Genomic DNA, 57,507 nt, shown 5'->3' on the forward strand with positions numbered 1-57,507 from the left:
GACGCCGGGCCAGCGCAAGGTCGCCCGCCAGGAGGGCGTTGTGGACCAGGAGATAGCGGTCCGGCCAGTCGGTCAGCTCACCCTCGTGCGCCGACAGGACTTCCACGGCCTCGCCGTGCCGTTCCTCGCGCTCGTAGGCGGAGACGAGTTCGCGCAGGGCAGCCAGGGAACCCGGTGCCAGGCGCAGCGCCTCGCGCAGGGCGGGGACGGCCAGATAGGACACGCCGCGCTCCACGCACGCGTACCCGTAGTCGTACAGCTCCTGCGGCCGGTCGGGGTGGGCGACGACGGCCTCGGCGGCCTGTTCCAGGTCGTCGAACCCCGCCGCGCCGGCGGCGCGGGCCACCACCAGGGCGGTCTCCGCCAGGGGCAGCGTGTCGGTGCCGGAGCGCAGTTGCCGCAGCGCGCCGGGTATGTCACCGGAGTCGAGGGACTCCCAGGCCTTGAGGAGTTCGGGGGACTTGGGGCGGCGGGGCTTGCGCGAGAACATGTTGATGATCATCGCCGGTCGGGCGGGACGGCTCAACCGGATTGCCTGACCCGGCCCCTGTCGGCCCGTCAGAAGACCTCATCGGCCCGTCAGAAGACCGACAGCCCCGTCAGGGTAGTGAAGCGGTCCAGGGCCGCCACCCCGGCCACCGAGTTGCCTCGCTCGTCCAGGCCGGGGCTCCAGACGCACAGCGTGCAGCGGCCGGGGACGACGGCGATGATGCCGCCGCCGACGCCGCTCTTGCCGGGCAGGCCCACGCGGTAGGCGAAGTCACCGGCCGCGTCATAGGTGCCGCAGGTCAGCATCACCGCGTTGACCTGCTTGGCCTGACTGCGGCTGAGCAGCCGGGAGCCGTCGGCGCGCACTCCGTGGCGGGCGAGGAAACCGGTGGCCAGGGCGAGGTCGGCGCAGGAGGCGCGGACGGAGCACTGGCGGAAGTACTGGTCGAGCAGGACCGGCACCGGGTTGTCGATGTTGCCGTAGGAGGCCATGAAGTGGGCGAGGGCGGCGTTGCGGTCGCCGTTGGCGGACTCGGAGTCGGCGACCTCCTTGTCGAAGTCCAGCGACTGGTTACCGCTCTCCGAGCGCAGGAAGGCGAGCAGTTCACCGGCCGCGTCACCGGTACGGGTCTGGAGCCGGTCGGTGACGACGAGGGCGCCGGCGTTGATGAACGGATTGCGCGGGATGCCGTTCTCGTACTCCAGTTGCACCAGCGAGTTGAAGGGGTTGCCGGAGGGCTCGCGGCCCACGTGCTCCCACAGTTCGTCGCCCTCGCGTGCGAGGTCGAGGGCGAGGGTGAAGACCTTGGTGATGGACTGGGTGGAGAAGGGCTCGCGCCAGTCCCCCACCCCGTACACCGTGCCGTCCAGCTCGGCGACGGCCATGCCGAAGCTGCGCGGGTCGCAGGCCGCGAGCGCCGGGATGTAGTCGGCGGCGCGGCCCCGGCCCGGGGTGCGCCCGATCTCCTCGGCGATGCGCTCCAGGACCGGCATGAAGGTCTGGGACGACGGGGGAACGCTCATGATCACCATTGTGCCTCCGGGCCGGTCCTGGCGCGTCTCGTGGTTCAGACCTGCGGGGCGCCGCTGCCCGCGAGGCTTTCCGGGCGCAGCAGGTCGGCGAGGGTCTCGGGGGGCAACAGGCCCTTCTCCAGTACGAGTTCGGCCACCCCGCGGCCGGTGGCGAGGGCCTCCTTGGCGATGTCGGTGGCGGCCGTGTACCCGATGTGCGGGTTGAGCGCCGTGACCAGGCCGATGGAGTTCTCCACGGTCCGGCGCAGCTCCTCGGTGTTGGCGGTGATGCCGTCCACGCAGCGCTCGGCGAGGGTGAGGCAGGCGGCGCGCAGATGGGTGATGGACTCCGACAGGGAGTGCAGGATGACCGGCTCGAAGGCGTTGAGCTGGAGCTGGCCCGCCTCGGCGGCCATGGTGATGGTCACGTCGTTGCCGATCACCTCGAAGGCGACCTGGTTGACGACCTCGGGGATCACCGGGTTGACCTTGCCCGGCATGATCGACGAACCGGCCTGTACGGGCGGCAGGTTGATCTCGCCGAGCCCGGCGCGCGGCCCGGAGGACAGCAGCCGCAGGTCGTTGCAGCTCTTGGAGAGCTTGACCGCGATCCGCTTGAGAACGCCGGACATCTGGACGAAGGCGCCGCAGTCCTGGGTGGCCTCGACCAGGTTGGCGGCGGTGACCAGGGGCAGTCCGGTGAGGGCGGCGAGGTGGCGACGGGCGGCCTCGGCGTAACCGGCGGGGGCGTTGAGTCCGGTACCGATGGCCGTGGCGCCCAGGTTGATCTCGTGGATCAGCTCGACGGCCTCGTCCAGTCGGGACCGGTCCTCGTCCATCATGACCGCGTACGCGGAGAACTCCTGCCCCAGCGTCATGGGGACCGCGTCCTGCAACTGGGTACGGCCCATCTTGACCACGTCACGGAACTCGACGGCCTTGCGGGCGAAGGAGTCCTGGAGCACGGCCATCGCCTTGAGCAGGCCGCGTACCGCGAAGACGGTCGCGATCTTGACTGCCGTCGGGTAGACGTCGTTGGTCGACTGACCGAGGTTGACGTCCTCGTTGGGGTGCAGATAGCCGTACTCGCCCTTGGCGTGCCCCAGCAGCTCCAACGCCCGGTTGGCGATCACCTCGTTGGCGTTCATGTTGGTCGAGGTGCCCGCACCGCCCTGGATCACGTCCACGACGAACTGGTCGTGCAGCTTGCCGTCCCGGATCTCCCGGCAGGCGGCGACAATCGCGTCGGCCTTGCGCGCCTCCAGCAGCCCCAGCTCCTGATTGGCGAGCGCGGCGGCCTCCTTCACCGCGGCGAGGGCGTCGATCAGGTGCGGGTAGGCCGAGATCGGCGTCCCGGTGACGGGAAAGTTCTCGGTGGCCCGCAGGGTGTGCACACCCCAGTAGGCGTCGGCGGGAACATCACGGTCGCCGAGCAGATCGTGCTCGCGACGGGTGACGAGGTTCATGAGGGAAGGGCTCGCTTTCTGAGAAGGGAGAGGGAAGTGCCCTCAGGGGCGCGGGGCGTGGTTGATCTGCGGCTACCGCCGCGGGGCGCGACCAGCCACAACGCACCGATCGCCGCACGACAACAGCTCCCGGCACCCCATTAGGCGCACGAGGTAACAGCAACAGGCTCCAGCGACCGAACAGGCCGCACACGCCCCACAGCCCGGCCACCGCCCAGCAACGCCTCGCCCTGGAACTCGGCGAGCAGCGACGGCTCAACCCCCGCCCACCCAAGCGCCGCCGCAGCGACAGGAATCCGCGCCCGATTGGCCCCATCAGAGATCTTCACGGCAACAGCACGCCCATCAGGCAGCGCGGCGACCTGCACGCCCTCGAAGCCGTCCTTGGCCAGGAGACCGGGCACGGCCCGCATCAGCGCGGCGACGTCCCGACCGGCCCCGGAGGCCATCTCGGCATGCTCCCGCATGGCGTCGGCGACCCGCGCCTCGGGCGTCCCCGGCACCGCGGTGACGATCCGCGCGGTAGCCCGGGCCAGCCCGTGCAGCGAGACGGAGAACAGCGGGGCGCCGCACCCGTCCACGGTGACCCGCGCGATGCGCTGCCCCGTGAGGTCCTCCACGATCTCGGCGATCGCCTGCTGGAGCGGATGCCCGGGGTCGAGATACCCGTCCAGGGGCCAGCCGTTGATCCGGCAGGTGTACAGCATCGCCGCGTGCTTGCCGGAGCAGTTCTGGGCGAGCTGCGAGGGGAGCCGCCCCTCGCGGATCCAGGTTTCGCGGACGACCGGGTCGTAGGGCAGGTCCGCGACGTTGCCGAGGGCACTCTCGGGCACGCCCGCAAGCTCCAGGATGCGCCGGGCGCCGGCGAGGTGGCGTTCCTCGCCGGAGTGGCTGGCCGCGGCGAGGGAGAGGAGTTCACCGTCCAGCGGCAGCCCGGCACGGACCATGGCGGCGGCCTGGACGGGCTTGAGGGCGGAGCGCGGGTAGAACGCGGCCTCGATGTCGCCGAGTTGGAACCGCACCTCGCCGTCGGTACCGAGGACCACGACCGAGCCGTAGTGGACCCCTTCCACGACCCCGCCGCGTATGAGGTGGGCGACGGGGGCGTGGAGGGGTTCGCGGACAAGGGGTGCGTCCGCGAGGGAACTGCTGTCCATCACTGCCTGATTCCTGGGTGGTGGGTGGTGACCGGTGCGCGGGTTACGCGTCGGCCTCGGTGCGGGGGGTGCGTTCGGCGCGGCGGCGGATCGCGTACCAGCCGGCGACGAGCGCGCCGACGATCAGGGGCAGGCACAGCACGGTGGTGCGGCCGGCGCTTCCGTCGGCGTACATGAGGACCAGGACGGAGGCGAGGAAGGCCAGCGTCACGAGTTCGGTCCAGGGGGAGCCCGGCAGGCGGTAGCCGGGGCGGGTGAGTTCGCCCTTCTGGGTCTTCTGCCAGAAGAGCAGGTGACAGATCATGATCATGCCCCAGGTGGCGAGGATGCCGAGCGCCGCGAAGTTGAGGACGATCTCGAACGCGTCGGCGGGGACGACGAAGTTGAGTCCGACGCCGAGGACGCAGATACCGCTGGTGAGCAGGATGCCGCCGTAGGGGACCTGGCTGCGGCTCATCACCCCGGTGAACTTGGGGGCGGAGCCGGACATCGCCATGGAGCGCAGGATGCGGCCGGTGGAGTACAGGCCGGAGTTGAGCGAGGACATGGCCGCGGTGAGGACGACCAGGTTCATCACGCCGCCCGCCGCGGGGATGCCGATGTTGGAGAGCACGGTGACGAAGGGGCTCTCCCCCGCCTTGTAGGAGGACCAGGGCAGCAGCATCGAGAGCAGGACGACGGAGCCGACGTAGAACAGGCCCACGCGCCACATGATCGAGTTGATCGCCTTGGGCATGATCTTCTCGGGGTTCTCGGTCTCACCGGCCGCGACGCCGACCAGTTCGACGGAGGCGTAGGCGAAGACGACGCCCTGGATGATCAGCAGCATCGGCAGCAGGCCGTTGGGGAAGACGCCGCCGTGGTCGGTGATGAGGGAGGGGCCGGGGGTGGTGCCGTCGACCTCGTGCTGGGTGACCAGCAGGAAGATGCCGATGCACATGAAGATCACCAGTGCGCTGACCTTGATGATGGCGAACCAGAACTCCAGTTCGCCGAAGATGCGCACCGAGATCAGGTTCACGGTGAGCACGACGGCCAGGGCTATGAGGGCGAGCACCCACTGCGGGATGTCGGAGAACATGCCCCAGTAATGGGTGTAGGTGGCGACCGCGGTGATGTCGGCGATACCGGTGGTGGCCCAGTTCAGGAAGTACATCCAGCCCGCGGTGTAGGCGCCCTTCTCCCCCATGAACTCACGGGCGTAGGAGACGAAGGCGCCGGAGGAGGGGCGGTACAGGACGAGTTCGCCGAGGGCGCGGACGACCAGGAAGGCGAAGACGCCGCAGACCGCGTAGGCGATGAACAGGGAGGGGCCGGCGTCGGCCAGGCGGCCGCCGGCGCCGAGGAAGAGGCCGGTGCCGATGGCGCCACCGATGGCGATCATGTTGACGTGCCGGGACTTCAGGGACTTGCTGTACCCGGCGTCTCCGGCGTCGACATGGCCGGAACGTTCCTGCACGCCGCCGTGCGGGGTCTGCGCCTCATTGCGCAGGGACTGCTCGCTCAACGCTCGCGTCCGCCTTCCGTGGTGGTGCTCGTGTGCCCGGGGCGCACGATGTCGGTGAGGGTGGTCTCGACGCGGTCGAGGTGATGGGCCATCGCCTCGGCGGCGTCGACTTCGGAACCGTCGACGAGCGCCTCGACGATCGCCCGGTGCTCGCGGTTGGACTGCTCGCGGCGGCCGCCCAGTTCGTTGAGGAAGGCCGACTGACGCGCCAGTGCGTCACGGATCTCCTCGATGACCCGGCGGAAGACCGGGTTCTGGGCGGCCTCGGCGACGGCGAGATGGAAGAGGGTGTCCATCGCGACCCACGCGGTGGTGTCCGTCTCGCGTTCCATACGGTCCAGCAGATGCGCCAGGTGGTCGAGGTTCTCCGGGGTGCGGCGCAGGGCCGCGTACCCGGCGACCGGGATCTCGACGTGCCGGCGGACCTCCAGCAGGTCGCTGGCCGCGTAGTCGCCGAAGGTCGGGTCCTCCACGGTGCTGGCGACCACGAAGGTGCCCTTGCCGGTCTTGGAGACGGTCAGGCCCATGGTCTGCAGGGCCCTGAGGGCCTCGCGCAGCACGGGGCGGCTGACCTCCAGGGTGCGGCACAGCTCCGCCTCGGAGGGGAGCTTGTCCCCCACGGCGTACTCGCCGCGCTCGATGGCGGTGCGCAGGTGGGCGAGGACCGCCTCCATGGCGCTGACGCGGCGGGGCGGCTGTCCGGCTGTCCGGCTGTCTGACAGGTTCACGGGAGTGATACTCGGGGCGGCGCGAGGGTGCTGTCAAGGCGGCTGAAAGGAAACTTTCAGCGGGGTGCCCGCGCTGAATGCCCGGTACTGATCAGCAGTTCAGCAGCCGGTGCCGGAAGCCCGTCATCCCCACACCGTCCCGGCGAGCCACACCCCCGCGAAGGCGGCGGCCAGACCGACGGTCACGCTGCCGACGACATTGGCGAGGGCGTACCGCCCGGCGCCGGTCTCGGCCAGCCGGAGGGTCTCGTAGGAGAAGGTCGAGTACGTGGTCAGCGCCCCGCACAGGCCCGCGCCGAGCAGCAGTTGGAGGTCCGTGCCCGCGGCGCCGGTGACCAGGCCGAGGATCAGACAGCCGACGGCGTTGACCGCGAACGTGCCCCAGGGGAACACCGAGTCGTGGCGGGCCTGCACCGCTCGGTCGGTGAGGTAGCGCAGAGGTGCGCCGACCATGGCGCCCGCGACGACCAGCAGCCAGTTCACGCCGGGGTCTCCCCCGCGGTGCGGCTGGTGTACCGGATGACCTCGCAGGGGTCGAGGGTGACCAGCCCCTCGGTGACCAGTTCGTCGAGCCGGGGCAGGAAGGCCCGGATCCGCTCCTCGGTGTCGACGATCACGATCGCCACGGGGAGGTCCTCACTCAGCGAGAGCAGCCGCGAGGTGTGGATCAGCGAGGAGGCGCCGAACCCCTCGATCCCGCGGAAGACACTGGCCCCGGCCAGCCCCGCCGCGTGCGCCCGGTGCACGATCTCGCTGTAGAGCGGCCGGTGGTGCCAGGTGTCGTTCTCGCCCACGAGGACGGTCAGGCGCAGCGCGGCGCCGGTCAGACGGGTCATGGCTGTCTCCCCCGCACGAGGCGTCGGGTCGTGGTCGCGCCGAGCCACACCGCGGTGAGGGCGGCGAGGAGGGTCGCGAGCAGGTAGGCGAAGGCGGTTCCCGGGTGGCCGCCGGCGAGCAGGCGGCGGGTGTCCACGGCGTAGGTCGAGAAGGTGGTGAAGCCGCCGAGCACGCCGGTGCCGAAGAAGGGGCGGAGGAGGCGGTGGGCGGCCCACACGTCGGTGATCAGCACCATGAAGACGCCGATCACGGCGCAGCCGACGGCGTTGGTCCAGAACGTCGCCCAGGGGAATCCGCCGGGTTCAAGGGGCCACCACAGGGTGAGCGCGTAGCGGGCCGTGGCGCCGAGGGCACCGCCCAGCGCGACCGCGGCGACGACGGGGCCCTGGCCGCGCAGTAGCCTGTGGGGGGCTGTCATGACGTACGTCTCCTACTCGCCGGGGCCCGGTCCGCGGGCGCGCGCCGATGCAAGTAGGGACCGTTGGCGGCTGCCGTGCCGCGGTTCGGGTACGGCGGGCCCCACCGCCGCGCCGCGAGGGTCATCGCGGCCGGGATCCAGGGTAACTCCGGGATTTCGGCGGGGTCACTTCGGGGCGGGCGGCTCGCACAGGGCGATGCCGCGCTCGTGGACGCTGCCCAGGACGAGGTGGCCGGCCGCCTCGCAGACGCTGGTGATCATGCGGAAGCCGGGGCTGCGGCCGGTGAGGTGGTGGACGGTGGCGCCGGTGTCGTCCACGGCGAGGACGCCGATCGCGGCGGTGGGGCGGAAGGGGGCGCGCACGGCGATCCGGGCGGCGGTACGACGGACGCCGGGCGCGGCGCGGTGCAGCAGGTCCAGGGGTGGGATGCGGGGTCCCGCGAGGGCGACCCAGAGGGGGCCGTCGGGGGCGCCGCGCCAGATGTTGTCGGGCATGCCGGGGAGGTGTTCGACGAAGGGTTCGCCGCGGCCCGCCTTGGGGCCGGTGAGCCAGTAGCGGGTGAGGCGGCAGGCGCCGGTCTCGGCGACCACCAGGAAGGATTCGTCGGCGCTCGCGGCGAGGCCGTTGGCGAACTGGAGGCCCTCCAGGACGACTTCGGGGGTCTCGGAGCCGGGGGCGAGGCGCAGCAGGCGGCCGGTGCCGGTGTGTTCGGCGATCTCGCCGATCCACTGGTCGAGGGGGTAGCGGCGGCTGGAGACGGTGAAGTACACGCTGCCGTCGGAGAGGGCGACGACATTGCTGGCGAACCGCAGGGGCTCCCCCGCCGCCGAGTCGGCGAGGATGCGGACGGTGCCGTCGGTGAGGTCGACGCGGAGCAGTCCGCGGTCGGCGTCGCAGACCAACAGGGTGTCGTCGCCGAGGAGTTCGAGGCCGAGCGGACGTCCGCCGGTCTCGGCGAGCACGGTGACGCGGACGTGGTCGGGGTCGGCGAGGTGGTCAAGCCGCAGGATGCGGCCGTCCGCGACGCCGGTGAGGACCCGGCCGCGGGCGTCGGCGACGACATCCTCGGGGCCGTGGCCGCCGATCGCGACGCAGCGGTGCGGGACGAGCGTGCCGGAACGGTTCATACGGTCTCTACCAGCCCTTCTCGAACATGCGGGCCACCTCGGCGATGCGGACCTCGTCACGACGGTAGTAGACGCGGCGGCGGACGCGGCGGGTGCGCAGCAGCCCTATCCGTGCGAGGAGGTGCAGGTGGGTCTCGGCGACCCCGCGGGGCACCCCGAGTTTCGCGGCGACGGCGTCGCAGGTGACGCCGTCCTCGACGTGGTCGCCGTGACGCTGGGAGGGGAAGTGCGCGGCCGGATCCTTCAGCCACTCCAGGATGTCCAGACGCCTCTCGTTCACAGGTGTCCTCAACATCACGGTCCCCTCCGTCCGGTCCCCTCGAAGCGCGTGCGTCCACTGTCCCGCAGGAGATGCCGACATGTCCGGCACTCTCCGCGTCTTGGCCGGTACCGAACTGTCGTACGAGAAAGGGCAGTTCGGCAGTTCGGTACCGGCCGGGTCACCGGACCCGGTGGTGGGTCAGCGGTGGCGGAACCACGCCGCCGCGGGGAGGACCTTGTCGTCGTAGCCGAACAGGGCCTGGTTCTCCCAGCCGTTGCCGGAGGAGGGGTCGGTCGGGTCCCAGCCGGTACCGGTGACCGCGGTCCAGGTCGACTCCCAGTAGAAGACGCCCAGTCCACGGCCGCCCGGGACGGCCTCGACGATGCTCGCGATGTCGTTCATCCAGCGGGTCTGGCCGGTCGTGGTGGCCGGGTAGCCGGGGACGAGTTCGCTTGCGAGGTCGATGATGTTCTCGTGCGCGTCCTCGCTGTCGAGCCGGAAGGGATAGGCCGTCTCGGCGACGAAGACCGGCTTGCCGTAGCGGCTCGCGGCGTCGTCCAGGGTGGTCTGGAAGTCGTAGAGGGTGCCGTGCCAGTAGCCGTAGTACGACAGGCCGATGACGTCGAACCTCACGCCGTTCGAGACGGCGCTGTCGAACCACCAGCGGGTACCGGAGAGGTCACCGCCCTTGGCGAGGTGCAGGGCGACCTGGGTGGAGGAGCTGACCGCCTTGACCGCGTCGTAGCCGGAGTTGAGCAGTCCGGCGAGCTGGGACCAGTTGCTCGTGGAGCCCTCGTTCCACAGCATGCCGCCGTTGATCTCGTTGCCGACCTGGACCATGTCGGCGGTGGTGCCCTGCGCCTTGAGGGCGTTGAGCACGTCGTACGTGTGGTTGTAGACGTCGGTCCTGAGCTGGCCGTAGGAGTGCCCGGCCCAGGCGGCCGGCTTGCTCTGGGCGCCGGGGTCGGCCCAGATGTCGGAGTAGTGGAAGTCCACCAGCAGCTTCATACCCTGGGCCTTGATCCGCTTGGCCAGGGCCAGGACCTCGTCCTTGCCGTTGTAGCCGTCGGCCGCGTTCACCCAGACCTTGACGCGGGCGTAGTTCTGCCCGGCGGACTTCAGGATGGCCAGCGCGTCGCCGGTGCCGCCCGAGCTGTTCCTGTACTTCCCGCCCAGCGCCTCGCTCTTGGCCAGGGAGGAGACGTCGGATCCCTTGATCGACGTGCTGGACGTGCCGGAGGCGAAGGTCAGGTCGTCGACGTTGATCCAGTTGCCGGCGTTCGCGTCGCTGTTGACGCTGATCGTGCACTGGTTGTTGGTCACCTGGACCGGCACGACGATGCGTATCCACCCGCTGGAGGAGACGGGTATGTCGGTGCGCTGCTCGGTGCCGCCGCAGTTCTTCAGGGCTATGTAGGCGGAGTTCTGGCCGCCGCCGGAGCGGACCCAGGCGGTGAGCTTGTAGTTTCCGTTGGTCAGTCCGGAGAGGTACTGGTAGGTCTCCACCTTGTAGGCGGAGGACGACCAGTGGCTGAGCCGGTAGCCGCCGCTGTGTCCGCCGGCCTCGGAGAACGAGGCGGCCGTGGAGCCGTACTCGGACCAGCCGGCCGGGGTGGCGGCGCCCGCGCCGTCGGACTCGAAGCCGCCGTTGGTGAGGGTCGAGGCGGCCTGCGCGGTCTGTGCGGGCAGGGCGGTGAGGGCCAGCCCGGCCGCGAGCGGCAGCAGCAGGGCCTTCGTCGTGCGTCTGGGATGGAACATCGTCGTCCGTCGTCCCTTCGACGTAACGGGGATGGGACCTCCGGCGCCTGTCGGGGTGGCTCCGGGGGGTACCCCGCCGCCCGCGGCTGTCCTGGGTCGCGGGCGGCGGGGAGTCGTGGTCAGCCGTCGAGCCGGACGACCCGGACGGCTCCCGCGGGCACTTCGAGGCGGCCCGCGGCGCGTTCGCCCGTGAGCAGTTCGGTGCCGTGCGCCTCCAGCGGCACCTTGGCGTCCGACGGGCTGTGGTTGATCGCGAAGAGGTAGGTGCCGGACTCGCCCGCGCGGCGGACGACTTCGACGTCGTGCGGCAGGTCGGCGCGCGGCGCGATCCTGGCGTCCTCGGCGGCCCACCCCAGGAGGGCGTCCAGGCCCTGCGCGTCGAGGCGGGTGGAGACGTACCAGGCGGTGCCCTCGCCGAGCCGGTGCCGGGTGACGGCGGAGCGGCCCGCGGTCAGGCCGTCGGCGTACGTCCAGACCGTCTCGGCCGCGCCGGGCACCACGAACTCGGTCCACACGTCGCCGGTCAGCTCGGAGCCGTCGGGGCCGGTGATGCGGACCGTCTCGCCCTTCAGCAGCGGTGAGAACTCCTCCACGGTCAGGCCGAGGACGTCGCGCAGCGCGCCGGGGTAGGCGCCCTCGTGCACGGCGTCGTGCTCGTCGACGATGCCGGAGAAGTACGACACGACGAGCGTGCCGCCGTTCTCGACGTACTCCCTGAGGTTGTTCCCGGCGGCCTCGGTCATCAGGTAGAGGGCGGGGACGACCACCAGGGGGTAGCCGGACAGGTCGGCCTCGGGGTGGGCGAAGTCGACCGTGAGGTGGCGGTCGTAGAGGGCCTCGTAGAAGGCGTCGGCGCGCTCGCGCGGGTCGTGGTCCTCGCTGGGCCGCCAGTCGAGGTTCTGCGCCCACCAGGAGTGCCAGTCCCACAGCACGGCGACGTCCGCCTGGGTGCGGGTACCGCGGATCGTGCTCAACGAGTCCAGGGACGCGCCGAGTTCGATGACCTCGCGCCAGACCCGGGTGCCGGTGCCGCCGTGCGGGACCATCGCCGAGTGGAACTTCTCGGCGCCGCGCCGGGACTGGCGCCACTGGAAGAACATGGCGCCCTCGGAGCCGCGCGCCACATGGGCCAGGGAGTTGCGGGCCATCTGACCGGGGGCCTTGGCGGGGTTGCGGGCCTGCCAGTTGACGCCCGAGGTGGAGTGCTCCAGCAGGATCCAGGGCGCTCCCCCGGCCACCGAGCGGGTGAGGTCGGCGGCCATGGCGAGGTTGACATGGGTGCGGCGGCCGTCGGTGATCAGGTAGTGGTCGTTGGTGACGATGTCGACCTCGCGGCCCCAGGCCCAGTAGTCCACCGAGTCGCACTGGCTGAGCGCGGTCATGAAGTTGGTGGTCACTGGCACGTCCGGGGTGAGCCGGTGCAGGATGTCCCGCTCCGCGACGAAGTTCTCGCGCATGGTGGCGTCGGCGAACCGCTTGTAGTCCAGCGCCTGGGCCGGATTGCCGACCGTGGGTGTGGTGCGCGGCGGGTTGATCTGCCCGAGGTCGGTGTAGCGCTGGCCCCAGAAGGCGGTGCCCCAGGCCTCGTTGACGGCGTCGACGGTGCCGTAGGTGGCGGCCAGCCAGCGGCGGAAGTGGGCGGCGCAGGAGTCGCAGTAGCAGGCGGAGACGGGGACGCCGTACTCGTTGTGCACGTGCCACATGGCCAGGGCCGGGTGGTCGGCGTACCGCTCGGCAAGCCTGGTGGTGATGTTGGCGGCGGCGGCGCGGTAGTCGGCGTTGCTGTGGCAGATGGCGCCGCGGGAGCCGAACTCCAGACGCACCCCGTCGGCGGTGACCGGCAGGGCCTCGGGGTGCTCCCGGTAGAACCAGACCGGCGGGACGACGGTGGGGGTGCCGAGGTCGACGCGGATGCCGTTGTCGTGCAGCAGGTCGAGTACGCGGTCCAGCCAGCCGAAGTCGTAGCTGCCGCGGGCGGGCTCCAGCAGGGCCCAGGAGAAGATCCCGACGCTGACCATCGTGACTCCGGCCTCGCGCATCAGCCGGACGTCCTCCTGCCAGACGCTTTCCGGCCACTGCTCGGGGTTGTAGTCCCCACCGAAGGCGAGCCTGGTGAGGCCCTTGGGGGTGGTCTCCGGCATGGAATCTCTCCCGGGTAATCGATCATTTGGGAACGTACACACACAACGATCGCGGTGTGAGCCCAACATAACCGCACAGCAACAACCATTGACAAGTGTCCGGGATGTTTCTCTACTGTGAACGCTCACAGAAGCATGGCAGGTTCTCGCAGCAGGCGAGAGCCCCAGGTCAGGGGAGAGATCCATGCCCATCACGACGCGCAGCCGCCTCGTGGCATCCACCATCGCCGTAGCCCTCGGAGCAGGCACCCTCGCCGCGTGCGGCTCGTCCGACGACGACACCGAGGCCTCGTCCGGACCCGTCTCGCTCACGTACTGGACCTGGGCGCCCGGCATGGACAAGGTCGTCGACCTGTGGAACAAGGGGCCGGGCAAGAAGGAGCAGATCAAGGTCACGGTGAAGAAGCAGGCGTCCGGCGACACGCTGGTCACCAAGATCCTCACCGCGCACAAGGCCGGCAAGGCCCCGGACCTGGTACAGGCCGAGTACCAGGCGCTGCCGACCCTGGTCAGCAATGACGCGCTGGCGGACATATCGAAGGAGACCGCCGACGCCAAGAGCAAGTTCGCCGACGGGGTGTGGCAGCAGACCACGCTCGGCACGGACGCGGTTTACGCGGTGCCGCAGGACATCGGGCCGATGATGTTCTACTACCGCGAGGACCTGTTCGAGAAGTACGGCCTCGAAGTCCCCACGACCTGGGACGAGTTCGCCGAGACCGCCAGGAAGCTGAAGAAGAAGTCCCCCGGCACCGACCTCACCACGTTCTCCGCGAACGACTCCGGACTCTTCGCGGGCCTCGCCCAGCAGGCCGGCGCCCAGTGGTGGACCACCGAGGGCGACCAGTGGAAGGTCGCCATCAACGACGCCGCCACGCAGAAGGTCGCCAAGTTCTGGGGCGGTCTGGTCAAGGAGGGCGTCGTCGACAACCAGCCGATGTACACCCCGGCCTGGAACAAGGCGCTCAACACCGGCAAGCAGATCGCCTGGGTCTCCGCCGTCTGGGCGCCCGGCACGCTGAACACGGCCGCGCCCGGCACCAAGGGCAAGTGGGCCATGGCGCCGCTGCCGCAGTGGTCCGAGGGCGAGAACGTCACCGGCAGCTGGGGCGGTTCCTCCACCGCCGTCACCACGGACTCCGACCACCCGGCCGCCGCCGCGAAGTTCGCCGCCTGGCTGAACACCGACGGCACGGCCCTGCAGGCACTGGCCAAGGAGAGCGGCATCTACCCCGCCGCCACCAACGCCCAGACCTCCGGCGCCTTCACCAACCCGCCGGAGTACTTCGCCAACCAGGCCGACTTCTACACCAAGGCCGCCGAGATCGCGAAGAGCACCGCTCCCTCCGCCTGGGGCCCGAACGTGAACGTCGCCTACACGACCTTCAAGGACGCCTTCGGCAAGGCCGCCAAGAACAAGTCGGACTTCGTCGCCGCCCTCAACACCATGCAGGACGACACCGTGGCCGACATGAAGAAGCAGGGCTTCGAGGTCGCTCAGTGACCACCGCACGCCGGAGGCCGTACGGGGTCAAGGGGGCCCCGTACGCCCACCCGTCTCCCACCACCACCCTCAGACGAGCGCGCAGCGCGCCCTACTTTTTCCTCCTCCCCGCCACCGTCCTCTTCCTGCTCTTCTTCGCGCTCCCCATCGGCTACGCCGTCTACCTCAGCTTCCGCAAGGTGCGGGTCTCCGGGCTGGGCCTCGGCTCCGGTGCCCGGAAGGAGGTGTGGGCCGGCCTGCAGAACTACACCGACGCCCTCGGCGACAGCGAACTGGTCGACGGCGCCCTGCGCGTGCTGGGCTACGGCTGCATCGTGGTGCCGGTGATGCTGGGCCTGGCCCTGCTCTTCGCGCTGATGCTGGACTCCGAGCGGGTGCGCCTGGCCCCCTTCACCCGCCTGGCGATCTTCCTGCCGTACGCCATCCCCGGCGTGGTCGCGGCGCTGCTGTGGGGCTTCCTCTACCTGCCGGACGTCAGCCCCTTCTACTTCGTACTGGACAGGCTGGGCCTGCCGCAGCCGGATCTGCTGGACGGCGGTCCGCTGTACCTCGCCCTGTCGAACATCGCGGTCTGGGGCGGCACCGGCTTCAACATGATCGTCATCTACACCTCGCTGCAGTCCATCCCGGCCGAGGTGTACGAGGCGGCGAAGCTCGACGGAGCCACGCCCACGCAGATCGCGCTGCGGATCAAGATCCCGATGGTGGCGCCCTCGCTGGTGCTGACCTTCTTCTTCTCGATCATCGCCACGCTCCAGGTGTTCAACGAACCCACCACCCTCAGACCGCTCACCAACTCCGTGTCCAGCACCTGGAGTCCGCTGATGAAGGTGTACCAGGACGCCTTCGGCAACGGTGACATCCACGCGGCCGCCGCCCAGGCCGTGATCATCGCCCTCGCCACCCTGGTCCTCTCCTTCGCCTTCCTGCGGGCCGCGAACCGTCGTCAGAAGCAGGAGGCAGCACGATGAGTTCTCTTGCCGTCCGCAAGGCCCGGCCCGCGGCCGGGACCACGCCCGGCACCGCCCAGGGCCCGCCGCAGCGCCGCCGGATCGCCCTGGTGCCCACCGTCACCCTGGTGATCGGCGCGCTGTACTGCATGCTGCCGGTCGCCTGGGTGGTGATCGCGGCCACCAAGTCCGGCAGCGAACTGTTCTCCACGTTCACCTTCCTGCCGGGCTCCGGCTTCACCGAGAACATCAGCGACCTGAACGCCTACCGCGACGGCGTCTACTGGAAGTGGATGGGCAACTCCGCCCTCTACGCCGGCCTCGGCGCGCTGCTCTCCACGGTGGTCTCCGCGTTCAGCGGCTACGCCCTCGCCATCTACCGCTTCCGCGGCCGGGAGACCATCTTCAACGTGCTGCTGGCGGGCGTGCTCATGCCCCCGGTGATCCTCGCCGTGCCGCAGTACCTGTTGCTGGCCGAGGCCAACCTGACCGACTCCTACCTGTCGGTGCTGCTCCCGCTGATCCTCTCCCCCTACGGGGTGTACCTGGCGCGGATCTACGCGGCCGCCGCCGTGCCCTCCGACGTGGTGGAGGCCGGGCGGATGGACGGGGCGAGCGAGTGGCGGATCTTCACCCGGGTCGCGCTGCCGATGATGGTGCCGGGCCTGGTGACGGTGTTCCTCTTCCAGTTCGTGGCCGTGTGGAACAACTTCCTGCTGCCGTACATCATGCTCAGCGACGACGAGAAGTTCCCGATCACGCTCGGTCTGTACACGCTCCTGGAGCAGGGCGCGAACACGCCCGCGCTGTACACCCTGGTGATCACCGGTGCGCTGCTCGCGGTCGTTCCGCTCATCGCGCTCTTCCTGGTCATCCAGCGGTTCTGGAGCCTTGATCTGCTGTCCGGGGCCGTAAAGTCATGACCATGAGCAACACCGGGGGACGACGCAAGCCGCCGACGATCCACGACGTGGCCCGTGAGGCAGGGGTCTCACGGGGCACCGTCTCACGCGTACTCAACGGCGGGCACTACGTCAGCCCCGCGGCGGCGGAGGCGGTCAACGCCGCGATCCGCAAGACGGGTTACGTCGTGAACCGGCACGCCCGTTCGCTGATCACCGGCCGCTCCGACTCGGTCGGCTTCCTGCTGACCGAGCCCCAGGAGCGGTTCTTCGAGGACCCCAACTTCAATGTCCTGCTGCGTGGTTGCACCCAGGCGCTGGCCGCGCACGACATCCCGCTGCTGCTGATGCTGGCAGGTACCGAGGACGAACGGCGCCGTATCACCCGCTACATCACCGCCGGGCACGTGGACGGGGTGCTGCTGGTCTCCAGTCACTCGGGCGACCCCGTCGCCCAGGAGCTGCGGGAGGCGGGGGTGCCGCTGGTGGCCTGCGGCAAGCCGATCGGGCTCGGTTCCAAGGTCAGCTATGTGGCCGCGGACGACCGGGACGGCGCCCGGGACATGGTGCGCCATCTGCTCTCCCTCGGCAGGCGCCGGATCGGCGTGGTGACCGGTCCGCTGGACACCCCGGGTGGTGTGGAGCGGCTCGCCGGGTACAAGGAGGTGCTCACCGAGGCGGGCATCGGGATCGACGACAGGCTCGTCGTGTCCGGCGACTACAGCCGGGCCAGCGGTGAGGCGGGCGCCGACCGGCTGCTGGCGCAGGCACCGGACATGGACGCGGTGTTCGTCGCCTCCGACCTGATGGCGCAGGGCGTGCTGACGGCACTGGAGAAGGCCGGGCGCCGGGTGCCGCAGGACGTGGCGGTGGGCGGTTTCGACGACTCCCCCGCCGCGGTCGCCTCCCGGCCCGAGCTGACCACCATCCGCCAGCCCTGGGACCGGATCAGCTCCGAGATGGTCCGGGTGCTGCTGGCCCAGATCGGGGGCGAGGACCCGGCCGCGGTGATCCTGCCGACCGAGTTGGTCCGGCGCGAGTCCACCTGACGCGGCGGCTGTCTGCTGTCCGGGACGGGGCCTGATTCGGGGGGCCGACTGCCTACCGGGACGGGCGAGGCCACGATCGCCTTCGGGTCCGCCCGACGCGGGCAGCCCACTCCCGTCCGACAGACGCCGAGCACGGCCGCCCGCGAGTCCACCCGACACAGACGGCCGACTCCCGACCGAAACGGGCGAGGGCCACGATCGCCTTCGGGGTCAGCCCGATGCGGGCAGCCCACTCCCGTCCGACAGACGCCGGGCACAATCGCCCGCGAATCCACCCGACGCGGGCGGGGGTCTGCCGACCGAAACGGGCGAGGGGCACGGTCGCCTTCGGGGTCCGCCCCGTGGCGGCCCCCTCCGGAGCAAGCGGTCAGTTTTCGAGAAGCCGGAGGGGAGCCCCGCCCCTAGCGTGGGAGTCACCGACGACAGGCGTCGGAGCAGATCCCCAGGAGTACGTCATGACCGCAGGTGTGCAGACGATCATGTACCCCGTGAAGGACCTCGACGGGGCGAAGGCCGTGTTCGGCGCCCTGCTCGGGGTGGAGCCGTACGCGGACGAGCCGTACTACGTCGGCTACAAGGCCGCCGGCCAGGACGTGGGCCTCGACCCGAACGGGCACGCCAAGGGCATGACGGGCCCGGTCCCCTACTGGCACGTCGACGACATCGCCGCGACCCTCGCCGCGCTCGTCACGGCCGGTGCGGAGACGCTGCAGGACGTGCAGGACGTGGGCGGCGGCCGCAAGATCGCCTTCCTCAAGGACACGGACGGCAACATGATCGGGCTGCTCCAGGACCCGGCCGAGTAGTCGGCCCAGGTCTCACTTGCACATACACTAGTTGCACCGTAAACAAATATGCGTCGCGGTGCTACGGTGCAGGTATGGCAGCGAAAACGGCCGGTGCGGGGCTTGAGGAGCGGTGGCGGGACATACTGTCGGTGCACGCGCGCACGATGTGCGAGATCGACCGCGTGCTGCATCCGCACGGACTGGGGGCGAGCGACTTCGAGGTGCTCGACATCCTCGCCACCGCCCCGCCCGAGGAGCGCCGGCACTGCCGGGTGCAGAACCTCGTGGGCCGGGTGCACCTGAGCCAGAGCGCCCTGTCCCGGCTGATCGGCCGCCTGGAGAAGGAGGGCCTGGTCGAACGCTCCGCCTGTCTGGAGGACCGGCGCGGCGTGTGGGTCTCCCTCACCGAGAAGGGACGTCAGCGGCACGCCGAGGTGCTGCCGCTCCAGCGTGAGGCGCTCGCCCGCTCGCTCGGCGACTGACCCGGAGGCCGCCGGGCTGTTCGGGACACCGGCGGGCGGGGCATCATGACTCCCAAAAAGCCCTGTGAGGGGACGGGGAGAGACCGCCTTGCCCGTGGATGACGACGGTAACGCCGAGCTCATCACGTACACGACGCGCTCAGTGGAGGAGAGCCACGACGCGATAGCGGCTCACTACTACGATCTGCGCCTCCAAGTCACGGGCGCCGCCGCCCGGTTCCGCACCAGTCTGCGCGTTGTCGACCTCGGTCCGCTGGTCGTCGGCGACGTCAGTTTCGGCACCGGGATGCGGATGGCGTTCGGCGAACCGGGCGTGTACCACGTGGCGGTGCCGTTACGGGGGGCCTTCGGTGTCCAACAGGGCGGCGACGACCTGGTGTTCGCCACCGCCCGGCGGGCCGTCTTCTTCGATCCGGGGTACGGCATCGTGGTCGACCACTGGTCGCCGGACTGCCACTCGCTGACCGTCAAGTTCGACAAGGACGCCGTGCTCAAGGGACTTGAGTCCCTGCTGGGCAGAGGGGTGCGGCGTCCGCCGCGCTTCGAACCCTTCATCGACGTCACCCGGGGTCCCGGCCGCAGCTGGGCCCAGCTGGTGCGCTGGTTCCTGCGGGACACCGAGATCTCGGCCGGGCTGCTGAGCCGGCCCCTGATCCGGGGCCGCATCGAACAGACCCTGGTCGAAGGGCTGTTGCTGGCCGCGGACCACTCCTACCGGGCCGAACTGGCGGGCCCGCCCCCGCCGATGCGGCCCGCCGCGGTGAAACGGGTCATGGACGCCGTACAGGAACTGCCCGCCGAGCCCTACGACGCGGCGCGGCTCGCGGCGATCGCTCAGGTCAGTGTGCGCACGTTGCAGGAGGCGTTCCGCAAGCACGTCGGGGTGCCGCCGATGGCGTACGTCAGCGAGGTGCGGCTGGAACGGGTGCACGGGCAGCTGAGGGCGTCCGCGCCGGGGTCGACGACCGTGGCGGACGTGGCCTATCAGTGGGGTTTCGCCCATCTCGGCCGGTTCGCGCGGCGCTACCGGGAGCGGTTCGGGGAGTCGCCGTCGCAGACCCTGCGCGCGGCGCGCTGAACGGCGGGTCAGTTTCCGCCGCGTTTTGCGGACAGGCCCCGCGCAAGAGGGAGCGACGCGGCCCGGGGACGGTCCTATCGTCGGGGGCACGGCGATGGTGCCGGCGCGGACCGAGCGGAGTCGGTGCCATTCGGTCCTGCGCGAAGCATCGCCGGGAGGGCCCGGCCGCTCCCCCTCCGACGCCTTGGTGGCCGGGCCCGGCCCGTCACCTCTCTCACCGGGCCAGCAGCGTGCGCACTCCCTCGGACGTGAGGGTGAGCGGGTGCGGGGAGCCCGCGTCGATGGTCAGGGACAGCTCGTCGGCGGGCCACTGCGCGGCCAGCGCACCCAGCGGCACCAGGCGGTAGCGGCCGATGAAGGGCAGCAGCGCGGCCATCGCGGGCTCCGAGGTGAACACGGGCACCATGGCCTCACCGCCCGGCTGCTCCAGCACGGGCAGGGCGACGGTGCCCGGGTCGGTGGCGTCCTCCTCGCTCGCGTCGTCGGGCACGGGCACCAGCACCTCACTGCCGGCGAGCATGTTCAGCGCCGCGATGTCCTCGTGGTTGTCGACGAGCGCGTCCAGCGCCTGTCGGGCCGGTGTGTCGGTACGGCGGTTCTCGGGTGTCTCCATCACAGATCCCCTGGTAGCGGCGGCGGTCCTGAGCCGCGTACCCGATCCGGAGCCCGGCATTCATGGCGGAGGATCCGGCTCCGGAATTTTCGTGATGTACCGCAACCATCGGGGCGAGTCGACTGTCTCCCCTGTTATCAGAACCACGTACCCGTTCGGGGGACGCAATGCGAAGAATCAGAACCACCGGAGTGGCCCTCGCCGCTGCCGCCGCCCTGGCCCTCCCCGCCCTGCCCGCCGCCACCGCCTCGGCCGCCCCCGCGGCGGCGGCCACCGCGTGCCCGATCGGCTGGGGCAGCCTGCCCAAGGTCAGCTCCACCGCCACCACGACCCCGGTCGAGAACATCAGGACCGGCCGTCACGCCTGCTACGACCGCATGGTCGTCGATCTGCCGGGGGCCGGGAAGTCCGGGCTCGGCTACTCGGTCCGCTACGTCAGCCAGCTGTACCAGGACGGCTCCGGCCGTCCGATCCCGGTCGCCGGCGGTGCCGTCCTGGAGGTCCGGGTCGCGGCGCCCGCCTACGACCACGAGACCGGCGCCCCGACCTACCCGGGCCGGGTCAACAGGCCCCTGCCGGGGGTCGACCTCACCGGTTACCGCACCTTCCGGGACGCCCGGTACGGCGGCAGCTTCGAAGGGGAGACGCTCGTCGGGCTCGGGGTCCGCGCGCGCCTGCCGTTCCGGGTGCTGGTGCTCACCGACCGGATCGTCGTGGACGTCGCCCACAACTGGACCGGCGCCCGCTGAGCGGGCGGCCCCTCAGCCGGGGCCGGAACCGCTCTCGACCAGCTCGGCCAGTCTGGCCAGCGCCATACGCGTGCCCGTCTCGTTGTCCGCGGCGGGCACCGCGTCCGGCAGTCCCTCGTGCACCATCACTACATCCGTGCCACCACCCTCGGCGTCCGTGAGGGTGGTGGTCATCGTCATGGTGCCGCGCATCGCGGGGTCCGGGCTCTCGAACTCCAGCTCCTCCACCACCCGTTCGCCGGGCACCAGCTCGGTGAAGTGCCCGTGGTAGGTGTCGGTGTTCGACTCGGTCTTGCCGGTGCCGGTCGGCAGGTCGTAGGTGAGCGACACCCGGAAGGCGCCGCCCACCCGGGGCTCGAAGCGGTGCACCCGTGCCGTCATCCCGTCCGGCACCCGCCAGCGCCGTACCGCGTCGGCGTCCAGCAGCGCGCGGTACACGGCCGCGCGCTCGGCGTTCACATGCCCGGTCACCCGCGTGGTGTGCATGGCCCGAACATAACGCGCTCAGTCCCGGGGCACCTCCAGGACCGCCTTCCCGGACACCTGGCGCCCCCGCAGTGCCCCGGCCGCCTCACCGAACCGCTCCCACGGCCCCTGCCAGCCGATCCCGACGCTCAGCGCGCCCTCCGCGGCGAGCAGGGTCAGCTCCGCGAGGTCCTCCCCCGCGGGCCACCCGTTGACGAACGAGGTCAGCGACTTCGCCGGGCCCACGGTCGCGTACGGCGGGAACACCGCGGGTTCCCCGGAGGTCCAGCCGACGCTCGGCAGGCTGCCGCCGGGGGCGAGCGGATGTCATACGGCGACGAGCTGCGAGCCACCCACGCTGTCGACGGCGATGTCGACGGGCTCCTCGATGCCGTCGACACCGACCAGCACCTCGTGCGCACCGGCCTCCGCGAGTCCGGCCCCGCGGGCCTTTGAGCCGACCGAGGCGATGACGTACGCGCCCGCCCGCGCCGCCGGCTGCACCGCGAACCGGCCGGCCCCGCCCGAGGCACCGGTGATCAGCACCCGCTTGCCGGGCCCGAGCCCGGCGGCCCGCAGGGAGCGCAGCGCCGCGATCCCGGCCACGGGCAGCGCCACCGCCCGCGCGAGGTCCAGGGCGTCCGGCACCTCGGCGAGCGCGGCCACATCGATGGCGACGCGCTCGGCGAACGCCCCCGGCGTCATCGCCACCACCCGAGCGCCCACCTTGGGCCCGGTCCCGTCGGCGGCCGCCCCGACCACTACCCCGGCCGCGTCCGACCCGAGCACCGCGCCCTCGGGGACCCGGCCGGAGCGGGCGTCGTTGAGGTCGCCGTAGTTGAGCGAGAGGTGCGAGATGTCCACCAGGACCTGACCGGGGCCGGGCACGGGGTCGCCGACCTCGGCGAGCCGGACGGCGAGCTCTGCGGACGGGGCAACGACCAGAGCGCGCACGGGCAGGGCAACTCCCCCAATTCCATGACAGGTTGCACCCCATCATGATCGAAACCGTCGCCGCGTGACGGGCAGTCGATCAAACACCGGTCCGACTACTCGGTCCAGTCCATGGGCAGTGCCTCCAGGATGCGGCGCGTCACCACGTCGTCGTCCGCGGCCGCGTCGACGGTCACCAAAGGCCAGCGCGCCCGGAAACTCTCCGTGAGACGGGCCAGGGCCGCCGTCTGGTACGCAAGCCTGCGGGCGGCCGCGTCGGCGGAGTCGTCCGGCCGGTGGGACCTGCCGACGCTCCTGCGCACCCGCAGGCGGGACTCGGCCACATCGGTGGGCAGTTGGAGCAGCACTCCGAAGACCCGGCCGTCGGGGGCCAGTGCGTCCGCGAGCACCGGAACGTGCCGTTCGTCGCGCGGGGAGCCGTCGAGGACGAGTGGGCCCTCCGACACCTCGTCGCGGACGTCCCGCAGGAAGCGCCCGTACTGGGCGGGGCTGATCGGCGCCCCTTCGGCGACGGTCGTCCGCGCCTCCTCGTCCCCGGCCGCCGCGAGGGCCCGCAGCCAGTCGCCGACGGAGGCCCGGACCCCGCCGACCCTGCGGGCGACCGCCTTGGACTGAGTGCTCTTGCCGGCGGCCGGGACACCCAGGACCGCGATGACAGGTGACAAGTCCGCTCCGTAAGTCCGCATGCACACATCCTTCGTGACGAATCCTCAGCGACGAATGACGCCCGTGCTCGCACCTCGCAGGACCGGCTCACCGTGCTGGTTGACGATGACCAGTTCGAACCCGACGGCGACACCGGAGCGGGCCTCGCCGAGCGAGACCACGGTGACGCGGGCCTCGATCGTGTCCCCGGCCCACACGGGCTTGAGGAACTCCCACTCCATGCGCCGCGCGATGTAGTGCAGTCTGCCGCCCACCTTGGTGGCCAGGGACGCCGTCAACAGGCCGTGCGCCATGACGCGTTCGGTCTGCCCGGCCATGTGGTGACGCCCGGTGTCCCCGACCAGGGCGGCGAACGCCGCGATGTCCGCCTCGGTGATGTGCCGGGTCTCGGTGAAGCGACTACCGACCTTGAGGCTGTCCACCGTGATCGAGTCGTCCTCGGCCTGCGCCATCCTCGCTCCTCGCTCCCTGTTGGGCGACGGTTCGTTCAGCCGGGCAGCGGTCCGGCGTCCGGGCCGCCCTGCCGGACGCCCTGACCGGCCCGCTTGCGCAACTCCTCGGGCGCGTAGAGCAGCCAGTACGCGTTCACGGCGTGCGCTCCGACCCGTTGGCGGCACAACTCGGTGAACTTGACCGGATCCGGCTCCTCCTGGGCGTGCACGAACGCTTCGAGAACGTGCTTGCCCGCGAGCACCTGGGCCATCATGATTCCCTGCGACGCCTCGTGCGCCCGGATCCGGTCCAGGTCGTCGCCGCCCGGCATCCCGCAGGCGAGGACCACCTCGCAATTCTCCCGCTCGATCAGCTGACGGCAGGCCACGGCCAGGTCCCTGATGCCCGGCACGGTCCGCCGTACCGCCTTGAACCGTTCGCCGAATCCCTCCATGCCGGCCAGCCGGTTCTCGGCGATCGATCCCATGTCGACGCGCGCGAACATGGTGTCGACGACCCCGATGCGGTCCATGCGCTCTCCTCCGTCGGAGGATGCGGGGCAGCTCCCGGCGGGTGCCCCGTACGGCGGTTCACCGGGCCGCCGTCAGCCCTTCCTGCCGTCCGTCGTCCAGTCCGTACTGCCCTAAGCCCTGCCGCACGGCCGCACCAACGATGCGGAACCGGAAGTCCGGAAAACCGGATGACCTGATTCATTGGGCGGGCGGAGAGGAATGGGCAACACGCGCACCTTCTCGGCAGAACGGCACGGTGGCGGCACGACCTTATGAAGGAACCCGAGGGTCTGTCATCTCCCCTTCGAGTGAGCACTTCCGGGTGATTGGCCGAACAACACACCTACGCACTGCGGGCAGTTGCACACGACCGGCCGGAAGTGACCTGGTTTGTACGCCCTATTGGAAGCGTCGGAGAGCGGTTTCACGACAGAAATCCGGCTCGGATTCCTTCCCACGAAACCGCTCATCCCCTGTATTTGTCAGAGGTTCCGTACGCCGTAACCTTTCGCGTGCCCCGAAGGAATCCTCCGCCGCATGCCGTCAACCAGGCCGGCAGTACATCGCCGATTTCCGGCGGAGAGGTGACGTCGCGCGTTCTCGGCAGGGAGGGAAATGGCCCCGGGAGCGTCATCGCTGCTGTCCCGGGCGTCCACGGGGCGGGCGGCTCGGAACGACGGAGCCCCGGAGTCACGCCGCCGTCCGGCCCTCCTTGAGGGCGGCGGCGACCTCCACGGCACGGCGGGCCTGGTGGCGGGCCGCTTGGAGCTGCACCTCGCCGGGGGCACCGGTGTCCGACACATGCGAAGTGCCGTAGGGGTTGCCGGACTGGAACTGTATGGGGTCGGTGTAGCCGGGCGGGACGATGATGCCGCCCCAGTGGTAGAAGGTGTTGCCCAGCGCCAGCAGCGTGGACTCCTGGCCGCCGTGGGCGGTGCTGGAGGCGGTGAACGCCGAGTACACCTTGCCCGCGAGCCTGCCCTGGAACCACAGCGGCCCGGTGCTCTCCATGAACACCCTGAGCTGGCTGGCCGGGTTGCCGAACCGGGTGGGCGTGCCGAAGAGCACCGCGTCGGCCCACTCCAGGTCGTCGTGGCCCGCGAGTTCCACGTCGGCGGTGTCCGCGAGGTGCCGCACCCACTCCTGGCGGAGGCTGATCACCTCCTGCGGGGCGGTCTCCGGGACCCTGCGCAGTCGTACCTGAGCACCGGCCTTCTCCGCCCCCTCGACCGCCGCCCGCGCGAGAGCGTGCACAGTGCCCGTCGCGCTGTAGTAGATGACCGAGACATTCACGGATTCCGACATCGGTTCCCTTCCTTCGTCACCTGGCTACTGTTCCGTTCCACCGGGTACGACGACGCGGCTCCGCGGAGTGTGAGGCCGCCCGCCGCCTCACACTCCGGGGCCCTGTCCCGTCGGTTCTGACAGGGGACCGAACGACCGAGGGAGTCTGCGACACCATGACGGACGACGCATCCGGGACCGAGCAGGGTCGGCCCGATCCGGGCCTGGGCGCGGTCATGAGTGAACGGCGGCAGTTGCTCGGCCTCGCCTACCGGCTGCTCGGCTCAGTGACCGAGGCCGAGGACGTCGTACAGGAGACGTACACGCGCTGGTACGCCATGAGTGCCGAGCAGCGGGAGGCGATCGAGTCGCCCGGGGCCTGGCTGACCACGGTCGCCGGCCGGGTCTGTCTGGACCTGCTGCGTTCGGCGCGGGCCCGGCGGGAGCGGTATGTCGGCGAGTGGGTGCCGGAGCCGCTGCCGCCGGGGACGGACTGGGTGAGCGGGCGGTGGGACGGGGGCGGCGCGGTCGACCCGGCGGACCGGGTCACGCTCGACGAGTCGATCAGCATGGCGTTCCTCGTCGTGCTGGAGCTGATGACCCCGGCCGAGCGCGTGGCGTTCGTCCTGCACGACGTCTTCCGCTACTCGTTCGCCGAGGTGTCCTCGATCGTCGGCCGCAGCGAGGCCGCCTGCCGTCAGCTCGCCTCCTCGGCCCGCCGCCGCGTCCGCGCCGCACAGCCCTCCCCGACCCCGGCCGCCGCATACGCGGAGACGGTGCGGGCCTTCAAGCGCGCCTGGGAGGCCAAGGACATCGAGGCCCTGGTCGGCCTGCTGGCCCCCGACGCCACGGCCACCGGCGACGGCGGCGGCGTGGTCCAGGCCGTGCCCCGCCCCGTCGAGGGCGCCGAGGAGATCGCCCGCTTCTTCGCGGGCCGCATGGACGTGATGCCCGACCTGGAGCTCCTGGAGACCACGGTCAACGGCCGGCCGGGGCTGGTCGCACAGGTGGACGGGGTGCCGGTGTCGGTCCTGGCCTTCGCCGTCACCGGCGAACGGATTCAGCGGATCTGGTCGGTACTCAATCCGGCCAAGCTGCGGCTGTGGCGGGAGGGGTGAGCCACACCCCCGTCCGCTGCTGTCACCTGCCGTAACGCCGGTCCCGCACCGCGTAGGAGCGCAGGGCCCGCAGGAGGTCTATCTGGCGGAAGGCGGGCCAGAGCACCTCCACGAAGTGCACTTCGGCGTAGGCGGACTGCCACAGCAGGAAGCCGGACAGGCGCTGCTCGCCGGAGGTGCGGATGATGAAGTCCGTGTCGGCGGCCGCCGGGGAGTACAGGTTGTCCGAGATGTGGTGGAGGTCGAAGTTCTCGGCCAGTTCACGCGGATCGCCACCGGCGGACATGTGCTTGTCGAAGGCGGAGCGCACCGCGTCGATGATCTCGCGGCGACCGCCGTAGCCGACCGCCACGTCGACCTTCAGACCGGTACGGCCGGTGGTGCCCGCCACGGCCGCCTTCAGGGCCCGCGCGGTGTCCCCCGGCAGCAGGTCCAGGGCGCCGATCACATCGATCCGCCAGTCCTCGTCGGCCGCGCAGATGCTGGCCACGGTCTCCTCGATGATCTCCAGCAGCGGGCCGAGTTCGGCGGGCGGCCGGTGCAGGTTGTCGTCGGAGAGCATCCACAGGGTGACGTGCTCGATGTCGGCTGCGTCGCACCAGCGCAGGAAGTCGCCGACCTTCGCACCGCCGACGCGGTAGCCCTCGCGGACGTCGTCGTGCCCGGCGCCGCGGGCCCAGCGGCGGTTGCCGTCCAGCATGATGGCGACGTGCCGTGGCCTCGGCTTGCCCTCCAGCTTGCGCGCCAGTCGCCTGACGTAGAGGGCTTCCAACCCCGCGCGAAGCGCCCTGTAGGCCACGTGCCATGTCCCTTCGTCCCCACCTACCGCTAGTGGGGCCACCGTATCGCCCGGTACCCGGCTCCGGCCATCGGCCCTGCGCCCGGCCACGGTGCCGGTGATGTCCTCGGTGTCACGGGCATTCAGATCGGTGGTGGTGCGGGCCTCTTGCAGGGGCGGTGGCTCCGCGGGCTACGCCGTGGTCAGCTCCCGGATGAGTTCCGTCATGCGCGGGGACGGCGAGACCTTCAGCTCCTGCTGGAGGAGTCTGCGGTACTCCAGGTAGTGCTTGACCGCACAGGCGATGTTGCCCTCGGCCGCGTGCACTTCGATGGCGATCCGGTGGGCGGTCTCGCGGTAGGGGTCGACGACGATGGCGGCGAGCGCCGCCTGATGCGCCGACAGATAACGGTCCAGGGCGAGGAGGAGCTCCTCCGCGGCGGCCCTCCGGTGAATCCCTTCACTCCGCACCGCCAGCAGGGAGAGCAGCCGCTGAGCCCCCGCCGGGACGGCAACCGCACGTCCGCCGCGGACTAATTCAAATGGCCCCAGGATTTCAAGACGTACGGCGTTCATCACAGCTAACACGGTGCTCGGCGTGTTTTTCCACTGCAACCCCTGTAACCCCGTCGGACCAGGCACGCCCGCCGCGTTGGGCGCTTTCACGGCCCGCTTTCCGACACGCCCGGGATAATTTTGCAACACACCGATAACGCATCCTGAACGCCACGAGAACGCATTGGATATGCATCTTCGATAAATGCTCCATATTTCTCTGAATATCCACGGAACACCTGTGTGGGAAAACACCTTCGTAGCCGAAAGGGCCGCGAGGTCCGGGAACGGAGGGTGGGATGGATGTCCGGTCGGTACTGCGCGCGGTTCCCGGTGAGGCCGGGCTGCTGGGTGCGCCGGCGGTCCGTGTCGCCGTACTCGACGGGCCCGTCGACTTCGCGCATCCGTGTTTCGCGGGAGCGGATCTGACACGTCTGCCAACTCTGGTGCCGGATGCCGCCGGTTCCGGGCTGATGTCCTTGCACGACACGCATGTGACGAGCCTTCTGTTCGGGCAGCCCGCGTCCCAGGTGGCCGGCCTCGTACCGAGGTGCCGGGGTTTGATCCTCCCCGTATTCCGGGAGTCCCCGGACGGGGGTGTCTCCCGCGTGCCACAACTCGACCTCGCCCGGGCCGTCGAGCAGGCGGTGGAGGCGGGGGCCCACGTCATCAACATCAGCGGCGGCGAGCGCAGTACGGACGGCAGGGCCGAGGCCATGCTGGAGCGGGCGCTGCGACGGTGCGCGGAAAACGGCGTGCTCGTGGTCGCGGCGGTCGGCAACGACGGCTGCGACTGCCTCCAGGCTCCGGCCGCCACACCGACTGTGCTCGCCGTCGGGGCAACGGACGCCTCCGGTACTCCCCTGGACATCCACAACTGGGGTCCCTCCTACCGGACCAACGCTGTCCTTGCCCCCAGCCGTGACATCAAGGGCGCGGCGCCGGGCGGCGGACTCGCGTCGCTGACGGGCAGCAGCTTCGCCACCCCGGCGGTCACGGGGGTCGCGGCACTGCTCGTCGCGCAGCAGATCGCCGAGGGCCGTGAACCCGACCCGCTCGCCGCAGGCCGGGCCATCCTCGGGGCACTGTCGTCGGCGTGGATCTCCCCCTGAGCTGACCGGTCACCGCCCGGGCATCAGCGCCTTACCCGCACGGTGGTCAGCCGAAATCGGGGATCGGGTGGTCCGGCGCGAGCGCCGCGGCGATGCGCTGGGCGATCACATGGGCCGTGTGCCCGTCCTCGGCGTCCGGACCCCCGGTCGTGGAGACCGCGATGGACAGGCGCTCGGCGGGGAGGTGGGCCATCGAGGCGGAGTAGCCGAAGAACAGAGGGTGTTGGGCGATCCAGTCACCAAGGACGAGCACGCCCATGCCGTAGTGCGTGGCCTTGGTCTGTGCGATGCACACGTTGGCCGGGCACTTGGCGGTCTGCTTGCCGAGGCCGACCGTCCCCGGGTTCAGCAACTCCCGGTAGGAGGCGGGGGAGATCAGCTCGCCCGAGCCGATCGCGGTGGCCGAGCGGGCCAGGTCGCAGATGTCGGTGGTCTGCACGGCGCCCGGCGCGGTGGTCCACGAGGGGTTCCAGAAGGTGGACTCCTCGTAGGTCCCGCGGTCGGAGGTGAAGGCGTGCAGGACGGGCGTCGGAATGTCGGGCGTGAAGCTGTTGCGGGTCTGCCGCAGACCGAGCGGGCCCATGATCTCGCGCTGGAGCAGGACATCCAGCCGGGTCCGGGTGATCTTCTCCAGGGCAGCGCCGAGGAGGACGAAGTTGGCGTGGGAGTAGTTCCAGTTGGTGCCGGGCTCGTACCAGCGTTCCTGGCGGGTGGCGATGGCCACGAGTTCCTGGGCCGTCCACTGGCGGAACGGGTTCGCGGCGACGGCTTCCGGGAACCCCGGGGTGGTGACGTAGTCGCGGATGCCGGTGGTGGATGCGGCCAGCATCCGCAACGTGATCCGGTTACCACCCTTGAGGCCGGGCAGCCAGCGCGCGACGGGATCGTCGAGGTCCACTCTGCCCTGGTCCACGAGGCGCAGCAGGGCCGTTCCCATATAGCTGATCGCGATGTTGCCGTTGCGGAAGTGCATGGCGGGTTCGGCCGGGACGCCGGTCATGGACTCACCGAGCGCGGCGGTGACGACCTCGCGGCCGTCGATGTCGACCCGCAGGATCACGGATTTCAGGCCGAGTTCGGCCTTGGCGCGCTGCGCCACGCGCACCGCTTCGCGCGCCGGACCTTGCGGGGACGGCCGGGAGGCAACACAGGGCCGGCCGGGGTGCCCTTGCTCGCCGTCGAGGGACGTGGCGGAGGTGCCGAGGGGCATCGCCGGGGTACCGAGGGACATCGCCGGGGTGCCGAGCGCGAGGACGGCGGTGAGGGAGGCAAGGGAGGCAACCGCGACCAGGCGCGACCGTGACCCTGATCTACTACGGGCTCGTTTCATGGCCGGAGTATTCGCCCGGGGCGTCCGCACGGCGGACCGGGCGGTGCCGACGCGCGAGAAGATCACCCGTCAGGCCAGGTCCACCGTTTCTTTGACGCCACGTCAGAGCGCTTGTGTCAGCGCGGGATCGGCCGGTCGTACACGTGGTGCGGAGTGATGATCTCGGTGATAGCCCGGGCGACCAGCGAGGAGGGCTCCTGGCCCTGGGAGGTGATGTCCGTGTTCAGCATCAGCACCAGCGTCGCCCGCTTCGAGGGCAGGTAGACGGTCACGGTCTCGTACCCCGGGATGGACCCGTTATGGCCGATCCAGCCACCGCTCTCGAAGATACCGAGTCCGTAGCTGGTGCCGGGGACTCCGGTCGGGAGCATCTTGAGCCGCTCCGCCTGCGTCCGCGGGCTCAGCAGCGTGCCGGTGGCGACGACCCTCGCCCAGCGCCGCAGATCGTGCAGGTTCGAGATCATGGCTCCGGCGGCCCAGGCCCAACTGGGGTTCCAGTCCGTGGCGTCGGCGACCTCTCCGCTGAGCGTCTGGTTGGTGTACCCGCGCGGATGCGGTTCGGGGAACTCGGAGTTGTCCGGGAACACCGTGTGGTGCAGATGGGCCGGGCGCAGGACGCGCTTGTCGATGACCTCGGCGAGCCGCTTGCCGGTGACCTTCTCGATGACGAGGCCGAGCAGGACGAGGTTGCTGTTGCAGTACTCGAACTGCTTGCCCGGTTTGAAGGTGTTCTTGTGCTTGAAGCCGTAGGCGAGCACCTGCCGCGGGGTGAAGGTGCGTTGCGGGTCGCTCAGCAGGTCGTGCACGAAGTCCGGGTCGGACGTGTAAGGGAACAGTCCGCTGCGCATCTCCGCGAGGTGCCTCAGGGTGATCTTCCTGCCGTTCGGCACGCCCTTGACGTACTTGGCGATCGGGTCGTCCAGCCCGATCCTCCCATCGTCGACGAGCTTCAGCAGCGCTGTGACGGTGAAGGTCTTCGTCTCGCTGCCGATGCGTACGAACACATCACGGCGCATCGGCCGCCCGGTCGCGGTGTCGGCGACGCCGGTCGCGCGGACGTAGTGCCCCTTGCCCGGCATCCAGAGCCCGACGACAAGACCGGGGATGTCGGCTTCCCGGCGCACCTCCTCGATGGCCCGGTCGAGCCGGTGGCTCAGTTCGGGACCGAGGGCGTGCCGGGGGTAGTCGGTCGTGTCCGGGCGTTCGGCTGTCACGGACGGCCCCGCGGCTGCGGGCGTCACCGTCACGGGGGTCAGCGCGGCAGTGACGAGCAGGGCTACGGCGGACAGGCGGCGGGAGGGGGTTCGGCGCACGGCGCGGCACCTTCCGGGTCAGTGCGACATCGGTGGGCCGCATCACCCTTCGAGTACCTGGCCCGGGGCCCCTCCCCGCACTCGTTCAGGCGAATCCACCCGTTCGGACCGGGGAAGGTCGCTGAAGCGGCCCTGCGCCGGTCCGAGAGGTTGTCCCGCGCCTCGGGCGGCAGGCGAGACTGTGCGGGCACGACCTAACGTCGGACCATGAACTCGACGGATCCCGCAGCTCACGAAGGCGCCGGTCACTACGGCGAGGCCCTGTTCGACGCCGGGCACCCGCGTGAGGCGGAGCGGATCGACGACGCCGCCGTGATCTACGACCCGGTGACGACGCACCGGCTGCGCGCCCTGGGCGTGGGTCCGGGCACGCACTGCCTGGAGGTGGGGGCGGGTACCGGGACCGTGGCACGGTGGCTGCTGCGGGAGGCGGGTGCGCGTGAGGTGGTGGCACTGGACCGGGACACGAGCGCGCTGGGCGAAGCGCCGGAGCAGGGCCTTCGTGTGGTCACGGCGGACGTGACCGACGAGTCGCTGGACCTGGGCACCTTCGACCTGATCCACGCCCGGTTCGTACTCATGCACCTGCCCGAACGGCGCCGGGTGCTGGCGCGGTTGGCGAGCCGCCTGAACCCCGGCGGCCGAATCCTCCTGGGCGACGCGGTGGAACTGCCGAACCCCCAGGATTCCCACTCCCCCTATCGCCGCACGATGGACGCCATGTGGGAGGCCCTGCGCACGACGATCGGCACGGACATCTCCGCCGTCCCGACATACCCACACCTCCTGCGGAAGGAGGGCCTGGCGGACGTGGGCGCCGAGCTGTACTGCCCTCCCCTGGTCCCGGACGGCCCGCTGGCCCGGTTCTGGTCGCAGACCTGGCGGCGGATGCGCCCGGAGTTGGAGGCGACGGGGAGGGTGGACGGTACGACAGTCGATGAGGCCCTCGCCTACCTCTCCTCCCCCGTCCTCGCCGAACTCGCACCGGGGATGGTGTTGGCGTGGGGGCAAAGGCCCTGAGCTCAACTCCTCGGCGACTGCCTCGATGTCACAGGTGTGGCCCTGCTGAGACGTCCCTGGTTCCAAGGTTCGTCTCAGGAGGGCCACTCGATCAGCCGCGGAGCGAGTTTTCGAGTTCCTCGTCCGAAGCGATACCCCTCAGCCAGGCGACCACGTCATGGAGCTGGTGGGGAGTCAGTCCGTACACGGCCTTCAAGTCGACAGCGACGTTGAACTCCTTCCCGGCTTCCCACAGACCGTCGTCCCGCACTTGGCGGACCGCCGACAGAGCCGGGCACCCCTGTTCCTTCGCCTCGATCAGGAAAGCCTTGCGGTCATTGCTCATTGACACTACTCCCGCCTGAACAGCGCCGAGACAACAGTGAATCCGTCGACGCCTTCGTCTGCCTGCAATATCTTCACCCGAGTGAATCCGAACTCGGCGGCGCGCTTGCCGGTCCAGGTGTCCCGCGCGGCCGCTCTCATACTCATGCCTTCAGCAACGGCCTTGTTGAAAGCGCCCAGGTTGTCGCCATAGCGCCAGTAGCCCTGAATCGACTGCACCCGGTCACCGAAGTGCTCCATCACGTCCGCGAACATCTGCTTGCCGCGCAGCGGGGATCCCCGATCAGGGAAATTGTCCATCATGAGCGTCAGGTTCCCCTTGGCGTCGAGGTCGGCGATGACACCGCTTCCCGACGCCTCGTGGCTGATCGTGATGCTGTTCTCGGACTTCGATACCTCGACACCGCAGTTGTGCACCAGGGCCGTGGTCGACCCCGTCACCACGTAGTAGGTGTGGATGTCCGCAACGGTCAGGTTGTAGACCGTGGCCTGCTGCGTCCACCGCTTGACCGCCGTGACCTGGACGCGGCTGCCCGACCCGGTCTCCAGCCAGTCGCCGGACTTCAGGTCCGTGGCCTTGACCCACTCACGCAGCTCCGGCACCCAGAACGGGTGGCCGTCCGTGGCCGTTGCCTTGGCGGTCTTGGCGCCCTTCTTGCCGTCGGTGTCGATGGTGACCTCGACGAGGTTCTTCTTGCCCTTGCCGATGATCTGGGCCGTGACCTTCTTGACCGCGGTCTTGCCGGTCTCCGGGTCCTTGGCCACCACCTTGTCGCCGGGCTTCACGTCCTTGATGGGCTTGGTGGTCCCATCGGCCATCAGGACCTTGGTCTCGGGCGTGAAGCTGTTGACCCGGCAGGACTCACCGGCGCCGGAGCCGGACTGTGTGCCGTCTCCCCCGCCGCCGTCACCGTTGCTGTCGGCCTTCTTGGCGGCTGTGGCTTCGGCTTCCTCGGCTTTCGCCTTCTTCGCCGCCTTGGCCGCGTCAGCCTGTTTCTTCCAATCGGCCATGTCCTCCGTGTACTTGGCCATGGCCTTCGCGTCGGCATCGGCCCGCTTGATGATGCCCGTGGCCCAGCGGACCTCTTCCCCCCACTTGCGGTAGGCGCTCCAGGCCTTCTCCAGTGCCTTGAGCAGGCGCTTGGCCTTACCCGCGAACGGGATCGCGGCCTCCGCGGCGATCATGGCGCAGGTGCCCAGGGCTCCGTTGAGGCAGTCGACGATGTCGTTGTAGCCGCTGGCCTCCTTGACCGCCTCCTTGGCCACATGCATGACCATGTCCATCTTGGACTGCTTCTTCAGCCACCTGGCCCGCTCGACGTCCTTCTTGCTGACGCTGGGCACCGGCTTGGACGGGGCCGGAGGCGTGCCGCCGGTCAGTGCGGCGTAGGCCTTCTTGTACAGCTTGATGGCCGCGTGGATCAGCTGGGGGATCCCCCAGAACTGCCCCGACGGGTCGCTGAAGGTGACCGGGCTGTTGTTGGCGTACGCGTACGGGTTCATCGTCTGCGACTCGGCCATGTCCATCACCGGGTCGACCGAGATGAACCGTCCGATCGCCGGGTCGTACTCCCGTGCGCCGAGGTGGGTGAGTCCGGTGGACTCGTCCGTCGTTCCGCCGACGAAGCCCTTCTCGTCCGGCCACATCGACGGCTTCTTGCCGCGCGGCTCGCCGAACGGCATGAACGCGCGCCGCGTCACCGCACCCGAGGCGGAGTCGACAGCCATCGTCGCCGTGCCGTTGTGATCGGACAGCAGGTACGTCGTGGTGACCTTGCCGCCCTCGGCGGTGCGCACCATCGCCGGCCCGGCCGGGTGCTGGTAGTAGCGCGTGCCCTTGACGATGTTGCCGGACTTGTCGAGCCGTACCTCCGTACCCGGCAGGTACAGGGTCGTGCCGTTGGGGTCGCGGCGGATCAGGCGGTTGCCGCCCGCGTCGTAGACGTACTCGGTCTTCTTCGCCTTGTCGCCGGAGCCCTCGGTCACCCGCTCCAGGTGGCCCTCGACGTCCCACTCCAGGTCCTGGGTGGTGCCCATGACCGTGCGGGTGGTCGTGTTGCCGACCTTGTCGTAGCCGAAGGTGTCCTCGCGCTCGCCCTCGGGTCCCTTGGTGCGGACCTTCATGAGCTTGCTGGTGGTGGTGCCGCCCTCGGCGTACTCGTAGTCGCGGGTGACGTCCTTGGTGGTGTCACCGGTGACGTCGTGCTTGACCTCCGTCCTGCGGTTGCCGGCCGCGTCGAACGTGTACGACGTCCAGTACGGGTTGGGGCCGCCGACCTCCGGCTTGGCCGCGGGGCTGCCCGTGAGACTGGTGCACTCACCGGCCTTGGCCGACGTCCAGGCCTCCGTCATCCGGCGAAGGTAGTCGTAGGCGAAGCACTGTGTGTCGGTCGTGGCCGCCGTCGGGTTGGGGCCCTGGGCGTCCGTGATCTTCAGGATGTTGCCGGCCTGGTCGTACGCCGTGCGGATGTCGCTGATCCGGGCCGTGCCCGTGGTGCCGACCTCCTGGTCGAAGACCGTGCGCAGCGGGCGGCGGGTCTGCTCGTCGAACTCGCGGCTCGTGATGAGCTGTTTGCCCGCCGGGCCGACCCGGGTGCGGACCACGTCGCCGAGCGGCGTGTACTCCGTACCGGCCACGAACGTCTTCCCGGCCACGGCCATGGTGGTGACCATGTCGAGGCCGTTGTAGCCGACCGACGTCCGCTCCTTGGGCAGACCGGCGACCGCGGGCTGCGTCATTGTCTGGGGCATGCCGGTGGTCTTGGTGTACGTGCTGGAGTACTCGTACGTGCCGGCGAGCTTGCCCTCGGAGGCGGGGATGGTGATCTTCGAGCCGAGCGGACGGTACTCCTTGTCGTAGCCCGTGACCTCCTGCTTGTAGGCGTTGCCGTCGACGAAGCGGGTCGTGGAGACCGGCATGCCGAGTGCGCCCGGGAGGCTGTCGTAGGTCTGCTCGGTGAGCTTGCGGCCCTTGAGCGAGCCCTCGTACGTCCCGGTGACCCGGCCGAGGGTGTCGTACTCGTACGCGATGGTCTTCGCCGGGTCGCGGCCGTCGGTCGTCGTCAGGAGACGGTCGCCCTTGTCGTACGTGGACTTCGTGGTCCCCTTGTCGGGATCCTTCGACTCGTACACACGCCCGCGCAGGTCGTACTTGTACGACCAGACGTTGCCGGCCTGGTCCGTGACGGACTCCAGCATGCCGCGCCGCTCGTACGTGTACCGCGTACGGTCGTAAGCACCCGACGGGCCCTCGCCCTTGAACTGGCGCAGCTCCGTCTTGCGGCCCTGGGCGTCGACCAGGGACATCGTCGGCGTCTCGCCCTTGGGTGGGTCCACCGCGACCCAGTCACCGCCGTAGGAGGTGGTGGTGCGCCAGGTCTCCTCGCCGAACTTGCGGGCGATGGTGGCGACCGGGCGGCCCTGGCCGTCGTACTCGGTGCGGGTGGAGGCCGGGACCTTGTTGTCGTCCGAGGTCCACAACTTCGGTTCGGGGTCCAGGGAGTTGAAGTGGGCCCCGTTCTCCTTCCAGACCAGCCCGCGGCTGTCGTAGAAGGTGTCGGTGATGACCCGGCCGCCGTCGAGCGCGGGCTGCTGGGTCTGGCGCAGGCGCAGGGCGCCGTCGTAGATGTCGTACGTCACCACGTAGTCGCCCCGTTCGAGGAGCTTCTTGGTGGTGATGACGACAGGACCGTCCGGGGTGACGGTGTAGCTGAACTCGGCGTCCGGGGTCTGGGTGGCAGGGTCGCGGTCGGGCGACCAGGTCTTCACGAGCCGGCCGAGCGCGTCGTACTCCAGCACCTGGCGGCGCTTGTTGGTGTCCTCCTTGGCCAGGGCCAGGCCGCGGGCGGGGTCGAGTTCGGTGGTGTCGGTGTGTCCCTTGGGGTTGGTGACCACCGTCTTGACCGGCAGGGTGCCGGTCGCGGGCGTGTACGCGGTGCGCGTGGTGTTGCCCTCGTGGTCGGTCACGGACGTGACGCGCCCGTACTTGTCGAACGTGGACGAACCGTCGACGCGGTAGACCGGTTTGCCGTCCTTGTAGTCGGAGAGCGACTCGACCTTGGTGACGTTGTAGTCGGCGTCGTAGTGCATCACCTTGTCGCTGCCGACGTCCGCCGGGCGGGCGATGTCCTTGGCGTCGCACGCCTTGGTCAGGGTCTCCACCCGCTTCTGCGGGGTGTACACGTGCTTGGCCGCGTCGTTGACGTACTCGTAGCGGGTGCACGTCTCGTCGCCGGTCTTGCTCAAGTCGCCCTGGTCCGTGGTGTGTTCCAGGCGGCCCCGGCTGTCGTAGGCGTGCTCGACGGCGGTGCGGCGCTGGCCGCGGTCGCCCGACAGGACGGTGCGGGAGGCGACCTTCGCGGTGCCGGCCATGAACGCCTGGAGCGGCTCGGCTCCCTCGTCACGCTTGCGGGTGGCGGTGGGGCCGCGGACCCACGGGGTGTAGAGGGTGGCGGACTGGAGGGGGCCGCCCTCACCGTCGTAGTACAGCGATTCGCGGATCTGGCCGGCGTAGAGCTCGTGGTCGTCGACCGTTCCGCCCTCGCTGTCCTTGATCTTCACCTCGCGCTTGCCGCTGGGCAGCTTGTCGCCGTCCATGCCGCGGAAGTAGACGGTCTCCACCTGGGAGCGCTTGTCCGGGGCGGTGCCGACGAGGGTGCGGACCTTCTCGTAACCGCGCCACTGCGACCAGGTACGGGCCTTCTCGCTGAGCAGTTCGCTGTCGTCGTCGTAGGCCCAGGCCGGGTCGCCGAGATACTTGAACGTGGTGACCTTCGTCGGCGAGGTTCCGTTCTTGTCCTCCTCGCGGACCTCGTCGACGCGGTGCTTGTGGAACCAGTCGGTGAAGTACTTCTTCTTCAGGCCGGTTTCGTCGGTGGGGTCGGGGACCTCGTTGACGACCGGGTAGCACCGCATGGTGTTGGTGTGCGGCGCGTCCGGGAGCTTCTTGGGGCTGGTCTCGGTGGAGCACTCCGGCTTGGCGTACTCGACCGCGATGCGGGCGCCCGTCTCGGTCTGGATGGTCTCCACGCGCCAGCGCAGGAACGGCGGGTTGCCGTCGCTGTCGTTGTCGACGCGGTTGGGCAGCTGCTTGCCCTGGAAGGTCACCGGGGGCAGGGAGATCGGCGTGCCGTTCTTGCCGGTGTGCCGGATGGCACTGAGCCAGAGCGGGTAGTCCCCGGCGACGCCGCCGTCACCGGTGGACTTGAAGTCCTGCGTGAAGGCCCAGGTGTCGACCGGCTGGTGCTTGCCGTCCTTGAGGATCTCCGTGGTGATGGAGGTCAGGCGCTTGCGGGTGAAGAACGTGGGCGCGTAGCGGTCCTTGCACTCCTTGCCCGCGGCGCAGAGCTGGTCGGCGGGCACGTCCGGCCAGTTGCGGGTGACCTCCCACTTGGCCTCGGAGGTCAGCTTGCTCTCCGCGCAGTCGAACGAGGTGGTCTTGACGCAGCGTTCGGCGACATCGAAGACCACCTGGGCCGGGGCGTCGGCGAACAGGGCGTCGCTGCGCAGGCCGTAGGAGATCCGCTTGAGCCAACCGCCGCGGTCGTAGGCGCGGTTGGTGGACTTGCCCTCGCGGGTGACGTTGGAGCCGTAGTGGTTGCGCTCCTTGTCGTACCAGTACGTCATCGCGTTGCCGCGCAGGTCCACGACGTAGTCGAGGTTCCAGCGGTAGACCTGGTCGCAGACGGAGTCGGCGTAGGCGGCCTTGTGGCAGGGTTCACCGCTGTGGTTGCCGTACACCGGCACGGACCAGGCGGAGTTGGTCTCCGGCTTTCCGGACGCCCAGCCGGGCAGCCGGTCCATGCCGAAGTAGTACTGCACGCCCTCTTCGTTGGTGACGCGCCAGTACTCCTTCTCCTTGTCGCCGTTGGCGGCGCCCTTGAGGAGTTCGACACGGGAGCCGTCGTCGCCGACAGGCACCCACTTCTTGGTCTTGTCGTCGAGGACGAGCTGGGTGGAGCTGCCGTTCAGCGACAGGGTGACGACGGGCGGGCCCTGGCAGAGGTCACCGGTGGGGTGCTTGGGGTTGTTGTAACCCGAGCCCTCCTTGCGGTCGTTGGAGCAGGGCACGTACTGGCGCTCAATGAAGTTGGCGCCCGTGTCCCAGCCGTCGCCGACCCAGCTGCTCTGCTGCGAGGAGGCCGAGGAGCGGCCGTCGACACTGGCGGAGGAGTAGCTCAGCCCGAGCATCGGGCCGGGGCCGCCCATCGAGGAGGGGATGTCCATCGGGTACGACCAGGTGAAGTCGCCCGAGGAGCCTCCTGCCTGCCAGGAGCCGGAGGGGCTGAGGGAGGTGGCGCGGTAGTCGCCGGACGCGCCGTTGGGTGCGGCGGCAGCGGCGAGCACGGTGGCCCCGGCGGCGGCCCGCGTGCCGCGCTTGGCGGCGCCGGACGCCTTGGCCGGGGGCGCCGGGACGGTGGCCGTCAGGGTGCCCTTGGCCGGGTCGTTGGTGGTGGCGACGGGCGTACGGGTACGGCACTCGGCCTTCTGCGGGGTGGTCAGCGCGCAGGCGGGCAGTGCGGTGAACCGCAGTCGGGAGCCCCAGTCGCCGCCGTAGGCGTTGCGGAAGCCCTTGTAGTCGAGCTCGACGCGGACCTTCGCGGTGTCCTGTGCGCGGTCGTCGCGGCGCACGGCGAGCAGGACGCCGTCGATGCCGGCCTTGTCGGTGGTGGCGCGGTCGGCGACCTCGACCTCGGCGGTGACGGCCCGTTCGGCGGCCTTGCCCTTGCCAGGGGCCGCGGACAGGCGGACCGGCAGCTTTCCGGCCCGGACGCGCGGGGCGGCCTTGCCGTCGGCGGTGAGCCGGACCTCGGCCGTGTCGGCCTTGGGCCAGGTGACCGAGGGGGACTTGGTCCAGGTCCGCCTCGGTACCGGGTTCAGCCCGGACTTCTTCCCGGCCGGTTTGCCGGGCACATCGACGAGCTTCTGCAATTCGGGCAGGTCGCCGCCGGCCGCGCGGGCGTCGGGGGCGAGGGCCGGTAGGCCGGTCAGCAGAAGCGATGCGGCGAGTGCTGGAAGTGACCAGCGCATCGCCGTGCGTATACGTCTGCGGGCATGGCTGTGCCCACTACGTTTTGGCATAGAGAATTCCCCAGTTTTGATCCCCCGTGAAAACAGTCGAGGCGAAAGCTACCACCCGGTATCGGCCATCCTCACCCCGGTACCCCACCCCGGGGCCGGGTCGCATTCATGCCATCGGGCCTGCTAGAAAGCTCGGCGGGGGCGCGCATCCCACCTTCGTCACGTTCGGTGACGAAGCTCGGGGGCCGGGGGAAAACGGAATACCTCGTACCGGAAGCCTGCGCGCCGCCCGCGCACATCGACCAACGCACCGCAAGGAAACGGGCGGTTGAAAACCGTATGAGAAACAGACCGAGAGGGCCGGTGAACGGCCCCGGGGGAACATTCGGGAAAGCTGTTTCAGCAGCATTGCTGATATCCCTTTCAGCGGGAATGCTGACGCTTGCACCGATGGCCTCGGCGGCATCGGAGAAAACCTCCGCGAAGGCCTCGGAAAGCAAGGGCGACACCCTCGCCGAAAAGCAGCGCAAGGAGACCGAGGCGGCCGTCGAGAAGGCGGCCGAGGAAAAGCGGCGCGTCGAGATCGTGTCCGCGCGCACCGAGACGGACGAGACCTACGCCAACCCCGACGGCACCTTCACCGTGGAGCGCGCGCTGATCCCGGTGCGGGTGCGCCAGGGCGGCAGGCTCGTCCCCGTGGACACGCGGCTGTCGAAGACCGACGACGGCAGGGTCGCACCCGCGGCCAGCGGCCTGTCGGTGTCGTTCTCCGGCGGCGGTGACGGGGCCTTCGCCACCATGGTCCGCGACGGCAGGGAGATCTCCCTGACCTGGCCGGGCAAGCTGCCCGAGCCGGTCGTCAAGGGCTCCACGGCCACGTACCCCGAGGTGCTGCCCGGCGTCGACCTCACGGCCACCGCCGACGTGGAGTCCTTCTCCCATGCGCTTGTGGTGAAGACCGCCGAGGCCGCGAAGAACCCGGCGCTGGACGCGGTCACCTTCGGCCACTCCAGCAAGGGCCTGGATCTGAAGTCCGGGCCGGACGGGCGGCTGGAGGCGGTTGACCCGACCGGGACGACCGTCTTCTCGGCGCCGCAGCCGAGGATGTGGGACTCGGCGGGCTCGGAGGAGTCGGCCGCCGGTGCGCCCAAGGCCGCGGCGACGAAGTCCTCCAAGGCACGCTCGGCAGCCAGGTCCGCGGCCGCGCCGCGCCCCCTCGCCGAGACCCTGGACGGCGCCACGGAGGGCTCCCGGCAGGCGGGCATCGGCGTCGAGCTGACGAAGCGCAAGCTGACCCTGCGCCCGGACCTGCGGCTCCTGAAGGACCCGAAGACCGTGTTCCCGGTCGTCATCGACCCCGTGTGGGCGAAGGACGCCTGGAAGAACGCCTGGTCCATCGCGTACAAGCACACGGCCTACCCCAACTCCGACGACACCGTCTACTGGAACGGCGGCACGATCTCCGACTTCGCGCGGGTCGGTGTCGCCAACGACACCCAGCGCGGCGGGACGGTCCGGGCCAACAGCTACTTCCGGGTCTCCACGTCCAACACCTGGGGCAAGCAGATCATCCGCTCGACCCTGCGGATCAAGCAGACCCACGCCGGTTCCTGGTCCTGCAAGTCGGGCGCCGTTCAGGTGCGCACGATCGGCAAGACCCTTCCCACCAACATCACTTGGAACAGGCAGCCCAAGTGGGGCGCCCTGGTGGACTCCTCCGGTGAATCATTCGGCGGCCGCAACTGCCCCGCGGACAAGGCCGGTCTCGTCGAATTCGACGTGACCGACGCGATCAGCAAGGCGGCCAAGGAGAAGTGGGGTTCGTGGGCTTTCGTCATGTCCGCGAAAAGTTCGGAAATCGACGTCTCCTGGCGGAAGTTCGACCCGAACTCGGTGCGTGTGTCGACGTACCTGAACACGGTTCCGGCCAAGCCGAGCGGACGGTCCACCGACCCCTCCGTGCCCTGCACGGGCGGCACGTTCGGCACCACGGACTACGTCACTCTGCGTGCGAAGGTGAACGACGCCGAGGACAACAACCTGGTGGCGGAGTTCCACTACGCGCCGAAGGGCGACGACTCCCCCACCACGGCCAAGGTCAAGGCCAGTCGCGGCTCGGTCGCGAGCCTGCGCATCCCCACCAAGAACCTGGCCTCCGGCACATACTGGTGGGACGTCAGGGCCAGTGACGGCTCCGCCAACGGCCCCTGGGCCGGCCGGTGCAGCTTCACCTACGACAAGACGCGTCCCGCGAAGCTCCCCGGTGTGACCTCGGCCGAGTTCCCGCCGGAGAAGGACGGCAACCCGGCGCGCACGGCGGGCAAGTTCCTCTTCACCGCGGAGGGTGTGAACGACGTCACCCGGTACGTGTGGTGGACCGACTCCGACACCCGGGAGAAGTTCGTCGACGCCACCAAGCCCGGCGGCCCGGCCAAGGAACCGGTGACCTACACCCCGCTCAACGCCGGTCCGCAGTACCTGTACGTCCGCAGCCTGGACGCGGCGGGCAACCGGTCCGACCTCAGGACGTACCTGTTCTACCCGACGCGCGCCCCGCAGCGGGACGAGCCCGGTGACCTCAACGGCGACACCACCGTCGACCTGTGGACCGTGGACCCCGGCGACGGCGCCCTGTGGATCCATCCCGGCCAGGGCAACGGAAAGTTCGGCGTCGGCCGCCGCGCCGACGAGGAGTCCTTCGGCGACACCGTGACCACGCACCGCGGCAGCTGGAACGAGGACTACTACGAGGACCTCGTCGCGCTGCGGCCGGGCCTGGAGGACCCCGGGATCAAGGAACTGTGGGTCTACACCAACCGCGGTGACGGCGAGCTGGGCGGCGAGGACACCGGACGCTGGCCGCTGGAGGTCGCCGTCGAGGACGCCAACCACTGGAGCAACGCCGACCAGGTGCTGTCCGTCGGCAGCGTCAACGACGACAACGCCGACGGCAAGGTCGACGCCGACGACGCCCCCGACCTGCTGGTCAAGGCGGGCGCCGAGCTGTGGCTCTACCTGGGCAGCCAGGGCAGCCCGCTCATCGACGAGGTCGAGCCGGTCTCGCTCGGCAACGCCGACTGGCAGAACATGACGCTGCTCGCCCCCGGCGACCTCAACAAGGACGGCCTGCCCGAGCTGTGGGCGCGGGACGTCAACAGCGGCAGGATCCACCAGTACACGAGCCGCAAGAACCCGGTGCAGGACGACATCACCGCGGCCGACCTGAGCGTGTACGCGGACCCCGCGCCGCGCGCCACGTCCATCGGCAGCGGCTTCACCCGCGCCGCCCACCCGCACATCGGCACCAACGGCGACTTCGAGGGCGACGGCTTCCCGGACCTGTGGTCCCGGGACGGCGAGGGCAAGACGGTCGAGTTCCCCGGCCGCGCGCTCACCGACGGCTCCGCCTTCGGCCCGGCCCGTCCGCTGGTCACCGGCGGCACGCCGTGGGGCACCTGTGAGACCTTCGAGTCGAAGGCCACCGGCAAGCGCACCCTGTGCGGACCGATCCTCGCCAAGTACAAGGCGCTGGGCGGCCCTTCGGGCTTCGGCTACCCGAACACCGACGTGGTCACCGCGCCCGACAAGGTCGGCCGGTACACCCACTTCCAGGCGCCCGGCACCACCGCCAACAACCGCTCCATCTACTGGAGTCCGGACACCGGCGCATGGGAGGTGCGCGGCGCGATCTGGACCAAGTGGACCGCACTGGGCCGCGAGGGCGGCAGCCTCGGCTACCCGACCTCCGGCGAGCGCCGCACCAGCGACGGCATCGGCTGGTTCAGCACCTTCAGCAAGGCCGGCAAGGGCAGCGCCATCTACTACTCCTCCGACACCGGCGCCCACGAGGTGCAGGGCGCCATCTACAGCCGGTACCTCGCGCTGGGCGGTCCGCAGCGCGTCGGCTACCCGATCGCCGCCGAGAAGGCCACCACGCCCAAGGCGGGCCTGTTCCAGCGGTTCCGGTTCCGGGACGAGGAGACGCACAGCACGGCGATCTACTGGAGCAAGGCGACCGGCGCCTGGCCGGTCCACAACGCCATCATGCGCAAGTGGACCGAGCTGAAGTCGGAGAACAGCTGGCTGGGCTTCCCCACGTCCGGCGAGTATCAGGTGACCGGCGGTATCCGGACCGACTTCGAGAACGGCTACGTCCGCTGGAACCGCACGAGCGGCACGACCACCGAGCACAAGCCGGACGACCGCACCGCGCACCTGCGTACGGACCTCGCCGGTGATGTGAACGGCGACGGCCGTACCGACATGATCACGGTCTACGACTACGGCAACGCGTCGACCGGCATCCACGTCCTGACCGCCGAGCCCGACGGAGGTGTGCGCCCGCCCAAGGAGGTCTGGACGAGCAACCGGGGCAGCTTCGACGCGGGCCGCGCCAAGTGGGCAGCCGGGGACGTCAACGGCGACAAGCTGACCGACGTCGTCGCGTTCTACGGCTACGCCGACGGGTCGGTCGCCATGTGGACGTTCGTCACGCAGCAGGACGGCGGCTTCAAGCCGATCAAGAGCGCCGTCATGCCGCCGAAGAGCTGGTACATGGAACGGGTGATCTCGGTCCAGGCCGGTGACGTCAACGGCGACGGCCGGGCCGACATGACGGCCGTCTACGACTACGACGACGGCCAGATGGGCCTGCACAAGTTCCTCGGCCGGGCCGACGGCGGGTTCGAGAACCCGGTGCGCGGCTACAACTCCGGGGACGGCAACTGGTGGGCCAAGAACGCCCACTACACGATGGGCGACTCCAACGGCGACGGCCGGGCCGACCTGATCGCGTTCTACGGTTACAGCACCGGCGCCGCGGCCCTGTGGACGTTCGTCGCCAAGCCGGACGGAACGCTGGACAAGCCGTCCAAGTCGTGGAACGTGGAACCGGGCACCTGGGAGCGCGACCGCGTCGAGCTGACCAGCGGCGACTACAACGGTGACAAGCGCACCGACGCCGCGGTCATGTACCGGCACGACAACGGTGTGACCTCGCTGCACACCTTCCCGGCGCGGGCGGACGGCGGCTTCGGCGCGCCCCTGGCGGGCTACAAGTCCCAGCCGGAGAACTGGTACGCCAGCAGTTCGGGGATGCCGGTCTCCGGCGACGCCGACGGCGACGGCCGGGCCGACATCCTGATCATGTACAACTACGCGATCGGGGCCACCCGCGCGTTCACCTTCCCCGCGAAGGAGGACGGCACGTTCGACAACCCCCAGCGCTCCTGGTACGCGGAGCCGGGCACGTGGTGACACCGTGGTGACACCCAGCGGGTGAGTGACAGCCGCCGGACGCCTGTACGGGTGTCCGGCGGCTGTGCGGGTGTCCGGCGGCTGTGCGTTGACGGGAGCAGCCGGTGAAGACAGGGGCGGCATGGTGCCCCCACGCACCCCCACCCCCCAAACTATGTAGCCCCACCACATGTGCCCCCGACCTGGCGCTTCCTACGGTGTGCCGACACGTACCCGTCCCCACCGCACACGAGGAAGTGGCGCACATGGCCTCCGCAGCAACCGCTCCCCCACCCCCCGGCAACCTGAAGCGCATCGTCGCCGCCAGCCTCATCGGGACGACGATCGAGTGGTACGACTTCTTCCTCTACGGCGCCGCGGCGGCGCTGGTGTTCAACACCCTCTTCTTTCCGGACTCGGACCCGCTCGTCGGCACCCTGCTCTCGTTCCTCACCTACGCCGTCGGGTTCGCCGCGCGGCCCATCGGTGCGCTGGTGTTCGGGCACTACGGTGACCGGCTGGGGCGCAAGAAGCTGCTGGTGCTCAGTCTGTTGATGATGGGCGGTGCGACCTTCGCCATCGGGTTGCTGCCCACCCACGCCACCATCGGCACCGCCGCTCCGGTGCTGCTGACCGTGCTGCGGCTGGTCCAGGGGTTCGCCCTCGGTGGTGAGTGGGGAGGCGCCGTGCTTCTCGTGTCCGAGCACGGGGATGCCAAGCGGCGTGGTTTCTGGGCCTCCTGGCCGCAGACCGGGGCGCCGGCGGGGCAGTTGCTCGCCACCGGTGTGCTGGCCGCGCTCACCGCGCTGCAGAGTGAGGCCGCCTTCGAGTCCTGGGGGTGGCGGATTCCCTTCCTGCTCTCCGGCGTGCTGGTGATCGTCGGGCTGTGGATCCGGCTGTCCGTCGACGAATCGCCCGTGTTCAAGGCCGCGTTGGCGCAGGCCGAGGCGCGCAAGGCCGAGCAGGTCGCGGAGAAGATGCCGCTCGTCGCCGTGCTGCGGCACCACTGGAAGGACGTGCTCATCGCAATGGGGGCGCGGATGGCCGAGAACATCTCGTACTACGTGATCACGGCCTTCATTCTCGTCTACGCCGTCGAGCACACCGGTTTGGAGAAGCAGACCGCCCTCAACGCGGTTCTTATCGCCTCCGCCATTCACTTCGCCGTGATCCCGGGCTGGGGTGCGCTGTCCGATGTGTGGGGGCGGCGTCCTGTCTATCTCATCGGCGCCCTTGGGATGGGAGCTTGGGCGTTCCCCTTCTTCGTCCTCGTCGACACCGAGAGTTTCGGGATGCTCATCCTCGCGGTGACCGTCGGTCTGGTCTTCCACGGTGCGATGTACGCACCCCAGGCCGCCTTCTTCTCCGAGATGTTCGCGACGCGGATGCGCTACTCCGGCGCCTCCATCGGCGCGCAGTTCGCCTCCGTGGCGGCCGGCGCCCCGGCGCCGCTCATCGCCACCGCGCTGCTGGCCGAGTCCGGTGGGTCGACGCTCATTTCGCTCTACCTGCTCGCCGCCGTGGCCATCACGCTGGTGGCCATCCTCGCCGCCCGTGAGACCCGGCACCGGGACCTCGCGCAGATCGGTGCCGCGCCCGTCGAGCAGGACGTGCCGGATCCGGCTTCGGTCCACTGACGCCGCCTCCACCCGTCAGTCCCCGGCCGGGATGCCCGGTCGGGGCTGCTCATCCTCTAGGTCGTCTATCCGGTCAAACGGTGCAGCCTCAGGGCCAGTTGGATCTGCAGCACCCGCTCCGGGCTCTGCCAGTCCTCGCCCAGCAACCGGCCTACGCGTTCCAGGCGCTGGGCGACGGTGTTCACGTGGACGTGCAGGTCGTCCTTGGTGCGGGCGGGGCTCATGCCGCTGGCGAAGTAGGCGTCCAGCGTGCGTACCAGGTCGGTGCCGCGGCGGGCGTCGTAGTCGACGACCGGGCCGATGGTGCGGTCGACGAAGCCGGTGATGTCGCGGTCTCCGGCCAGCAGGAGCCCTACGAAGCCGAAGTCCTCCGCCGCCGCGCCGTCGCCGCGACGTCCGAACAGGCGCAGGGCGTCCAGGCAGCGGCGGCCCTCCTCGTAGGCGGCGGCCACGGTCTCGGGGCGGGTGGCCAGGTTCTCGACCGGGGCGGAGGCGCCCACGGTGACCGGTTCGTGGACGGCCGAGCCCAGGTGGTGGGCGGTGCGGCGGGCCACGGCGGTGGCGGAGTCGCCGGGCTTCAGGGGCAGCAGCAGGACCGTGCCGCCGTCCCGCGCGGCGGCCAGGCCGTGCCGGGTCGCGGCGAGGTGGGAGGCGGCGGGACCACAGGCGGCGGCGGGCGGCGGCCTCCTCGTCGGCGCCCGCGGCCTGGCTGTCGAGGCGGGCGGCGAGCACCACATGGGTGGCGTCGAGGTCCGCGTCGAGTCGTGCGGCGCGCTCGCGCAGCAGGCGGGGGTCGCGGTCGCGGCCGTTGAGGAGGTCGTCGAGGAGTTCGCCGCGGACCCGCTGTTCGGCCTCCGCGGCCGAGCGCCGGGCGAGCAGGAGAAGTGAGGTGACCATCGCGGCGCGTTCCAGGGTGCGTTGGTCGACGGGGTCGAGGCCGGGGTGGCCGTGGAGGACCAGCGCACCGAGGAGTTCGCCGCCCGCGGCCACGGCTGCGATCCAGTCGTCCTGGTGCCGTACGGCGTGGCCCTCCGCGCGGGAGGTCTCCAGTGCGTCGGTGGGGGCGGTCTCGGTGAACTCGACGGTGCCGTCGAGGACTTCGGAGACCGCGGCGGCCACGTCATGCACCCCGCCGCCGCGCAGCACCAGTTCGGCGAGCCGGTCGTGGACGTCGGAGGCGCGCTCGATGACCCCGCTGCGGTCCCCGATGATCTCGTTGGCGCGCTCCAGGTCGGCGAGGGCCGAGCGGGTCTCGGTGAGGAGGTTGGCGGTGTCGATGGCGGCCGCGGCCAGGGCGGCGAAGGAGCCCAGCAGGGCGATCTGCTCCCGCTCGAAGACCCGGGCCCGCCGGTCCGCCGCGAACAGCACCCCGATGACGGTGTGGCCGAGCATCAGCGGCACCCCGCAGATCGCCACCAGCCCCTCGTCGCGCACCCCGGAGTCGATGCTCGCGGTGTGCCGGAACCGGTCGTCCTTGAAGTAGTCGTCGGTGACGTAGGGGCGGGCGGTCTGGGCGACGAGGCCGCCGAGCCCCTCCCCCATACCGAGCCGGAGCTGCTGGAAGCGGGCGGCGACCGAGCCCTCGGTGACCCGCATGTAGGTGTCGCCGCGCTTGGGGTCGTTCAGGCTGAGGTAGGCGACATCGGTGCCGAGCAGTGAGCGGGCGCGCTGCACGATGGCCTGGAGCACGGAGTCCAGGTCGCGCAGGCCCGCCAGGTCGTGGGCGGTCTCGAAGAGGGCGGACAGCTCGGCCTCGCGCCTGCGCCGTCCCTCCAGTTCGGAGCGGACGCGCAGGGCGAGGAGCTTGGCCGATTCCAGCGCGGCGATCCGTTCGGCGGGCTGCCCCTCGGCGCGGGCGAGCAGCACCGGCTGCTCGTAGGCGTCGGCGGAGGCACCCCTGGCCAGCAGTTCGAGGAACGGCATCTCGGCGCCGCCGCTCGCCACCACCGGGCCGGTCGAGTACGACGTCTCCGCGCCGCCGCCCGGCAGCGGGCCGCCGCCGGTCGAGTACGACGTCCCGGCACCCCCACCCGGCACCGGGCCGGTGGCGTGCTCCGCGGACTGCGCGTGATCGCTGGACATGGTCACAGGATTCCTCATCCCACGGCCGCCGGGTCAGCCCCTGTGGACAACTCTTGTCCGTGGCCGTTCAGTGCGCGGTCCAGCCGCCGTCCAGGACGAGGGACGTGCCGGTCACAAAGGATGCCTGCGGACCGCACAGGTACGCGACGGCCTCGGCGACCTCGTCCGGTTCGATGAGCCGCTTGAGCGCGCTGTCCTGGAGCATCACCTCGGTCAGGACGCGGTCCTCGGGAATGCCGTGGGCGCGGGCCTGGTCGGCCACCTGCTTCTCGACCAGGGGAGTGCGCACATAGGAGGGGCACACACAGTTCGAGGTCACGCCATGGGCGGCGCCCTCCAGGGCCGCGGTCTTGGACAGGCCCTCCAGACCGTGCTTGGCGGAGACGTAGGCCGCCTTGTAGGCGGAGGCGCGCAGTCCGTGCACGGAGGAGATGTTGACGATACGGCCCCAGCCCTGGCCGTACATATGGGGCAGGGCGCCGCGGATGAGCCGGAACGGGGCCTCCAGCATGACGGTGAGCACCGTGTGGAAGACGTCCGGCGGGAACTCCTGAAGCGGTCGTACGAGCTGGAGTCCGGCGTTGTTGACGAGGACATCGGTGCCGGCCGCGGCCAGTTCGGCGGCGTCCAGGTCGGTGAGGTCGAGGGGGTGGGGCTCGACGGTGCCGGCGAGGCCGCGGCACTGCTCCGCGAGCCGTTCCAGGCCCTCGGCGTCCCGGTCCACCGCTCTGACCTTGGCCCCGGCGGCGGCGAGCCGCAGCGCGCAGGCGCGGCCGATACCGCCGGCGGCGCCGGTCACGAGCGCGGTGCGGCCACCGAGATCGAGCGAGGGGGCGGAGGGTGCCGGGAGGGCCTTGGACGGGGTCATGCCCCGACCCTAGGCAGCGCTCCCGCCCCGCCCCATGTGGTCGCAACCCATACTTCAGTCGGTGCCCATAGGTTCGAACCATGTGGGTTCGTCGGACAGTGCCTGCTTGATCCGGAAGAGCTGGGTCTCGCTCAGCGGCGGCAGCGCGTCCACCGCGAACCAGCCGACCTGGAGCGACTCGTCGTCGTTGACCCGGGCCTCGCCGCCGACCGCACGGCAGCGGAAGCAGACGTCCATGAACCGGCAGATGTCACCGTTGTCGAAGGTGACTTCCTTGCCCGACCGCACCAGCACGATCCGCTCGGGCACGCAGTGCACGCCCGTCTCCTCGTACACCTCCCGCACGGCGCACGCCGCCGGCTGCTCGCCGGGGTCCGGGATGCCGGAGATCACCGCCCACTGCTGGTTGTCGGCGCGCTGCCCCAGCAGGACCCGGCCCTCGTCGTCGAAGACGACGGCGCTCACTCCGGGCAGCCACAACAGCTGGTGCCCGGCGGCGGCCCGGATCGTACGTATGAAGTCAGGTGTAGGCATGCCTCGACCCTAACGGCCCGGTCGGGCACGTTCTCGGCCTGAAGGGCCGAGCGGGCAGACCGGCCTCAAGGGCCGGTCGGGCACAGGACGCCCTCGCCCCTCAGCCCTCGCCCCTCAGCCGTCAGACCTCAGCCCTCAGCCCTCGCCCCTCAGCCTTCCGTCCCGCCCTGCCGCCTGCGCATCCCGGACCCGATCGCCCACCCGAGCCCGCCCGCGGCGACGAGCACCAGGGCCATCTCCGGCAGGATGCCGAGCTCGGTGGCAGGGGTCTTGGAGGAGCGCAGCGGCACCTTCTGGACGAGCGAGTCCGCGACGAACATGCCGGTCTTCCGGCTGACCGACCCGTCCGGCAGGATGATCGCGCTGACCCCGCTGGTGACCGGCACCGTGACGGTCCGGCTGTGCTCGACCGCGCGCACCCGGGACATGGCGAGCTGCTGGTAGGTCATCTCGCTGCGGCCGAAGGTGGCGTTGTTGCTGGGCACCGAGATCATCTGGGCGCCGTCGGTGACGGTGTCCCGCACCGCCCAGTCGAAGGCGGCCTCGTAGCAGGTGGCCAGGCCGACCTTGGCGCCCTCGATGTCGAAGACGCCCGGCTTGCCGCCCCGGCTGAAGTCCTGGCGGACCATCGAGGTCCACTCGGAGTTGATCGCGCCGATCACCGTCCGCAGCGGCAGGTACTCGCCGAAGGGCTGGATCTGCCGCTTGTCGTACGTCTGGAGCGGGCCCTTGGCCGGGTCCCACAGGATCTGCTCGTTGAGCAGCTTGCCGTCCCGCTGCACCACGCCGCCGACGGAGATCGGCACGCCGACGGCCTTGGCCGCCCGGTCGATGACGTCGCGGGCGTCGTCATTGGCGAAGGGGTCGATGTCGGAGGAGTTCTCCGGCCACAGCACGAAGTCGGGCCGGTCGACCTTGCCCGCGTCGACGGCGGCGGCCAGCCGCTCGGTCTCCCGCGCGTGGTAGTCCAGTACGGCCCTGCGCTGGGCGTTGAAGTCCAGTCCCGCGCGCGGGACGTTGCCCTGGATGACCGCCACGGTCACGGTGCCGTTCTCGGCCTTGTCGCTGACCAGCGGGCGGGCGGCGAGCGCCCCGGCGACGGGGACGGCGACGCTGAGCAGGGCCACGGCCGCGGCGGAGCGCTGGACGGCGCGGGTGCGCCGCCGTTCCACGGCGAGCCGGACGACCTCGCAGAGGCCGAAGCCGCACAGGACGACCGCGAAGCCGAGCACCGGGGTGCCGCCGACCGCGGCGAGCGGCAGGAAGACACCGTCGGCCTGACCGAAGGCGATCTTGCCCCAGGGGAAGCCGTTGAACGGCGCACGCGCGCGTGCCGCCTCTCCGGCGGTCCACAGGGCCGCGGCCCACAGGGGCCAGCCGGGCAGCCGGGAGACCGCGGCGACACCCGCGCCGACCAGGGCGACGAAGATCGCCTCGATGACCACGAGCGCGAGCCACGGGCCGGGGCCCACCTCCACGCCGGTCCACACCAGCAGCGGCAGCAGGAAGCCCAGCCCGAACAGGTAGCCGAGACCGAGAGCCGCCTTCCAGCTCCGGCCGCGCAGCACCCAGCCGAGTCCGGCGAAGGCGGGCAGGGCGAGCCACCACAGGGTGCGCGGCGGGAAGCTGACGTAGAGCAGCACTCCGAGGAGGGCTGCGGAGAGAGCCGGTAGCAGGCGTACGAGCCGGGCCCCGCGCGGGGCGGGCGCGAGCGGTGGTACCTGGTCCGACTCGTCCACGGAGGTTGCGGTGACGGTCACTCCGGGAGTGTACGGCGGTTGACCTGGGCGCCGACAGCGCGGTCCGTGACGGCGGCCGGTGACGCCCTCGGTGTGCTGCATCGCTCCTTCCCGACACGTCCACAAATCGTCCATCAGCCGTTACGGTGTGCCGAGCAAGAGTCGTACGAGCCGGTCAGGGCCGGTGACGGAGCGTTTCGTCGCCGCTGGGGGACGGCCGGGTTGCGGGGGTCGGTCGGGGTGGGTGCCACACGAATGACGTCTGCGGCCGGTTCCCAGGACGTCGGTGAGAGACGAAACGTTTCTGACGCGGCGGGTGTCGTGGTGCTCGGTGCCTGCGCCACCTGGTCCCTGGTCACCGCGGCCGTGCACGACGGGCGCCCCGAAGGTGTCCTGCTCGCGATCCTGGCCGTCGCCGCCGGGTACGCGGCCGGGCGTATCGGCGGAGCACTGCTGCCGGTGGCCGCGCCCTGTATCGCCGCCCTCGCCGGTACCGGCCTGGCGATCACCCTGCCCCGGCTCGGCCCGGACCCCGCCATCGTCCCGCCGCTCGGGCACGCCGGTGCCACCGCCGCCCTGCTGACCCTCTCCGCGGGCGCCGCCTGCTGCGCCGCATGGGCCGCCCGCGCCTCCGCCCTTCGGCTGGCGCTGCGACTGCTGGCCGCCGGTATCGCGGTGACCGCCGCTGTACTCGGCTCCACCTCGGGCATGGTCGTCTGTGCCGCGGTGCTGCTGTGCTCCCTCGCGGCGGGCCGGATGACCCACCGGGGGCTCGGCATCGCCGGGCTGGCCCTGGCCACGGGCCTGGTGACCACCCTGACCTGGGCCGTCGCCGGGAACGCGGTGCCCGACGGACTCGCCGCCTCGCTGGAGGGGCAGCTCACCGGGCAACGGATCGACCTCTGGCACGACGCGCTGAGCCTGGCCGAGCGGGACGCCGCCCTGGGCGTGGGCCCGGGACGCTTCGGCGAGCTGAGCGCGACGGCGAGCAGCAGCCTGCTCTCCGACGGCAAACCGCACTCGGCGCCCTTGCAGCAGGCCGCCGAGCAGGGCCTGGTCGGGGTGGTGCTGCTGGCGGCGGCGTTCTGCTGGGTGCTCTTCGCGCTGTGGCGCGCCCCGCGTCCGACCCCGGTCGTGCTCACCGCCGGAGCTGCCCTGACGGGGCTCGCGGCGATCGCAGCGGTCGGAAACGCGCTCAGCTTCACCACGGTGTCCGTGGGCGCGGGCCTCCTGGCCGGCCTGGCCACGGCCCGCCCCCTGCCCGACCCGTCCCCCACACCGGCCACGGAGTCCCAGCCCCGCCGTACGGCGTGAGGTCAGGTGGCGCCGGGCGTGCCCGAGCCCTGCCCCCGGCAACCCGGCCCTCACCTCCGCCGCGGAAGCCAACCCCACACCGACGGCGCGAGATCAGCCGACGCCGGGCGTACCCGGGACAACTGAAGCCCTGCCCACTGCGCACGGCGTGCCCGGACCCGCCCGGGACCCCTTTGAGCGCACGGCAGCATCAGCGACCCGGCCCCACCCCCCGCCAAAAGATCAAGCAGTCCCAGGCATCCCCGGACTCAACCGCGCCCTGATCACCCGAACGGCCGACTCGGCGTCGTCGATGGTGATCGTGAACGTGTGGCCGTCCCAGAGGCGCAGCACGATGCCCTCGCCGCGGCGTACCACCACGGCGGTGCCCTTTTCGGGCCGCCAGCGGTAGCCCCAGCCGCCCCAGTGGCGCGGGGTGACCAGGGGGGCGAAGTCGGCGCCCGCCACGTGGGAGAGCGGGATTCTGCGGCGCGGCACACCCATGTGGCCGCAGCGCACTTCGAGGCACTCCGTGTCGACCTTCAGCGCGACGTGCACGAAGGCGAGGGTGCCGAACAGGACCAGCAGGCCGGCCGCGATGCAGCCGACGACGGCCATCGCCAGGGGGGCGACGCCGGAGGTCCAGGCGGAGTCGACGGCCAGCTCGATGCCGAGCGCCATGCAGGCGGCCCCGGCCAGGGCCAGCAGCCACTGGACGCGGTTGGTGGCCCGCCCGGTCCAGACGTCGGGGTGGGGGGCGTGCTCGCCGTGGGGGTGGTCCCTCATGGCAATGAGGTTACTCATGTTTCGCTGTGCGGGTACCTCGTCGCACAGCGTGACCGGTACGGCTCGTCGCACAGCGTGACCGGTACGGGCGGCGCCCGGTCACGAGGCGGGGGTGACCGCCCGGAGCAGCTTGCCCTCGTCGTAGGCGAGGGCCGGTGCGGGCAGGCTGCCCTCGCGTCCGCTCAGCAGGACCGTGAGGGTGCCGGTGGCGTCCGCCTCGGGCGCGGGCTGCTCTCCGATGCGGCGCAGCGCCTGGGCGGCGACCGCTCCGGCGGAGCCGTGCAGGACCAGCGGGGGGTTGCCGGGGCGCTGGACAGCGGCGCGGATGCGTTCGGCGACCAGTTCGTAGTGGGTGCAGCCGAGGACGACGGTGGTCACGTCGTCGGGGGTGAGCGCGGCGGCCGCGGCGACGGCGGCATTGATCGCGTCCTCGTCGGCGTGCTCCACGGCCTCGGCGAGCCCGTAGCAGGGCACCTCGGCGACGCTGACGCCGCCCGCGAACTCCTCGATGAGCCCGCGCTGGTAGGTGCTGCCGGTGGTGGCGGGCGTGGCCCAGATGGCGACGGGACCGCCGCCCGCCGCGGCGGGCTTGATCGCGGGGACGGTGCCGATCACCGGGATGCCCGGCTCCAGGCGGGTGCGCAGGGTGGCCAGGGCGTGCACGGTCGCGGTGTTGCAGCCGATGATCAGGGCGTCGGGCCGGTGGGCGGCGGCGGCCTCGGCGACGTGGGTGGCACGCTGGATGAGGTCGTCGAGCGTGCGCACGCCCCAGGGCATGCCGTCGGGGTCGAGGGAGAGCACGAGATCGGCGTCGGGCCGCAGCCGTCGTACCGCGGCGGTGGCCGCGAGCAAGCCGATTCCGGAGTCCATCAGCGCGATCTTCACCCGGCCACGATAGACGATGGCCCCTTACCGGCCCCTCCCGTGGGGCAGACTGCGCGGGTGAGCGCCTTCGTGTGGATCGCCCTCGGATCACTCGCCGCCTGGCTGTGGCTGTTGCTCTGCCAGGGCTTCTTCTGGCGCACGGACGTACGGCTGCCCGCCGGGCGCGAACCACGTACGTGGCCGCACGTGTGCGTGGTCGTCCCGGCCCGCGACGAGGCGGCGGTGCTGTCCGACAGCCTGCCCTCGCTGCTGGCCCAGGACTATCCGGGGCGGGCCGAGGTCTTCCTCGTCGACGACGGCAGTACGGACGGCACCGGCGAGCTCGCGCGCGCGCTCGCCGAGCGGCGGGGCGGGCTGCCGCTGACCGTGGACTCGCCCGGTGAACCGCCCGCGGGCTGGACGGGCAAGCTGTGGGCGGTGCGCCACGGCATCGCACGGGCACGCGCGCGTGGCCCCGAGTACCTGCTGCTGACGGACGCGGACATCGCGCACGCGCCGGACAGTCTGCGCCGCCTTGTCGCGGCGGCGGACGCCGTTGGGTTCGACGCGGTGTCGCAGATGGCCCGGCTGCGGGTGGAGAGCGTGTGGGAGCGGCTGGTCGTCCCGGCCTTCGTCTATTTCTTCGCGCAGCTCTACCCCTTCCGCCGGATCAACAGGAAGGGGACGCGTACGGCCGCCGCGGCGGGCGGCTGTGTGCTGCTACGCGCGGAGGCGGCCGAGCGGGCGCGGATCCCGGAGGCGATCCGGCACGCGGTGATCGACGACGTGGCGCTCGCCCGCGCGGTGAAGGGCGGCGGGGGGCACATCTGGCTGGGTCTGGCCGACCGGGTGGACAGTGTGCGGCCGTATCCGCGGCTGCACGACCTGTGGCGGATGGTCTCCCGCAGCGCCTACGCGCAGCTGCGGCACAACCCGCTGCTGTTGATCGGTACGGTCGCGGGGCTGGTGCTGGTGTATCTGGTGCCGCCCGTGGCGCTGGTCGCGGGTGCGGCCGCCGGGCAGTGGGCGGCCGCGGTCGCGGGCGGGGTGGCGTGGTTGGTGATGGCGGGGACGTATGTGCCGATGCTCCGTTACTACCGGCAGCCGCTGTGGCAGGCTCCCCTGCTGCCGTTCACGGCCTTCCTCTATCTGCTGATGACGGTCGACTCGGCGGTGCAGCACTACCGGGGGCGCGGCGCGGCCTGGAAGGGCCGCACCTACGCACGTCCGGGGGCGGTGCCCGACGAGGGCTGAGCTACTTGCGGCCGGGGGTCCAGTTCATGCCCCAGCCGTAGGCGTAGTCGACGGTCCGCTGCGGGCTGACCCCGCGCTCGGGCACCAGGTAGCGGGCCTCGCGCTGGACGACGAGGTCGTTGCCGGTGTTGGTGATCAGGGCCAGCGCGCACACGGTCGACGGGACGGTGCACTCGTCGAGGGAGAAGTCGATGGGGGCGCCGAACTGCGGGGTGAGGGTGACGGTGGCGTGCAGGTCGGCGAAGGAGCGCGCGCCTTCGTAGATGGTGACGAAGACCAGGATCCGCCGGAAGGCCTGCTGGTGGTCGAGGTTGATGGTGAGGTTCTCGCCGGTGGCGACGGCGCCGGTGCGGTCGTCGCCGTCGAGCAGGATGAACGGCGGCTGGTGCAGGGAGCCGAAGGCGTTGCCGAGGGCCTGGACGACGCCCTTGCTGCCGTCGACGAGTTCGAAGAGGGCGCACAGGTCGAGGTCGAGGTCGTTGTGCATGGCGACGGGGCGGCCCAGTTTGCTGGCCCAGCCCGAGAACTGCTTGCGCACCTCCCAGTTGAGGTTGACGCGCATGGCGCCCGAGGTGCCGCCCTGCTTGGTCAGGGAGACGGTCGGGGCGGCCTTGGTGAGCGTCACCTTGCTGAGACTGACGGGGGGAGCCTGGGGCGTGGGCGGGGCGGTGGGGGGCATCGCGGGCGGGGGCGGCACGGTGACGGGGGCGGCCGGCATCTGCGGCATGGTCGGCGTCGGCGCGGCCGGAGCCGGTGCGGCGGGTGCCGGTGCGGGCTGCTGGGGCTCGTCGACGGTGATGCCGTAGTCGGTGGCCAGTCCTTCCAGGCCGCTGCTGTAGCCCTGGCCGACGGCGCGGAACTTCCAGGCGCCCTGGCGGCGGTAGAACTCGCCGAGCACGAAGGCGGTCTCCACGGTGGCGCCGGTGCTGTCGAAGCGGGCGACCGAGGTGCCCTGGGCGGCGTCCTTGACCTCGATGGCGAGATCGGGGACCTGGCCGAAGGAGCCGCCGTCGGCGGAGGCCGCGAGGATGACGGTCTCGATCGCGGGCTCCACGCGCGCGAGGTCGACGAGGAGGGTGTCGGTCACCCGCCCGCCGATGTCCTTCTTGCCCTCGTGCCGGACCGCGTTCGAGGCGTGCACCGGCTGGTTGTAGAAGACGAAGTCCGCGTCCGAGCGGACCTTCCCGCCGACCAGCAGCAGCGCCGAGGCGTCCGCGTCGGGCACCCCGGGGCCGGCACGCCAGCCCAGTTCCACCCGGAGTGCCGTGGTCGGCACCGGAACGTTCGATCCTTTCGGCATTGACATGTCCGCCCC

At 70.7% G+C, this 57,507-nt stretch carries 48 protein-coding genes and 1 pseudogene (1 of these 49 running past the window's edge); 15 read left to right on the forward strand and 34 right to left on the reverse strand.

The window, feature by feature from the left end:
• From GA0115233_RS08180 to GA0115233_RS08240, 13 genes are all read right to left on the reverse strand, one after another.
• Nucleotides 1-490 carry the beginning of a hypothetical protein gene (locus tag GA0115233_RS08180; RefSeq protein WP_093719499.1) on the reverse strand. It extends 815 nt beyond the left edge of the window, so only the first 490 of its 1,305 coding nucleotides appear in the window; its start codon is at nt 488-490; its stop codon lies off the left edge, out of view.
• A gap of 89 nt (nt 491-579) precedes the next feature.
• On the reverse strand, nt 580-1,521 hold the full coding sequence (locus GA0115233_RS08185) for a glutaminase (protein ID WP_093719440.1): 942 nt from the start codon (nt 1,519-1,521) through the stop codon (nt 580-582).
• Nucleotides 1,522-1,556: 35 nt separating this feature from the next.
• Entirely contained in the window at nt 1,557-2,966 is a 1,410-nt protein-coding gene (gene aspA / locus GA0115233_RS08190) for an aspartate ammonia-lyase (protein ID WP_093719441.1), read from the reverse strand.
• 140 nt (nt 2,967-3,106) lie between these two features.
• Nucleotides 3,107-4,123 carry an asparaginase gene (locus GA0115233_RS08195; protein ID WP_093719500.1) on the reverse strand — a complete coding sequence of 339 codons (1,017 nt, stop codon included), beginning with the start codon at nt 4,121-4,123 and terminating at the stop codon, nt 3,107-3,109.
• 43 nt (nt 4,124-4,166) lie between these two features.
• Nucleotides 4,167-5,630, reverse strand: a complete 1,464-nt coding sequence (locus GA0115233_RS08200; protein WP_255310087.1) for an amino acid permease — start codon at nt 5,628-5,630, stop codon at nt 4,167-4,169.
• On the reverse strand, nt 5,627-6,304 hold the full coding sequence (locus tag GA0115233_RS08205; protein WP_093719442.1) for a FadR/GntR family transcriptional regulator: 678 nt from the start codon (nt 6,302-6,304) through the stop codon (nt 5,627-5,629). The genes GA0115233_RS08200 and GA0115233_RS08205 overlap by 4 nt, the downstream gene beginning before the upstream one ends.
• A 177-nt stretch (nt 6,305-6,481) precedes the next feature.
• Nucleotides 6,482-6,841 (reverse strand): fluoride efflux transporter CrcB, encoded by a 360-nt coding sequence (gene crcB, locus GA0115233_RS08210; protein WP_093719443.1) that lies wholly within the window; start codon nt 6,839-6,841, stop codon nt 6,482-6,484.
• Nucleotides 6,838-7,194, reverse strand: a complete 357-nt coding sequence (locus GA0115233_RS08215) for a DUF190 domain-containing protein (RefSeq protein WP_093719444.1) — start codon at nt 7,192-7,194, stop codon at nt 6,838-6,840. The genes crcB (GA0115233_RS08210) and GA0115233_RS08215 overlap by 4 nt, the downstream gene beginning before the upstream one ends.
• Entirely contained in the window at nt 7,191-7,613 is a 423-nt protein-coding gene (gene crcB, locus GA0115233_RS08220) for a fluoride efflux transporter CrcB (protein WP_093719445.1), read from the reverse strand. Before crcB (GA0115233_RS08220) ends, GA0115233_RS08215 begins: the two co-directional genes overlap by 4 nt.
• A 165-nt stretch (nt 7,614-7,778) precedes the next feature.
• On the reverse strand, nt 7,779-8,741 hold the full coding sequence (locus tag GA0115233_RS08225) for an SMP-30/gluconolactonase/LRE family protein (protein ID WP_093719446.1): 963 nt from the start codon (nt 8,739-8,741) through the stop codon (nt 7,779-7,781).
• A gap of 7 nt (nt 8,742-8,748) precedes the next feature.
• Nucleotides 8,749-9,036 carry a helix-turn-helix domain-containing protein gene (locus GA0115233_RS08230; RefSeq protein ID WP_093719447.1) on the reverse strand — a complete coding sequence of 96 codons (288 nt, stop codon included), beginning with the start codon at nt 9,034-9,036 and terminating at the stop codon, nt 8,749-8,751.
• A gap of 165 nt (nt 9,037-9,201) precedes the next feature.
• Nucleotides 9,202-10,761 carry a glycoside hydrolase family 53 protein gene (locus GA0115233_RS08235; protein ID WP_093719448.1) on the reverse strand — a complete coding sequence of 520 codons (1,560 nt, stop codon included), beginning with the start codon at nt 10,759-10,761 and terminating at the stop codon, nt 9,202-9,204.
• A 119-nt stretch (nt 10,762-10,880) separates the two neighbouring features.
• Nucleotides 10,881-12,902 carry a beta-galactosidase gene (locus GA0115233_RS08240; RefSeq protein WP_093719449.1) on the reverse strand — a complete coding sequence of 674 codons (2,022 nt, stop codon included), beginning with the start codon at nt 12,900-12,902 and terminating at the stop codon, nt 10,881-10,883.
• A gap of 184 nt (nt 12,903-13,086) precedes the next feature.
• On the opposite strand from GA0115233_RS08240, the gene GA0115233_RS08245 reads away from it, so the two are divergent.
• The 7 genes from GA0115233_RS08245 (at nt 13,087) to GA0115233_RS08275 (ending at nt 19,655) form a co-directional block, all read left to right on the forward strand.
• Nucleotides 13,087-14,406 (forward strand): ABC transporter substrate-binding protein, encoded by a 1,320-nt coding sequence (locus GA0115233_RS08245; protein WP_093719450.1) that lies wholly within the window; start codon nt 13,087-13,089, stop codon nt 14,404-14,406.
• Nucleotides 14,403-15,377, forward strand: coding sequence for a carbohydrate ABC transporter permease (locus GA0115233_RS08250; protein WP_093719451.1), 975 nt, complete (start codon nt 14,403-14,405; stop codon nt 15,375-15,377). The genes GA0115233_RS08245 and GA0115233_RS08250 overlap by 4 nt, the downstream gene beginning before the upstream one ends.
• Nucleotides 15,374-16,279, forward strand: a complete 906-nt coding sequence (locus tag GA0115233_RS08255; RefSeq protein WP_093719452.1) for a carbohydrate ABC transporter permease — start codon at nt 15,374-15,376, stop codon at nt 16,277-16,279. The genes GA0115233_RS08250 and GA0115233_RS08255 overlap by 4 nt, the downstream gene beginning before the upstream one ends.
• A complete protein-coding gene (locus tag GA0115233_RS08260) occupies nt 16,276-17,307 on the forward strand; it encodes a LacI family DNA-binding transcriptional regulator (protein WP_093719453.1) in 1,032 nt (343 codons plus the stop codon). Before GA0115233_RS08255 ends, GA0115233_RS08260 begins: the two co-directional genes overlap by 4 nt.
• Before the next feature lie 455 nt (nt 17,308-17,762).
• A complete protein-coding gene (locus GA0115233_RS08265; RefSeq protein WP_093719454.1) occupies nt 17,763-18,113 on the forward strand; it encodes a VOC family protein in 351 nt (116 codons plus the stop codon).
• 74 nt (nt 18,114-18,187) lie between these two features.
• Nucleotides 18,188-18,577 carry a MarR family winged helix-turn-helix transcriptional regulator gene (locus GA0115233_RS08270; RefSeq protein ID WP_093719455.1) on the forward strand — a complete coding sequence of 130 codons (390 nt, stop codon included), beginning with the start codon at nt 18,188-18,190 and terminating at the stop codon, nt 18,575-18,577.
• A gap of 94 nt (nt 18,578-18,671) precedes the next feature.
• Complete coding sequence (locus tag GA0115233_RS08275; RefSeq protein ID WP_255310088.1) at nt 18,672-19,655, forward strand: AraC family transcriptional regulator; 984 nt, start codon at nt 18,672-18,674, stop codon at nt 19,653-19,655.
• A 214-nt stretch (nt 19,656-19,869) separates the two neighbouring features.
• Here GA0115233_RS08275 and GA0115233_RS08280 read toward each other — a convergent pair whose 3' ends face one another.
• Entirely contained in the window at nt 19,870-20,268 is a 399-nt protein-coding gene (locus tag GA0115233_RS08280; RefSeq protein WP_093719457.1) for an SseB family protein, read from the reverse strand.
• A 167-nt stretch (nt 20,269-20,435) separates the two neighbouring features.
• Here GA0115233_RS08280 and GA0115233_RS08285 point away from each other — a divergent pair, with 167 nt between their 5' ends.
• Nucleotides 20,436-21,017 (forward strand): AMIN-like domain-containing (lipo)protein, encoded by a 582-nt coding sequence (locus GA0115233_RS08285; RefSeq protein ID WP_093719458.1) that lies wholly within the window; start codon nt 20,436-20,438, stop codon nt 21,015-21,017.
• A gap of 12 nt (nt 21,018-21,029) precedes the next feature.
• Here GA0115233_RS08285 and GA0115233_RS08290 read toward each other — a convergent pair whose 3' ends face one another.
• The 7 genes from GA0115233_RS08290 to wrbA form a co-directional block, all read right to left on the reverse strand.
• Nucleotides 21,030-21,503 carry an SRPBCC domain-containing protein gene (locus GA0115233_RS08290; protein ID WP_093719459.1) on the reverse strand — a complete coding sequence of 158 codons (474 nt, stop codon included), beginning with the start codon at nt 21,501-21,503 and terminating at the stop codon, nt 21,030-21,032.
• 18 nt (nt 21,504-21,521) lie between these two features.
• Entirely contained in the window at nt 21,522-21,749 is a 228-nt protein-coding gene (locus GA0115233_RS41660) for a hypothetical protein (RefSeq protein WP_255310089.1), read from the reverse strand.
• Nucleotides 21,750-21,809: 60 nt separating this feature from the next.
• Complete coding sequence (locus tag GA0115233_RS08295) at nt 21,810-22,436, reverse strand: alcohol dehydrogenase catalytic domain-containing protein (RefSeq protein ID WP_255310090.1); 627 nt, start codon at nt 22,434-22,436, stop codon at nt 21,810-21,812.
• Between the two features lie 95 nt (nt 22,437-22,531).
• A complete protein-coding gene (locus GA0115233_RS08300; protein WP_176711674.1) occupies nt 22,532-23,101 on the reverse strand; it encodes a nucleoside monophosphate kinase in 570 nt (189 codons plus the stop codon).
• A 45-nt stretch (nt 23,102-23,146) separates the two neighbouring features.
• Nucleotides 23,147-23,554: a MaoC/PaaZ C-terminal domain-containing protein gene (locus tag GA0115233_RS08305; protein ID WP_093719461.1), complete on the reverse strand. Its 408-nt coding sequence runs from the start codon at nt 23,552-23,554 to the stop codon at nt 23,147-23,149.
• A 35-nt stretch (nt 23,555-23,589) separates the two neighbouring features.
• Complete coding sequence (gene ribC / locus GA0115233_RS08310) at nt 23,590-24,066, reverse strand: riboflavin synthase (protein ID WP_093719462.1); 477 nt, start codon at nt 24,064-24,066, stop codon at nt 23,590-23,592.
• 670 nt (nt 24,067-24,736) lie between these two features.
• Nucleotides 24,737-25,351: an NAD(P)H:quinone oxidoreductase gene (wrbA, locus tag GA0115233_RS08315; RefSeq protein WP_093719463.1), complete on the reverse strand. Its 615-nt coding sequence runs from the start codon at nt 25,349-25,351 to the stop codon at nt 24,737-24,739.
• 155 nt (nt 25,352-25,506) lie between these two features.
• Here wrbA and sigJ point away from each other — a divergent pair, with 155 nt between their 5' ends.
• Complete coding sequence (gene sigJ / locus GA0115233_RS08320) at nt 25,507-26,448, forward strand: RNA polymerase sigma factor SigJ (protein WP_093719464.1); 942 nt, start codon at nt 25,507-25,509, stop codon at nt 26,446-26,448.
• Nucleotides 26,449-26,470: 22 nt separating this feature from the next.
• Here the strand turns inward: sigJ and GA0115233_RS08325 are convergent, their stop codons facing one another.
• Together GA0115233_RS08325 and GA0115233_RS08330 are read right to left on the reverse strand one after the other, a co-directional pair.
• On the reverse strand, nt 26,471-27,247 hold the full coding sequence (locus tag GA0115233_RS08325) for an isoprenyl transferase (RefSeq protein WP_093719465.1): 777 nt from the start codon (nt 27,245-27,247) through the stop codon (nt 26,471-26,473).
• Nucleotides 27,248-27,418: 171 nt separating this feature from the next.
• Nucleotides 27,419-27,802 (reverse strand): bacterial transcriptional activator domain-containing protein, encoded by a 384-nt coding sequence (locus GA0115233_RS08330; RefSeq protein ID WP_093719466.1) that lies wholly within the window; start codon nt 27,800-27,802, stop codon nt 27,419-27,421.
• Nucleotides 27,803-28,080: 278 nt separating this feature from the next.
• Between GA0115233_RS08330 and GA0115233_RS08335 the strand changes: the two genes are divergently transcribed.
• On the forward strand, nt 28,081-28,893 hold the full coding sequence (locus GA0115233_RS08335) for a S8 family serine peptidase (protein WP_093719467.1): 813 nt from the start codon (nt 28,081-28,083) through the stop codon (nt 28,891-28,893).
• A gap of 46 nt (nt 28,894-28,939) precedes the next feature.
• Here the strand turns inward: GA0115233_RS08335 and GA0115233_RS08340 are convergent, their stop codons facing one another.
• Both GA0115233_RS08340 and GA0115233_RS08345 read right to left on the reverse strand, forming a co-directional pair.
• The gene (locus GA0115233_RS08340; RefSeq protein ID WP_255310091.1) at nt 28,940-30,223 is read right to left on the reverse strand and encodes a serine hydrolase domain-containing protein; all 1,284 of its coding nucleotides are present in this window, start codon (nt 30,221-30,223) and stop codon (nt 28,940-28,942) included.
• Nucleotides 30,224-30,339: 116 nt separating this feature from the next.
• Nucleotides 30,340-31,536 carry a serine hydrolase domain-containing protein gene (locus tag GA0115233_RS08345; protein WP_093719469.1) on the reverse strand — a complete coding sequence of 399 codons (1,197 nt, stop codon included), beginning with the start codon at nt 31,534-31,536 and terminating at the stop codon, nt 30,340-30,342.
• A 207-nt stretch (nt 31,537-31,743) separates the two neighbouring features.
• On the opposite strand from GA0115233_RS08345, the gene GA0115233_RS08350 reads away from it, so the two are divergent.
• Nucleotides 31,744-32,556, forward strand: coding sequence for a class I SAM-dependent methyltransferase (locus GA0115233_RS08350; RefSeq protein ID WP_093719470.1), 813 nt, complete (start codon nt 31,744-31,746; stop codon nt 32,554-32,556).
• 91 nt (nt 32,557-32,647) lie between these two features.
• Here the strand turns inward: GA0115233_RS08350 and GA0115233_RS08355 are convergent, their stop codons facing one another.
• A complete protein-coding gene (locus GA0115233_RS08355) occupies nt 32,648-32,881 on the reverse strand; it encodes a hypothetical protein (protein WP_093719471.1) in 234 nt (77 codons plus the stop codon).
• Nucleotides 32,882-32,886: 5 nt separating this feature from the next.
• Nucleotides 32,887-39,909, reverse strand: a complete 7,023-nt coding sequence (locus GA0115233_RS08360; RefSeq protein WP_093719472.1) for a polymorphic toxin-type HINT domain-containing protein — start codon at nt 39,907-39,909, stop codon at nt 32,887-32,889.
• Between the two features lie 441 nt (nt 39,910-40,350).
• On the opposite strand from GA0115233_RS08360, the gene GA0115233_RS08365 reads away from it, so the two are divergent.
• Both GA0115233_RS08365 and GA0115233_RS08370 read left to right on the forward strand, forming a co-directional pair.
• Nucleotides 40,351-45,156 carry an FG-GAP-like repeat-containing protein gene (locus GA0115233_RS08365; RefSeq protein WP_093719473.1) on the forward strand — a complete coding sequence of 1,602 codons (4,806 nt, stop codon included), beginning with the start codon at nt 40,351-40,353 and terminating at the stop codon, nt 45,154-45,156.
• 245 nt (nt 45,157-45,401) lie between these two features.
• Nucleotides 45,402-46,772: an MFS transporter gene (locus GA0115233_RS08370; protein ID WP_093719474.1), complete on the forward strand. Its 1,371-nt coding sequence runs from the start codon at nt 45,402-45,404 to the stop codon at nt 46,770-46,772.
• A 65-nt stretch (nt 46,773-46,837) separates the two neighbouring features.
• Here GA0115233_RS08370 and GA0115233_RS08375 read toward each other — a convergent pair.
• The 4 genes and pseudogenes from GA0115233_RS08375 to lnt all read right to left on the reverse strand — a co-directional run bounded on the left by GA0115233_RS08375 (nt 46,838) and on the right by lnt (nt 52,016).
• Nucleotides 46,838-48,695 (reverse strand): annotated as a pseudogene (locus GA0115233_RS08375) (helix-turn-helix domain-containing protein).
• A gap of 226 nt (nt 48,696-48,921) precedes the next feature.
• Entirely contained in the window at nt 48,922-49,722 is an 801-nt protein-coding gene (locus GA0115233_RS08380) for a 3-hydroxybutyrate dehydrogenase (RefSeq protein WP_093719475.1), read from the reverse strand.
• Between the two features lie 54 nt (nt 49,723-49,776).
• Nucleotides 49,777-50,256: an NUDIX hydrolase gene (locus tag GA0115233_RS08385; protein ID WP_093719476.1), complete on the reverse strand. Its 480-nt coding sequence runs from the start codon at nt 50,254-50,256 to the stop codon at nt 49,777-49,779.
• A 149-nt stretch (nt 50,257-50,405) separates the two neighbouring features.
• Nucleotides 50,406-52,016: an apolipoprotein N-acyltransferase gene (gene lnt / locus GA0115233_RS08390; RefSeq protein ID WP_093719477.1), complete on the reverse strand. Its 1,611-nt coding sequence runs from the start codon at nt 52,014-52,016 to the stop codon at nt 50,406-50,408.
• Between the two features lie 234 nt (nt 52,017-52,250).
• On the opposite strand from lnt, the gene GA0115233_RS08395 reads away from it, so the two are divergent.
• Nucleotides 52,251-53,309: an O-antigen ligase family protein gene (locus GA0115233_RS08395; RefSeq protein ID WP_093719478.1), complete on the forward strand. Its 1,059-nt coding sequence runs from the start codon at nt 52,251-52,253 to the stop codon at nt 53,307-53,309.
• 222 nt (nt 53,310-53,531) lie between these two features.
• On the opposite strand, the gene GA0115233_RS08400 is transcribed toward GA0115233_RS08395, so the two are convergent.
• Nucleotides 53,532-54,074, reverse strand: a complete 543-nt coding sequence (locus GA0115233_RS08400; RefSeq protein WP_093719479.1) for a hypothetical protein — start codon at nt 54,072-54,074, stop codon at nt 53,532-53,534.
• A 99-nt stretch (nt 54,075-54,173) separates the two neighbouring features.
• The gene (locus tag GA0115233_RS08405; RefSeq protein WP_093719480.1) at nt 54,174-54,959 is read right to left on the reverse strand and encodes a glutamate racemase; all 786 of its coding nucleotides are present in this window, start codon (nt 54,957-54,959) and stop codon (nt 54,174-54,176) included.
• 57 nt (nt 54,960-55,016) lie between these two features.
• On the opposite strand from GA0115233_RS08405, the gene GA0115233_RS08410 reads away from it, so the two are divergent.
• Entirely contained in the window at nt 55,017-56,192 is a 1,176-nt protein-coding gene (locus tag GA0115233_RS08410) for a glycosyltransferase (RefSeq protein ID WP_255310092.1), read from the forward strand.
• Between the two features lies 1 nt (nt 56,193).
• On the opposite strand, the gene GA0115233_RS08415 is transcribed toward GA0115233_RS08410, so the two are convergent.
• Nucleotides 56,194-57,492: a TerD family protein gene (locus GA0115233_RS08415; protein WP_093719482.1), complete on the reverse strand. Its 1,299-nt coding sequence runs from the start codon at nt 57,490-57,492 to the stop codon at nt 56,194-56,196.
• Nucleotides 57,493-57,507 lie beyond the last annotated feature (15 nt).

The organism is Streptomyces sp. DI166 (genome assembly GCF_900091315.1).
GTDB lineage: Bacteria > Actinomycetota > Actinomycetes > Streptomycetales > Streptomycetaceae > Streptomyces > Streptomyces fuscus.

Coding starts and splice junctions, on each gene's coding strand:
- GA0115233_RS08185 (WP_093719440.1), bottom strand. CDS start 1,521: ATGGTGATCATGAGCGTTCCCCCGTCGTCCCAGACCTTCATGCCGGTC.
- aspA (WP_093719441.1), bottom strand. CDS start 2,966: ATGAACCTCGTCACCCGTCGCGAGCACGATCTGCTCGGCGACCGTGAT.
- GA0115233_RS08195 (WP_093719500.1), bottom strand. CDS start 4,123: ATGGACAGCAGTTCCCTCGCGGACGCACCCCTTGTCCGCGAACCCCTC.
- GA0115233_RS08205 (WP_093719442.1), bottom strand. CDS start 6,304: ATGGAGGCGGTCCTCGCCCACCTGCGCACCGCCATCGAGCGCGGCGAG.
- GA0115233_RS08215 (WP_093719444.1), bottom strand. CDS start 7,194: ATGACCCGTCTGACCGGCGCCGCGCTGCGCCTGACCGTCCTCGTGGGC.
- crcB (WP_093719445.1), bottom strand. CDS start 7,613: ATGACAGCCCCCCACAGGCTACTGCGCGGCCAGGGCCCCGTCGTCGCC.
- GA0115233_RS08225 (WP_093719446.1), bottom strand. CDS start 8,741: ATGAACCGTTCCGGCACGCTCGTCCCGCACCGCTGCGTCGCGATCGGC.
- GA0115233_RS08230 (WP_093719447.1), bottom strand. CDS start 9,036: ATGTTGAGGACACCTGTGAACGAGAGGCGTCTGGACATCCTGGAGTGG.
- GA0115233_RS08235 (WP_093719448.1), bottom strand. CDS start 10,761: ATGTTCCATCCCAGACGCACGACGAAGGCCCTGCTGCTGCCGCTCGCG.
- GA0115233_RS08240 (WP_093719449.1), bottom strand. CDS start 12,902: ATGCCGGAGACCACCCCCAAGGGCCTCACCAGGCTCGCCTTCGGTGGG.
- GA0115233_RS08245 (WP_093719450.1), top strand. CDS start 13,087: ATGCCCATCACGACGCGCAGCCGCCTCGTGGCATCCACCATCGCCGTA.
- GA0115233_RS08255 (WP_093719452.1), top strand. CDS start 15,374: ATGAGTTCTCTTGCCGTCCGCAAGGCCCGGCCCGCGGCCGGGACCACG.
- GA0115233_RS08260 (WP_093719453.1), top strand. CDS start 16,276: ATGACCATGAGCAACACCGGGGGACGACGCAAGCCGCCGACGATCCAC.
- GA0115233_RS08265 (WP_093719454.1), top strand. CDS start 17,763: ATGACCGCAGGTGTGCAGACGATCATGTACCCCGTGAAGGACCTCGAC.
- GA0115233_RS08270 (WP_093719455.1), top strand. CDS start 18,188: ATGGCAGCGAAAACGGCCGGTGCGGGGCTTGAGGAGCGGTGGCGGGAC.
- GA0115233_RS08280 (WP_093719457.1), bottom strand. CDS start 20,268: ATGGAGACACCCGAGAACCGCCGTACCGACACACCGGCCCGACAGGCG.
- GA0115233_RS08285 (WP_093719458.1), top strand. CDS start 20,436: ATGCGAAGAATCAGAACCACCGGAGTGGCCCTCGCCGCTGCCGCCGCC.
- GA0115233_RS08290 (WP_093719459.1), bottom strand. CDS start 21,503: ATGCACACCACGCGGGTGACCGGGCATGTGAACGCCGAGCGCGCGGCC.
- GA0115233_RS08305 (WP_093719461.1), bottom strand. CDS start 23,554: ATGGCGCAGGCCGAGGACGACTCGATCACGGTGGACAGCCTCAAGGTC.
- ribC (WP_093719462.1), bottom strand. CDS start 24,066: ATGGACCGCATCGGGGTCGTCGACACCATGTTCGCGCGCGTCGACATG.
- wrbA (WP_093719463.1), bottom strand. CDS start 25,351: ATGTCGGAATCCGTGAATGTCTCGGTCATCTACTACAGCGCGACGGGC.
- sigJ (WP_093719464.1), top strand. CDS start 25,507: ATGACGGACGACGCATCCGGGACCGAGCAGGGTCGGCCCGATCCGGGC.
- GA0115233_RS08330 (WP_093719466.1), bottom strand. CDS start 27,802: ATGAACGCCGTACGTCTTGAAATCCTGGGGCCATTTGAATTAGTCCGC.
- GA0115233_RS08335 (WP_093719467.1), top strand. CDS start 28,081: ATGGATGTCCGGTCGGTACTGCGCGCGGTTCCCGGTGAGGCCGGGCTG.
- GA0115233_RS08340 (WP_255310091.1), bottom strand. CDS start 30,223: ATGAAACGAGCCCGTAGTAGATCAGGGTCACGGTCGCGCCTGGTCGCG.
- GA0115233_RS08350 (WP_093719470.1), top strand. CDS start 31,744: ATGAACTCGACGGATCCCGCAGCTCACGAAGGCGCCGGTCACTACGGC.
- GA0115233_RS08355 (WP_093719471.1), bottom strand. CDS start 32,881: ATGAGCAATGACCGCAAGGCTTTCCTGATCGAGGCGAAGGAACAGGGG.
- GA0115233_RS08360 (WP_093719472.1), bottom strand. CDS start 39,909: ATGCGCTGGTCACTTCCAGCACTCGCCGCATCGCTTCTGCTGACCGGC.
- GA0115233_RS08365 (WP_093719473.1), top strand. CDS start 40,351: ATGGCCTCGGCGGCATCGGAGAAAACCTCCGCGAAGGCCTCGGAAAGC.
- GA0115233_RS08370 (WP_093719474.1), top strand. CDS start 45,402: ATGGCCTCCGCAGCAACCGCTCCCCCACCCCCCGGCAACCTGAAGCGC.
- GA0115233_RS08380 (WP_093719475.1), bottom strand. CDS start 49,722: ATGACCCCGTCCAAGGCCCTCCCGGCACCCTCCGCCCCCTCGCTCGAT.
- GA0115233_RS08385 (WP_093719476.1), bottom strand. CDS start 50,256: ATGCCTACACCTGACTTCATACGTACGATCCGGGCCGCCGCCGGGCAC.
- GA0115233_RS08395 (WP_093719478.1), top strand. CDS start 52,251: ATGACGTCTGCGGCCGGTTCCCAGGACGTCGGTGAGAGACGAAACGTT.
- GA0115233_RS08400 (WP_093719479.1), bottom strand. CDS start 54,074: ATGAGGGACCACCCCCACGGCGAGCACGCCCCCCACCCCGACGTCTGG.
- GA0115233_RS08415 (WP_093719482.1), bottom strand. CDS start 57,492: ATGCCGAAAGGATCGAACGTTCCGGTGCCGACCACGGCACTCCGGGTG.